Annotated in this window: 48 protein-coding genes and 3 tRNA genes (2 of these 51 cut by a window edge); 37 read left to right on the top strand and 14 right to left on the bottom strand. The window is 64.9% G+C overall.

Annotated features, from left to right (window positions below; genetic code table 11):
* Positions 1-1,060, bottom strand: the 5' portion of a protein-coding gene (locus DD542_RS12985; RefSeq protein ID WP_127805953.1) for a hypothetical protein. It extends 983 nt beyond the left edge of the window; only the first 1,060 of its 2,043 coding nucleotides appear in the window; the start codon lies at positions 1,058-1,060; the stop codon falls past the left edge of the window.
* Positions 1,061-1,135: 75 nt separating this feature from the next.
* Between DD542_RS12985 and DD542_RS12980 the strand changes: the two genes are divergently transcribed.
* From DD542_RS12980 to selD, 8 genes are all read left to right on the top strand, one after another.
* Positions 1,136-2,656: a 3-hydroxyacyl-CoA dehydrogenase gene (locus DD542_RS12980; protein WP_127805952.1), complete on the top strand. Its 1,521-nt coding sequence runs from the start codon at positions 1,136-1,138 to the stop codon at positions 2,654-2,656.
* 2 nt (positions 2,657-2,658) lie between these two features.
* Positions 2,659-3,438, top strand: coding sequence for an enoyl-CoA hydratase (locus DD542_RS12975; protein ID WP_127805951.1), 780 nt, complete (start codon positions 2,659-2,661; stop codon positions 3,436-3,438).
* A 138-nt stretch (positions 3,439-3,576) separates the two neighbouring features.
* A complete protein-coding gene (locus tag DD542_RS12970) occupies positions 3,577-4,296 on the top strand; it encodes a Crp/Fnr family transcriptional regulator (RefSeq protein WP_066151083.1) in 720 nt (239 codons plus the stop codon).
* A 31-nt stretch (positions 4,297-4,327) separates the two neighbouring features.
* Positions 4,328-5,413, top strand: coding sequence for a phosphotransferase family protein (locus DD542_RS12965; RefSeq protein ID WP_127805950.1), 1,086 nt, complete (start codon positions 4,328-4,330; stop codon positions 5,411-5,413).
* Positions 5,414-5,455: 42 nt separating this feature from the next.
* The gene (locus DD542_RS12960; RefSeq protein ID WP_127805949.1) at positions 5,456-6,715 is read left to right on the top strand and encodes an acyl-CoA dehydrogenase family protein; all 1,260 of its coding nucleotides are present in this window, start codon (positions 5,456-5,458) and stop codon (positions 6,713-6,715) included.
* Positions 6,716-6,772: 57 nt separating this feature from the next.
* Positions 6,773-6,849, top strand: a tRNA-Pro gene (locus tag DD542_RS12955).
* Positions 6,850-6,907: 58 nt separating this feature from the next.
* A tRNA-Arg gene (locus tag DD542_RS12950) sits at positions 6,908-6,984 on the top strand.
* 45 nt (positions 6,985-7,029) lie between these two features.
* The gene (gene selD / locus DD542_RS12945) at positions 7,030-9,315 is read left to right on the top strand and encodes a selenide, water dikinase SelD (protein ID WP_127805948.1); all 2,286 of its coding nucleotides are present in this window, start codon (positions 7,030-7,032) and stop codon (positions 9,313-9,315) included.
* Between the two features lie 24 nt (positions 9,316-9,339).
* On the opposite strand, the gene DD542_RS12940 is transcribed toward selD, so the two are convergent.
* From DD542_RS12940 to DD542_RS12915, 6 genes are all read right to left on the bottom strand, one after another.
* Complete coding sequence (locus DD542_RS12940; RefSeq protein ID WP_066151095.1) at positions 9,340-9,987, bottom strand: ATP-binding cassette domain-containing protein; 648 nt, start codon at positions 9,985-9,987, stop codon at positions 9,340-9,342.
* A 1-nt stretch (position 9,988) separates the two neighbouring features.
* The gene (locus DD542_RS12935) at positions 9,989-11,656 is read right to left on the bottom strand and encodes an ABC transporter permease (RefSeq protein WP_127805947.1); all 1,668 of its coding nucleotides are present in this window, start codon (positions 11,654-11,656) and stop codon (positions 9,989-9,991) included.
* Positions 11,629-12,804: an ABC transporter substrate-binding protein gene (locus DD542_RS12930; RefSeq protein WP_079365781.1), complete on the bottom strand. Its 1,176-nt coding sequence runs from the start codon at positions 12,802-12,804 to the stop codon at positions 11,629-11,631. Before DD542_RS12930 ends, DD542_RS12935 begins: the two co-directional genes overlap by 28 nt.
* Before the next feature lie 195 nt (positions 12,805-12,999).
* Positions 13,000-14,208, bottom strand: coding sequence for a branched-chain amino acid ABC transporter substrate-binding protein (locus DD542_RS12925; protein ID WP_066151105.1), 1,209 nt, complete (start codon positions 14,206-14,208; stop codon positions 13,000-13,002).
* 193 nt (positions 14,209-14,401) lie between these two features.
* The gene (locus tag DD542_RS12920; RefSeq protein ID WP_079365780.1) at positions 14,402-14,833 is read right to left on the bottom strand and encodes a DNA polymerase III subunit chi; all 432 of its coding nucleotides are present in this window, start codon (positions 14,831-14,833) and stop codon (positions 14,402-14,404) included.
* A complete protein-coding gene (locus tag DD542_RS12915; RefSeq protein ID WP_127805946.1) occupies positions 14,830-16,332 on the bottom strand; it encodes a leucyl aminopeptidase in 1,503 nt (500 codons plus the stop codon). Before DD542_RS12915 ends, DD542_RS12920 begins: the two co-directional genes overlap by 4 nt.
* Positions 16,333-16,357: 25 nt before the next feature.
* Here DD542_RS12915 and lptF point away from each other — a divergent pair, with 25 nt between their 5' ends.
* The 5 genes from lptF to DD542_RS12890 are packed head-to-tail and all read left to right on the top strand — an operon-like array spanning position 16,358 to position 21,086.
* Positions 16,358-17,476 (top strand): LPS export ABC transporter permease LptF, encoded by a 1,119-nt coding sequence (lptF, locus tag DD542_RS12910; RefSeq protein WP_066151778.1) that lies wholly within the window; start codon positions 16,358-16,360, stop codon positions 17,474-17,476.
* The gene (gene lptG / locus DD542_RS12905; RefSeq protein ID WP_127805945.1) at positions 17,473-18,591 is read left to right on the top strand and encodes an LPS export ABC transporter permease LptG; all 1,119 of its coding nucleotides are present in this window, start codon (positions 17,473-17,475) and stop codon (positions 18,589-18,591) included. The genes lptF and lptG overlap by 4 nt, the downstream gene beginning before the upstream one ends.
* A gap of 2 nt (positions 18,592-18,593) precedes the next feature.
* The gene (locus tag DD542_RS12900) at positions 18,594-18,959 is read left to right on the top strand and encodes a CbiX/SirB N-terminal domain-containing protein (protein WP_127805944.1); all 366 of its coding nucleotides are present in this window, start codon (positions 18,594-18,596) and stop codon (positions 18,957-18,959) included.
* Entirely contained in the window at positions 18,956-19,900 is a 945-nt protein-coding gene (locus tag DD542_RS12895) for a CysB family HTH-type transcriptional regulator (protein WP_066151121.1), read from the top strand. The genes DD542_RS12900 and DD542_RS12895 overlap by 4 nt, the downstream gene beginning before the upstream one ends.
* Before the next feature lie 4 nt (positions 19,901-19,904).
* The gene (locus tag DD542_RS12890) at positions 19,905-21,086 is read left to right on the top strand and encodes a pyridoxal phosphate-dependent aminotransferase (RefSeq protein WP_127805943.1); all 1,182 of its coding nucleotides are present in this window, start codon (positions 19,905-19,907) and stop codon (positions 21,084-21,086) included.
* Between the two features lie 9 nt (positions 21,087-21,095).
* Here the strand turns inward: DD542_RS12890 and DD542_RS12885 are convergent, their stop codons facing one another.
* Positions 21,096-21,812, bottom strand: a complete 717-nt coding sequence (locus DD542_RS12885; RefSeq protein ID WP_127805942.1) for a twin-arginine translocation signal domain-containing protein — start codon at positions 21,810-21,812, stop codon at positions 21,096-21,098.
* Positions 21,813-21,883: 71 nt separating this feature from the next.
* Positions 21,884-25,819 carry an ATP-dependent RNA helicase HrpA gene (gene hrpA / locus DD542_RS12880; protein ID WP_206610825.1) on the bottom strand — a complete coding sequence of 1,312 codons (3,936 nt, stop codon included), beginning with the start codon at positions 25,817-25,819 and terminating at the stop codon, positions 21,884-21,886.
* A 69-nt stretch (positions 25,820-25,888) separates the two neighbouring features.
* On the opposite strand from hrpA, the gene argA reads away from it, so the two are divergent.
* Positions 25,889-27,229: an amino-acid N-acetyltransferase gene (argA, locus tag DD542_RS12875; protein WP_066151130.1), complete on the top strand. Its 1,341-nt coding sequence runs from the start codon at positions 25,889-25,891 to the stop codon at positions 27,227-27,229.
* A gap of 29 nt (positions 27,230-27,258) precedes the next feature.
* Here argA and DD542_RS12870 read toward each other — a convergent pair whose 3' ends face one another.
* Positions 27,259-27,771: a disulfide bond formation protein B gene (locus DD542_RS12870; protein ID WP_241559547.1), complete on the bottom strand. Its 513-nt coding sequence runs from the start codon at positions 27,769-27,771 to the stop codon at positions 27,259-27,261.
* Positions 27,772-27,843: 72 nt separating this feature from the next.
* Positions 27,844-28,620 (bottom strand): ferredoxin--NADP reductase, encoded by a 777-nt coding sequence (locus tag DD542_RS12865; protein WP_066151134.1) that lies wholly within the window; start codon positions 28,618-28,620, stop codon positions 27,844-27,846.
* A gap of 289 nt (positions 28,621-28,909) precedes the next feature.
* Here DD542_RS12865 and DD542_RS12860 point away from each other — a divergent pair, with 289 nt between their 5' ends.
* Both DD542_RS12860 and DD542_RS12855 read left to right on the top strand, forming a co-directional pair.
* A complete protein-coding gene (locus DD542_RS12860) occupies positions 28,910-29,188 on the top strand; it encodes an oxidative damage protection protein (protein ID WP_066151138.1) in 279 nt (92 codons plus the stop codon).
* A gap of 24 nt (positions 29,189-29,212) precedes the next feature.
* Entirely contained in the window at positions 29,213-30,382 is a 1,170-nt protein-coding gene (locus DD542_RS12855) for an FAD-dependent oxidoreductase (protein ID WP_127805940.1), read from the top strand.
* Between the two features lie 6 nt (positions 30,383-30,388).
* Here DD542_RS12855 and DD542_RS12850 read toward each other — a convergent pair whose 3' ends face one another.
* The gene (locus tag DD542_RS12850) at positions 30,389-31,180 is read right to left on the bottom strand and encodes a hypothetical protein (RefSeq protein WP_079365774.1); all 792 of its coding nucleotides are present in this window, start codon (positions 31,178-31,180) and stop codon (positions 30,389-30,391) included.
* A gap of 137 nt (positions 31,181-31,317) precedes the next feature.
* Here DD542_RS12850 and DD542_RS12845 point away from each other — a divergent pair, with 137 nt between their 5' ends.
* The 12 genes from DD542_RS12845 (at position 31,318) to DD542_RS12795 (ending at position 41,023) form a co-directional block, all read left to right on the top strand.
* Positions 31,318-32,109: a sulfite exporter TauE/SafE family protein gene (locus DD542_RS12845; RefSeq protein WP_066151146.1), complete on the top strand. Its 792-nt coding sequence runs from the start codon at positions 31,318-31,320 to the stop codon at positions 32,107-32,109.
* Positions 32,110-32,129: 20 nt separating this feature from the next.
* Positions 32,130-33,911, top strand: coding sequence for a nitrite/sulfite reductase (locus DD542_RS12840; protein WP_127805939.1), 1,782 nt, complete (start codon positions 32,130-32,132; stop codon positions 33,909-33,911).
* Positions 33,912-33,928: 17 nt separating this feature from the next.
* The gene (locus tag DD542_RS12835) at positions 33,929-34,312 is read left to right on the top strand and encodes a DUF934 domain-containing protein (RefSeq protein ID WP_066151153.1); all 384 of its coding nucleotides are present in this window, start codon (positions 33,929-33,931) and stop codon (positions 34,310-34,312) included.
* 17 nt (positions 34,313-34,329) lie between these two features.
* Positions 34,330-34,953, top strand: a complete 624-nt coding sequence (locus DD542_RS12830) for a phosphoadenosine phosphosulfate reductase family protein (protein ID WP_127805938.1) — start codon at positions 34,330-34,332, stop codon at positions 34,951-34,953.
* 35 nt (positions 34,954-34,988) lie between these two features.
* Positions 34,989-35,945, top strand: coding sequence for a sulfate adenylyltransferase subunit CysD (gene cysD, locus DD542_RS12825; RefSeq protein WP_079365769.1), 957 nt, complete (start codon positions 34,989-34,991; stop codon positions 35,943-35,945).
* A 44-nt stretch (positions 35,946-35,989) separates the two neighbouring features.
* Complete coding sequence (locus tag DD542_RS12820; protein WP_127805937.1) at positions 35,990-37,294, top strand: GTP-binding protein; 1,305 nt, start codon at positions 35,990-35,992, stop codon at positions 37,292-37,294.
* A 109-nt stretch (positions 37,295-37,403) separates the two neighbouring features.
* Positions 37,404-37,733, top strand: coding sequence for a ferredoxin FdxA (fdxA, locus tag DD542_RS12815; RefSeq protein WP_066151171.1), 330 nt, complete (start codon positions 37,404-37,406; stop codon positions 37,731-37,733).
* 9 nt (positions 37,734-37,742) lie between these two features.
* The gene (locus DD542_RS12810) at positions 37,743-38,807 is read left to right on the top strand and encodes an NAD(P)/FAD-dependent oxidoreductase (RefSeq protein WP_127805936.1); all 1,065 of its coding nucleotides are present in this window, start codon (positions 37,743-37,745) and stop codon (positions 38,805-38,807) included.
* A gap of 65 nt (positions 38,808-38,872) precedes the next feature.
* Positions 38,873-38,948, top strand: a tRNA-Asn gene (locus tag DD542_RS12805).
* Positions 38,949-39,270: 322 nt separating this feature from the next.
* Positions 39,271-39,435: an AlpA family phage regulatory protein gene (locus tag DD542_RS12800; protein WP_034693553.1), complete on the top strand. Its 165-nt coding sequence runs from the start codon at positions 39,271-39,273 to the stop codon at positions 39,433-39,435.
* Positions 39,436-39,594: 159 nt separating this feature from the next.
* Positions 39,595-39,840, top strand: coding sequence for a hypothetical protein (locus tag DD542_RS23600; RefSeq protein WP_008904141.1), 246 nt, complete (start codon positions 39,595-39,597; stop codon positions 39,838-39,840).
* Positions 39,841-39,847: 7 nt separating this feature from the next.
* Complete coding sequence (locus DD542_RS12795) at positions 39,848-41,023, top strand: competence protein CoiA family protein (RefSeq protein WP_127805935.1); 1,176 nt, start codon at positions 39,848-39,850, stop codon at positions 41,021-41,023.
* Positions 41,024-41,039: 16 nt separating this feature from the next.
* Here the strand turns inward: DD542_RS12795 and DD542_RS12790 are convergent, their stop codons facing one another.
* Positions 41,040-41,345 carry a hypothetical protein gene (locus DD542_RS12790; protein WP_008904139.1) on the bottom strand — a complete coding sequence of 102 codons (306 nt, stop codon included), beginning with the start codon at positions 41,343-41,345 and terminating at the stop codon, positions 41,040-41,042.
* Positions 41,346-41,874: 529 nt separating this feature from the next.
* On the opposite strand from DD542_RS12790, the gene DD542_RS12785 reads away from it, so the two are divergent.
* From DD542_RS12785 to DD542_RS12765, 5 genes are all read left to right on the top strand, one after another.
* The gene (locus DD542_RS12785; protein WP_066159629.1) at positions 41,875-42,435 is read left to right on the top strand and encodes a polysaccharide biosynthesis/export family protein; all 561 of its coding nucleotides are present in this window, start codon (positions 41,875-41,877) and stop codon (positions 42,433-42,435) included.
* 2 nt (positions 42,436-42,437) lie between these two features.
* Positions 42,438-43,538 carry a hypothetical protein gene (locus DD542_RS12780; RefSeq protein ID WP_066159626.1) on the top strand — a complete coding sequence of 367 codons (1,101 nt, stop codon included), beginning with the start codon at positions 42,438-42,440 and terminating at the stop codon, positions 43,536-43,538.
* Positions 43,539-43,552: 14 nt separating this feature from the next.
* Complete coding sequence (locus tag DD542_RS12775) at positions 43,553-45,154, top strand: Wzz/FepE/Etk N-terminal domain-containing protein (RefSeq protein WP_127805934.1); 1,602 nt, start codon at positions 43,553-43,555, stop codon at positions 45,152-45,154.
* Positions 45,155-45,168: 14 nt separating this feature from the next.
* Positions 45,169-46,026 carry a CpsD/CapB family tyrosine-protein kinase gene (locus DD542_RS12770; RefSeq protein WP_066159620.1) on the top strand — a complete coding sequence of 286 codons (858 nt, stop codon included), beginning with the start codon at positions 45,169-45,171 and terminating at the stop codon, positions 46,024-46,026.
* 133 nt (positions 46,027-46,159) lie between these two features.
* On the top strand, positions 46,160-47,674 hold the full coding sequence (locus DD542_RS12765) for an O-antigen ligase family protein (RefSeq protein ID WP_127805933.1): 1,515 nt from the start codon (positions 46,160-46,162) through the stop codon (positions 47,672-47,674).
* 12 nt (positions 47,675-47,686) lie between these two features.
* Here the strand turns inward: DD542_RS12765 and DD542_RS12760 are convergent, their stop codons facing one another.
* On the bottom strand, positions 47,687-50,125 hold the full coding sequence (locus tag DD542_RS12760; protein WP_127805932.1) for an AMP-binding protein: 2,439 nt from the start codon (positions 50,123-50,125) through the stop codon (positions 47,687-47,689).
* Between the two features lie 314 nt (positions 50,126-50,439).
* Here DD542_RS12760 and DD542_RS12755 point away from each other — a divergent pair, with 314 nt between their 5' ends.
* From DD542_RS12755 to DD542_RS12740, 4 genes are all read left to right on the top strand, one after another.
* Positions 50,440-51,405 (top strand): glycosyltransferase family A protein, encoded by a 966-nt coding sequence (locus DD542_RS12755; protein ID WP_127805931.1) that lies wholly within the window; start codon positions 50,440-50,442, stop codon positions 51,403-51,405.
* Between the two features lie 170 nt (positions 51,406-51,575).
* Positions 51,576-52,283 carry a WecB/TagA/CpsF family glycosyltransferase gene (locus tag DD542_RS12750; RefSeq protein ID WP_164868394.1) on the top strand — a complete coding sequence of 236 codons (708 nt, stop codon included), beginning with the start codon at positions 51,576-51,578 and terminating at the stop codon, positions 52,281-52,283.
* A 175-nt stretch (positions 52,284-52,458) separates the two neighbouring features.
* A complete protein-coding gene (locus DD542_RS12745) occupies positions 52,459-53,358 on the top strand; it encodes an AAA family ATPase (RefSeq protein ID WP_084397526.1) in 900 nt (299 codons plus the stop codon).
* 86 nt (positions 53,359-53,444) lie between these two features.
* A protein-coding gene (locus DD542_RS12740; RefSeq protein ID WP_206610670.1) for a type I polyketide synthase crosses the window boundary here: on the top strand, positions 53,445-57,671 show its 5' portion. The gene runs 2,223 nt beyond the window's last position; 4,227 of the gene's 6,450 nt are visible here — the first part of the coding sequence; the start codon lies at positions 53,445-53,447; its stop codon lies off the right edge, out of view.

Genomic DNA, 57,671 nt, shown 5'->3' with positions numbered 1-57,671 from the left:
CTTTCCTTGCAGGCTTGTCGGCAGGCACCTTGGCCGCTTTCGCTGCACCAGACGTCCACCAGTCCCTCTGGGGGGTACCCGCAACGCCAATGGCGGTCTTGCGTCGCCACAGCCAGACCAGCGCTGCCAGAGCAAGAAGCAGCAGCGCCCCCAAGGCGTACGCGGCCCACGACATCAAGCGCGACTGTTCGAGCCTGGCCTCCATGTCCTGCATGGCGGCCTTGTTGCGCGCCTCCCGCTCACGCAAGCCTTTGGATTCGGCCTCCAGGACTGCCAGCTTCTGGGTGTCGCGAAGAATGTCCTCGGGAGAGGCGTTCAAAGCCTTCCAGAGCTGGGCAGCAGCGGCCCGCTCCTGGGGGTTCGAGGAGGGCTCGCTGAGCAGGGACAGTGACAGTTTGAGAACCGGATCGCGCTCGATCGCGAGACTCACGTCCACAGGGTCCAGCTGGAGCCGCGGGGTTACATCCCTTGCCGGTTCCACCGGCTTGCGCACCACGCTGGCTGGCCTGGGCCTGGAAGCAGAAGCAGGCGCCGTGCTGCGCGTCGGAGCCGCCACAGGAGTACCGCTGCCAGCTGCCGGACCAGCAGACACTCTGGAGCTGCCTGTCGAACCCTCCGCAGGGATGGGCGACGGCTTGGGCACTACTTGTGAACCGGACAACGCAGGCGCTGTTTGCGACGCCGTTGCAGGCTCGGACAGAAAGTCAGCCAGCAGCACATACCGACGGGAGAACGGCGAAGCGCAGCCCGCCCTCAACACCACCGAGACAACGGGTTCGTTCACCGGCACCGTGGTCTGGATCCGCACCGATGCCTCGGCATCGGGTGCGTTGTGCTGCGTCGAGGTGCGCACAGACGAAGGACCCAGCTGGTTGTCACCGAAGAACACATCGGCCTGCAGGCACAGCGCGGACAGATCTTCACCCGGGGCCGCGACGGCCTGCACCCGGATATCAAGAGGCCTGCCAATGAGAACAGCGCCGCTGTGTCGCCCCAAAGTGGCCGCCGAACCGCCCAACGCCGTTGATAGCAAAATAGAGCCAACCAAGATCTGGCGCACGTCACAGCCCTTCCGTTCTTCGTGGCAACATTTTGTCATAGGTCGTTGCCCACCCTTCTTAAATAACACTTTCATATGACCCCAACTTTTCAAACCGTCGGCATCGTGGGTGCAGGCGCCATGGGCCGCGGCATCGCACAGATGGCAGCCCAGGCCGGAAGCGCAGTCATCTTGTTCGATCTGCAGCCCAATGCGGCCGAAACCGCCCGGCAGGCGCTGGCCGACACCTGGCAGAAGCTGGTGGACAAGAACAAGCTCGATGCCGCGCAACGCACCGCCATGCTGGATCGGCTCCGCTGCGCCGATGCCCTTGCTTCGTTGGCCCCCTGCGACCTGGTCATCGAAGCCGTCGTCGAGCGGCTAGATGTCAAACAGAAGCTGTTTTCCGAACTTGAGTCCATCGTTTCCAAACAATCGGTGCTGGCAACCAACACCTCTTCGTTGTCAGTGACCGCCATCGGTGCGGCGCTCCAGCGCCCTCGCCAGCTTGCCGGGTTCCACTTCTTCAACCCCGTGCCGCTGATGCGCGTGGTCGAAGTGATCGCCGGTCTCAAGACCGATCCGGTGGTGTGCGAGCGGCTGACGGCCTTTGCCCGCGAATTCGGGCATACCCCCGTATCGGCGCAGGACACCCCCGGCTTTATCGTCAACCACGCCGGTCGCGGTTACGGCACCGAAGCACTGCGGGTGGCGAGCGAGCGGGTGGCCGATTTCGCGACCATCGACCGCATCCTCAAAGACCAGATGGGCTTCCGGCTCGGTCCTTTCGAGCTGATGGATCTGACCGCCCTGGACGTCTCGCACCCGGTCATGGAGTCGATCTACCGCCAGTACTACGACGAACCACGCTACCGCCCCAGCGTAATCACGGCGCAGCGACTGGCCGGTGGTGTGGTTGGCAAGAAGGTCGGCGACGGCTTCTATACATACAGAGAGGGCATTGCCCAGGTTCCTTCCGAGCCTCCGGTGCCCGAGGTCGGTGCCCTGCCGCCGGTCTGGGTCTCGCCCAAAGCCGCGCGTCGGGCCGAGATCTACCAGTTGCTCAAGAACCTGGGCGCAAGCATCGAAACCGCCCAGGCCCCATCAGCCAGCGCGCTGATCCTGGTGGCTCCGCTCGGACTGGACGTGACCACCCTCGCCGCGGTCGAGCGGCTCGACCCCACCCGCACCGTTGGCATCGACATGATGCTGGAGGACGCCGCCACCAAGCGCCGCGTGCTGGCCACCAACCCGGCCACCCGCCCCGACATGCGCGACGCCGCGCACGCCCTGTTCGCCAAGGATGGCAAGGCGGTGAGCGTGGTCAAGGACAGCGGCGGCTTCGTGACGCAGCGCGTCGTCGCCACCATCGTCAACATCGCGGCCGACATGTGCCAGCAGGGCATCTGCACACCCAAGGACCTGGAAGTGGCGGTGACACTGGGTCTGGGCTACCCCATGGGCCCGCTGGCCATGGGCGACAAGGTCGGCCCCACCAATGTGCTGGAGATCCTGTTCAACATGGGCACGGTCTACGGCGACCCTCGCTACCGCCCTTCGCCCTGGCTGCGCCGCCGCGGCGCCCTGGGTCTGAGCCTGATGCACGAAGAGGCCTGAGCATGAGCGCCAGCCTCAAGAGCCACAGCCATGGCCAGACCATGGTGCTCACCATCAGCAACCCGGAACACCGCAATGCCCTGGGTCCGGAGATCTATGCCGCGGGGGTCGAGGCGCTGAACGTGGCCGAGTCCAGCCCGGAGGTGCGTTCGGTGGTGATTGCCGGCGAAGACAACCACTTCTGCGCAGGCGGCAACCTGCAGCGCCTGCTGTCCAACCGCCAGCAGCCGCCCGAGGTGCAGGCCCAGAGCATCGAAAGCCTGCACAACTGGATCGAAACCATCCGCGCATTCCCCAAGCCGGTGATCGCCGCCGTGGAAGGCGCCTGCGCCGGTGCGGGCTTCTCGCTTGCGCTGGCCTGCGACCTGCTGGTCGCCGCACAGGACAGCGTCTTTGTGATGGCCTACAGCAATGTGGGTCTGTCCTCCGACGGCGGCGCCACCTGGAGCCTGGCGCGCGCCCTGCCCCGAGCCACCGCGATGCAGTTGCTGATGTGTGGCGACCGCATCGACGCCGCGCGCCTGCAGACCCTCGGCGTGGTCAACCAGGTGTGTGCCAGCGGCGAGGCGATGGCCACCGCGCTGGCGCTGGCCGAAAAACTCAACACCCGGGCGCCCAACGCCATGGCCAGCATCAAGGAGCTGGTGAACGAGGCCCAGACCGCGCCACTGCACATCCAGCTCGCCGCCGAGCGCGACCACTTCGTGCGCAACCTCCACCACGCCAACGGCGGTGAAGGCATCTCGGCCTTCCTTGAGAAGCGCCGCCCCGGCTACCGTTGATCGACAAGCCTGCCGTGCTGCGGTTTTAAAAGCGGCACGGCGACACCTGCGGGACAGCTTCCCCGCGCTATCCCTGATGCTCCCGGCGCGTCCCAGTGGTGACAATGGGGCCGCTTTCAGTCACTCAAAAGACATCCAATGGACGAACCCATTCTGACAATGGAAGAACGCGAGGCGATCAACAACGGTCGCTGGTTCCAGAGTCTTTCCCCTTCCCTGCGTCACGACATTCTCCGATGCGCCTACGTCAAGCGATTCAAGGACGGCGACCTGATCGTCGCCCGCGGCGAACCGCCCACCGAGTGGACGGCGGTCGCCAAGGGTGCGGTGCGTGTCAGCTCGACCTCGCTCTCGGGCAAGCTGATCACGCTGACCTACGTGGAACCCGGTGTGTGGTTCGGGGATGTGGCGTTCTTCGACGGGGACCGTCGCACGCACGACGCCTATGCGCATGGCCCGACCACGCTGCTGTGCGTGGCCCGCAACGACTTCCAGAAGATCCTCAGCGCCCACGTCGAACTGTACGAAGCGCTGATGCGCCTGCAGGCGCGGCGCATCCGAACGCTGTTCGGCCTGGTGGAAGACCTCAACACCCTGCCGCTGCGCGCGCGCCTGGCCAAGCAACTGCTGCACCTGGTGCGCTCCTACGGCGTGCCCTGCCTCTCGGACGGCAACGAGATGCGCATCGGCCTGCAACTGGCGCAGGAAGAACTGGCGCAGCTGCTGGGCGCCTCGCGCCAGCGCGTGAACCAGGAACTCAAATCCATGGAGCGCGAAGAAGCGATCCGCATCGAGCAGGGAGGGCTGGTGGTGCGCAACCGCGACATGCTGATGCGCATCGCCGAAGCCGAACACTGACCGTTTTCCTGCCCTCACCGACCGTGACCGAATGAACGACCTCCAGAACTTCACCGGCACACGGCCGGTGGCGGCCCAGCATGCCGTCGACACCGCCGCCCTCCAGGCCTGGCTCGAACGCCATGTCGACGGCTTTACCGGCCCCCTGAGCATCGAGATGTTCAAGGGCGGCCAGTCCAACCCCACCTACAAACTCATCACGCCGGCGCGCGCCTACGTCATGCGCGCCAAGCCCGGCCCGGTGGCCAAGCTGCTGCCTTCGGCCCACGCCATCGAGCGCGAGTTCCGCGTGATGGGCGCACTGCACGGCACCGGTGTGCCGGTGGCCCGCATGCACGCCCTGTGCGAGGACGAGTCGGTGATCGGCCGTGCGTTCTATGTGATGGAGTGCGTCGACGGCCGCGTGATGTGGGACCAATCGCTGCCCGATCTGACCAATGACCAGCGCGGCGCCATCTACGACGAGATGAACCGCGTGATGGCCGCGCTGCACAGCGTGCGCCCGGACGCCATCGGTCTGTCCGACTACGGCAAGCCGGGCAACTACTTCGAGCGCCAGATCGGCCGCTGGAGCAAGCAGTACGTGGCGTCGATCACACAGCCCATCCCCGAGATGGACCAGCTCATGGAGTGGCTGCCTCGGAACATTCCGGCCATGGCGCGCGACGAATCGATGGTGTCCATCGTGCACGGCGACTACCGGCTGGACAACCTGATGTTCCACCCCACCGAACCGCGCGTGCTCGCGATCCTCGACTGGGAGCTGTCCACGCTGGGTCACCCGCTGGCCGATTTCAGCTACCACTGCATGGCCTGGCACATCCCGCCCGGCGCCTTCCGCGGCATCGGCGGCCTGGACGTGCAAGCGCTGGGTATTCCGACCGAGGCCGAATACATCCGCCGCTACTGCGAACGCACCGGTTTCGTCACGCCCGAACAGCTCAAGGCCGACTGGAACTTCTACCTGGCCTACAACCTGTTCCGTCTCGCCGCCATCCTGCAGGGCATCGCCAAGCGCGTCGAGATGGGCACCGCCTCCAGCGCGCAGGCGGTGTCGTCCGCCGCCGGTGCGCGCCCGCTGGCCGAGATGGCCTGGCGCTTTGCACAGCAGGCCTGACCCCGACTCCAACGTCCCGACCCCACACCCAAGGAACACACCATGCACTTCGATTACACCGACAAGGTCAAGGACATGCGCCAGCGCCTGCTGGCCTTCATGGACGAGCACATCTACCCGAACGAAGGGCGCTTCTTCGCCGAGATCGCGGCCAACCGCGCCAAAGGCAATGCCTGGATCCCGACCACCGTCATCGAGGAGCTCAAGCCCAAGGCGCGCGCCGCAGGCCTGTGGAACCTGTTCCTGCCGATGAGCAAGCGGGCACCCGAGGGCCTGTCCAACCTGGAATACGCACCACTGTGCGAGATCATGGGCCGCGTACCGTTCGCGGCCGAGGTGTTCAACTGCTCTGCACCCGACACCGGCAACATGGAAACGCTGGAGCGCTATGCGTCCGAGGAGATCAAGGACGAATGGCTCGAACCCCTGCTGCGCGGCGAGTTCCGTTCGGCCTTCCTGATGACCGAACCCGCGGTGGCCTCGTCGGACGCCACCAACATCCAGTGCGAGATCACGCGCGACGGTGACCACTACGTGCTCAACGGCCGCAAGTGGTGGTCGTCCGGTGCTGGCGATCCGCGCTGCAAGGTCTACATCGTCATGGGCAAGACCGACCCCGAGGCACCACGCCATTCGCAGCAGAGCATGATCGTCGTGCCCGCCGGCACGCCCGGCGTCACTGTGGTGCGCCCGCTCTCCGTGTTCGGTTACGACGACGCGCCGCATGGCCACATGGAAGTGGTGCTCAAGGACGTGCGCGTGCCGGTGCGCAACCTGCTGCTGGGCGAGGGCCGCGGTTTCGAGATCGCCCAGGGCCGCCTCGGCCCGGGCCGCATCCACCACTGCATGCGCTCCATCGGCGCAGCCGAGCGCGCGCTGGAGCTGATGTGCAAGCGCCTCAACAGCCGCGTCGCCTTCGGCAAGCCGATCTCCGCGCAGTCGGTCTGGCACGAGCGCATCGCCGAGGCCCGCTGCAAGATCGAACAGGCGCGCCTGCTCACGCTCAAGGCCGCCTACATGATGGACACAGTGGGCAACAAGGTGGCCAAGGCCGAGATCGCGATGATCAAGGTGGTGGCGCCCAACATGGCCTGCGAGATCATCGACATGGCCATCCAGGCCCATGGCGGTGGCGGCGTCAGCGACGACTTCCCGCTGGCCTACAGCTACGCCAACCAGCGCACGCTGCGCCTGGCCGATGGCCCGGACGAGGTGCACCGCGCGGCGATTGCCAAGCTGGAGCTGGCCAAACACATGGCCATCAAGAGCGACGTCGACATGCCGGTGACGCGCGGTTGCTGATGCGCACCAACAAACCGCGCAGAGCCCCCTGGCGACAGGGTATACTCGCCGGCTTGTCGGAGCGTAGCGCAGCCTGGTAGCGCATCTGCTTTGGGAGCAGAGGGTCGCGAGTTCGAATCCCGCCGCTCCGACCATTCTTCAGGACAAAAAAGGCCCACTGCGTGGGCCTTTTTTGTATCCTGTCCGCACCGGCTGCCCGTAGCTCAACCGGATAGAGCAGCTGCCTTCTAAGCAGCAGGTCGGGGGTTCGAGTCCCTCCGGGCAGGCCAGCGATTCCTCCCCAGCGCCCCTCCCTTCTGCGCGGCCAACGTCGCATGCAATCACACGAACAACCTGTCCTGCGCGATCTGGTCCTCGTCGGTGGCGGCCACAGCCATGTGGTCGCGCTGCGCAGGCTGGCCATGCAGCCCGAACCGGGCCTGCGCATCACCCTGGTCTGCACCGACATCGACACGCCCTACTCCGGCATGCTGCCGGGCTATGTCTCGGGCCACTACAGCTTCGACGAGGTGCACATCGACCTGGGCCGCCTGGCGGCGTTCGCGGGCGCGCGCTTCATCCACGGTGAAGTGACCGGGCTGGACCGCGCGAGCCAGCGCGTGCTGCTCAAGGGGCGGCCCGCCATTCCCTACGACCTGCTGTCCATCAACACCGGTTCCACACCGAATGTGCGTCAGGTCGATGGCGCCCAGGCCCACGCGGTGCCGGTCAAGCCCATCGCCCATTTCAACCAGCGCTGGCTCGACCTGCTGGAGCGCGTGCGCGGCTTGCGCGACCGCTTCACCGTGGCGGTGGTGGGCGGCGGCGCAGGCGGCGTGGAACTGGTGCTGTCCATGCAATACCGGCTGCGCCAGGAGCTGCAGGCCCTGGGCAAGAACCCCGACCTGCTGCAGTTCGTGCTGCTCACCGCGGGCGAGACCCTGCTGCCGACACACAACCCCAGGGTCCGGGCGCGCTTTGCCCACGTGCTGAAGGAGCGGCGCGTGGCGGTGCACACCCGGGCCGAGGTGTCGCAGGTCTCGCCCGGCTGCCTGACCACGCAGGACGGCCGCACCTTCGACGCCGACGAGACCATGTGGGTGACGCAGGCGGGCGGCCCGGCCTGGCTGCAGGGCACGGGTCTGGCGCTGGACGAACACGGCTTCGTCTGCGTCAACGAATACCTGCAGACGCCGGATGATCCGAAGATATTCGCGGCCGGCGACGTGGCGTCCTTCCTGCCGCGCCCGCTGGAAAAGGCCGGCGTGTTCGCGGTGCGCATGGGCCGTCCGCTGGCGCGCAACCTGCGCCGGGCCTTGCGCGGTCAACCCCTGCAGCCCTACCGCCCGCAGAAACACTGGCTGGCGCTGATCTCCACCGGCGACCGCCACGCCGTGGCCTCGCGCGGCCCCATCGGCTTCGCGGGCGACTGGGTCTGGCGCTGGAAGGACCGCATCGACCGGCGCTTCATGCGCACGTTCACCGAGCTGCCCGCCATGGCGCCGGCCTCGCCGTCGCAGGCCGCACCCGCCAGCGGCCTGGTGCTGAGCGCCGAAGAGTCGCGCCAGGCGATCTCGGCGATCGCCATGCGCTGCGGCGGCTGCGGCGCCAAGGTGGGGGCCAGCATCCTCAGCCGCGCTCTCGGCAACCTGCAGCCGGTGCAGCGCGACGACGTGCTGATCGGCCTGCATGCGCCGGACGACGCCGCCGTGGTGCGCGTGCCGCCGGGCATGGCCATGGTGCACACGGTGGACTTCTTCCGCAGCTTCATCGACGACCCCTACCTGTTCGGCCAGGTCGCGGCCAACCACGCGCTGGGCGACATCTTTGCCATGGGGGCCGAGCCCCAGTCGGCCACGGCGATCGCCACCGTGCCGCCCGGCCTGGAGACCAAGGTCGAAGACCTGCTGCTGCAGATGATGACCGGCGCGGTCGAGGTGCTCAACGCCGCCGGCTGCAGCCTGGTCGGCGGACACACCGGCGAAGGGCGCGAGCTGGCGCTGGGCTTTGCCGTCAACGGCCTGATCGACGAGCGCATGACCGGCGTGATGCGCAAGGGCGGCATGCGGCCCGGCGACGTGCTGCTGCTGAGCAAACCCATCGGCACCGGTACCCTGTTCGCGGCGCACGCGCGGCACGCCGCCAAAGGCCGCTGGATAGACGCCGCGCTGAAATCGATGGTGCTTTCCAACCAGGCCGGTGCGCAGATCCTGCGCGAACACGGCGCCACCGCCTGCACCGACCTCACCGGCTTCGGCCTGCTCGGGCACCTGGTCGAGATGACCCGCCCCTCGGGGGTGGACGCCGAGCTGCAGCTGGGCGCCCTGCCCCTGCTCGACGGCGCGGTGGACTGCGTGAAGGCCGGCATCGTCAGTTCGCTGCAGCCGGCCAACGTGCGCCTGCGCCGTGCGCTGCGCAACGCCGTGGCCTTCGTGGACGACCAACGCTACCCGCTTCTGTTCGACCCGCAGACCGCGGGTGGCCTGCTGGCCAGCGTGCCCGCCGACCGCGCGGCCGACTGCGTCCGCGCGCTGCAGGCGGCGGGCTACCCGCACACCGCCGCCATCGGCCGCATCAGCGCTGCCAGCGACGCGCTCGAACCAGTGGTGCTGAGTGCCTGAGTCCGCCTGGGCTTAGCGGTTCGCTCAGTCCGGCGGCGCCTGCCACTGCTGGATGTCGAACACCTGCCCGCCAGGTGGCACGTCGTCCGGATCGTGTGTGACCAGCACGGTCGGGATGCGCTGGAGCTGGATCTGCTCGAACACGAAGCCGCGGAACTGCGCGCGCAGCGCCGCGTCCAGCCGCGAGAAGGGCTCGTCCAGCAGCAGCGCGCAGGGCTCGGCCAGCAGCGCACGCATCAGGCTCACACGCGCGCGCTGCCCGCCCGAGAGCGTCGCGGGGTCGCGGTCGTGAAAACCCTCCAGACCGATATCGCGCAGCGTCTGCGCCACCCGCTCGCGCCGGGCGGCGGCGCCGCGCACCGCGGCCGGCAAGGCGAACGCCAGGTTCTGCCCCACACTGAGGTGGGGAAACAGCAGGTCGTCCTGGAACAGGATGCCGATGCCGCGCGCCTCCACCGGCCAGGCGTCACGCCGCTGGCCGTCCAGCCACAGTTCGCCCTGGGCCTGGAACGCCGGGTCCAGATCGCCCACCAGCCAGTTGAGCAGGGTCGACTTGCCCGAGCCCGACGCGCCGGTGAGTGTGACGATGCAGCCCTGCCCGACCTGCAGGTCCAGGCCCGCGATGAGCTCATGGCCGTCCTTGACGATGGTCAGATTTCGAACCTCAAGCATTTCAGCGCAACCCTCGACGGTGTCGACCCGCCCATTGAGACAGCAGCGCTGCCAGACCGAAGCCCAGCAGCGGCAGCACGATTTGCAGCAACGCCTGCGCGGCCAGCACGCGGCGATTGCCGCCGGCGCTCAGCGCCACCGCTTCGGTGGTCACCGTGGCAAAGCGCCCGCCGCCAGCGAACAGCGTCGGCAGGTACTGCGCCACGCTGACCGAAAAACCGACCGCGAGCGCGGCCAGGATGGGTTTGAGCAGCATCGGCCACTTGACGTGCAGACAGGCGCCCAGGGGCGACTGGCCCAGCGCCCGCGCGGTGGTCATCAGCCGCCGGTCGAATGCGCGGTAGGGCCCGATCAGGGTGAGCACCATGTAGGGCAGCACCCACAGCAGGTGGCTCCACAACAGGCCGCCTGCGGTGCCGTCGGCCGGCAGCCGCAGCAGCGCCGCGTACTGCGCCGCCACCAGGGGCAGCGAGGGAATGATCAGGGGCAGATACAGCACGGCGTTGTAGCGCTGCGGCCCCCACTCCAGCCAGACCAGCGCGGCCGGCAGGCACAGCAGTGTGGCCGCCGCCGCCAGCCACAGGGTGGTGCCGAACGGCGCCCAGTCGGCCTGCATCCAGGTCTGCAGCGACAGCGCATCGGGCCACAGCGCGGGGAAGAACCAGGTGTCCGCCAGCGACCACAGCAGCAGCACCGCCACCACCGCATAGCCCACCAGAAACAGCGGCTGGTGCAGCCCCCAGCGGGACGGGTTGCTTGCAGGCCGGCGCACACCCGCAGGATAGGCCGCGCGCCGAACCAGCCCATGCCATATCCAACGGGCGCCCACCGCGATCAGCAGAAACAGCCCCAGCAGCAGCAGCGCCGCCGCCGCCCCCTGGGCTTGCAGGGCGGGGTCGGGGTCGGTCAGCCATTGCCAAACCAGCACCGCCAGCGTGGGCGGCGTGCTCGGCCCCAGCACCACGGCCATGTCCACCACCGACAGGCCGTAGGCCAGCACCGCCGCCAGCGGCCAGCCCAGGCGCGGCAGCAGCTGGGGCCACAGCACGTGCCGCCAGGTCTGGGCGCGGTTGTAGCCCAGCGACCGCACCACCACCATGTGGCGATGCACGGTCTGCTCGCCCAGCACCGCCACCAGCACCCAGAGCAGGAACCAGCTCTCCTTGAGTCCCAGCGCCAGGGCCAGGCTCAGGCCGAGCGGGTCCTGCACCGTCGTCCAAGCCGGCGGATCGATCCAGCCCGCCAGCGGTGCCACCGCACGCGCCAGCCAGCCTGAGGGCGAGATCAGGAACAAAAGGCCGACGGCAAAGGCCGCGTGCGGCACCGACAGCATCAGCGGCAATCGTCGCTGCATCGCCAGCCAGCGCGGCCCCGGGTACAGCGCAGTCGCCAGCCCGGCCGCCAGGGCCATGCCCAGCACGCTGCCCAGCCCGGCCGACACCAGGGTGGTGCGCAGGGCCTGAGGCCATTGGACGTCGGACCACAGTGCCCGCCAGACCGACAGGTCCAGCGAGGGCGCCAGCGCCCAGTACAGGCCGGGCAGCACCGGCCCGAGGATCGCCAGCGCCGGCAGGGCCGCCAGCCAGGCCCGCGCCTGGCGCCAGCGGAATCCCGATGGCGCGGAGGGTGAGCCGCGCCGACTCAGCGGGTCCCGTAGCGCTTGAGCCACTCGCTCTCCAGCGCCTCCACCCAGCTGGCATGGGGCTCGGCCAGCGTGGGCACGGCCTCGGCCAGCGCGCCCGGCGCCGTCTTGCGCATGGCGGTCTGAATCGACGCCGGCAGCTTGTTCACATCCAGCACGCTGCCGTCGCCCCATACCGTGATGTCGGCCTTGCGCGCCTGGGCCTCGGGCGACAGCAGGAAGTTGGCCACCACCTGGGCCCCGGCGCGGGCCTTGGCATTGACGGGAATGGCCACGAAGTGCACGTTGCCGATGGTGCCGCCGGCGAAGCCGAAGCTGTAGGCCGTGGCAGGCAACTGGCGCGAGCTGATCAGGTTCGCGGCCTCATTCGGGTTGAAGGTGAGCGAGAGCCGGAGTTCGCCATCGGCCAACATGCGGTGCATCTCGGCGGCGCTGGCCGGGAAGGTCTTGCCACTGCGCCAGAGAGCCGGGTGCAGCTGGTCCAGGTAGGCCCACAGCTGCGCGGTGGCGGCGCCGAAGCTGGCGGGGCTCACCGGTGACTGCAGCACCTTGCGGTCAGGTGCCAACTCGATCAGCACCTGTTTGAGAAAGGTGGTGCCGTGGAAGTCTGGTGGTTTCGGGTAGCTCACACGCCCGGGGTTGGCTTTGGCGAAGCTCAGCAACTCGGCCGCGGAGCGCGGCGGCGTGGGGGTGCGGGCCTTGTCGGCGATGAAGGTCAGCTGGGCCGTGCCCCACGGCGCCTCGTAACCCTCCGTCGGCACCGAAAAATCGCTGCGCACCGGCTTGTTCAGGTCCACCGCGCCCCAGTTGGGAAGGGACTCGGCCCAGGGACCGAACAGCAGACCGCCCTGCTTGAGGTTGCGGAAGTTCTCGCCGTTGATCCACACAAGGTCGACCGAGCCGTCGGTGCGCCGGCCGGCCGCCACCTCGGTCTGCACCCGCTTGACCACCTCGGCTGCGTCGGTCACCTTGACGTGCCGCAGCTCCACCCCATAGCGGCCCTTGACCTCCTGCGCCACCCAGGCGATATAGGCATTGATGGCTTCGCCGCCGCCCCAGGCGTTGAAGTACACCGACTGGCCTTTGGCCTCGGCTTCGGTCTTGGCCCAGTCGGCGTGGGCAGCGAACGGGACACACAGGCTCAGGGTCAGTGCGGTCAGCGAGAACCATTTCATGCGCGAACTCTCGATAAAACAGTAAATGGAAGGCCAGCAGTCGGGCGGGAGGCCGAAAACTTACAGCCGACACCGACTGTACGGCCTGACCCGGCCAACCGAGCACCCTGTGCCAGGAGGGTTGTGCGTCGATCGGCCGAGAGGCACCCACAAAAAAGCCGCCCGAAGGCGGCTCTTTTGAGGCTTGTCCGCAGATCAGCGGATCACGGCCAGTTCCGAGCGCTTGCCACCCTTGTAGGTGTACAGCGTCAGGGCACCGTTCTTGATGTCGCCCTTCTCGTCGAAAGCGATCTGACCCGTCACGCCCTTGTAGTTGGTTTCCTTCAGCTTCGGCAGGTACTTGGCCGGGTCGGAAGAATCGGCAGCCTTCATGGCTTCGACCATCACCTTGACGGAGTCGTACACGTACGGTGCGTACACCTGGACGTCGGCGTTGAACTTGGCCTTGAAGTCGGCCTTGAACTTCTCCATACCCGCCTTGGCTTCACCTTCCACGCCACCGGCTTCCGCGCAGTAGACCTGCTCGTCGGACATGCCGTCACCAGCCAGATCGACCAGGCCGGAAGAGCAGATGCCGTCGCCGCCCATGAACTTGGCCTTGATGCCGAGCTGCTTCATCTGCTTGAGCATCGGGCCAGCCACGGCGTCCATGCCGCCGAAGAACACGATGTCCGGCTTCTTGGCCTTCAGCGTGGTCAGGATGGCGTTGAAGTCGGTGGCCTTGTCGTTGGTGAATTCACGACCCACGACCTTGCCGCCAGCGGCTGTCACACCCTTCTCGAACTCGTCGGCCACACCCTGGCCGTAGGCGGTGCGGTCGTCGATGACTGCAATGCTCTTGCCCTTGAGGGATTCCACAGCGTACTTGCCCAGCGTGCCACCCAGGTGCACGTCGTCGGCCACCACGCGGAACGCACCTGCGTAGCCCTGGCGGGTGTACTTGGGGTTGGTGGCGGAGGGAGAGATCTGGGGAATGCCAGCGTCGTTGTAGATCTGGGACGCGGGGATGGTGGTGCCCGAGTTCAGGTGACCGATCACGCCGTTGACCTTGGCGTCCACCAGCTTCTGAGCGGCGGCCGTGCCCTGCTTCGGATCACCAGCGTCGTCTTCGGCCAGCAGCTCGAACTTGGCAGGCTTGCCACCGATGGTCAGACCAGCGGCGTTCAACTCTTCGATGGCCATGCGTGCGCCATTTTCGTTGTCCTTGCCGAGGTGGGCGATGGCACCGCTGGTGGGACCGACGTGACCGATCTTGATGACGCCGTCATCTGCTGCGGGCGCAGGAGCGGCAGCAGGTGCCGGGGCAGCAGCAGGAGCGGCGGCCGGAGCTGCCTCTTCTTTTTTGCCGCAGGCGGCCAGAACGACGGCTGCGGAAATGACGGCCAGTTTCAGGTTCAGTTGCATAGGTATCCTCGGAAAGGAATGAATTTTGGAATGCGGAGGGAACTTTTCTCCACATCCATAAAGATACTCCAAATCGTTGCGCAGAGGACGCTGCATCAGGGCTTGCACAAATCGCTTCAAGGGTTTGCCCCAGTGAGCATCATTCCAACGCATGCACCATAAGCACACCGCATGCAAGGCAAACGACCATCCATCACGCCACGGACCCGGACAGGTCGTGGGCCGTGGGCTCAACGCCCGCCTGGCGGTAGAGCCGCCACCGCTCCCGACCTTTCTCCCTGCCTCCTGGTTCCGAGCCCACCACCTCGATGATCCGCGGCACAACACCCACACCGCAGAGGGCCTGATCCGACAGATTGACCAGCACATCCACCGGCCCCCACTCGGGCTCATGCTCGCCCAGCACGATGGGCGAACGGCGGCGGACGTGCTCTGCAGATCCGCTTCTTGCATGCGGCACAAACTCACCCTGCGCCATGAGCCAGAGAGCCCTGTCGAGCGGGTCGATGGACGACGCGCCGCCGAGCACGTACACGCGGGAGCCCTTGAGGTAGGCCTTGCGCAGCAGCCTGCAGAGGTAGACCGTCCGGTCTCCGACGTTCAGGTGAAACGCGACCTCGGTCATGCCTTGCGGGATGTCCTGCCGCCTGAGCGCGACTTCTTGGGCGCTCCGGTCTCGCCCTGGAGATCGCTGAGGTACTGCAGCAACAAGGGAACCGGTCGCCCCGTCGCACCTTTGCTGGTGCCGCTCTTCCAGGCCGTCCCTGCGATGTCAAGGTGCGCCCAGGGCATTTCCGCCACGAACTTCTGCAGGAACTTGGCCGCAGTGATCGCACCACCCGCCCGTCCGGCCACATTGCCCATGTCCGCGAAGTTCGACTTGAGGCCTTCGGCGTATTCGTCGTCCAGCGGGAGCCGCCAGCAGAGATCCATTGACCGATCTCCCGCCGCGAGCAGTGCGTCGGCCAGGTCGCTCCGGTTGGCGAACATGCCAGACCGGACCGCCCCGAGAGCGATCACGCAGGCACCCGTGAGCGTGGCAATGTCGATCACGCAACGCGGTTTGAACCGCGCGGCGTAGGTCAGTGCATCGCAAAGAATGAGCCGGCCTTCCGCGTCGGTGTTGAGGATCTCGATGCTCTGTCCGCTCATGCTGGTGACCACGTCCCCGGGTTTGACCGCGCTGCCGTCCGGCATGTTCTCGCAGCTCGGAATGATGCCCACCACGTTGACCTCGGGCTGCAGCTCGGCCAGCCCGGCGAAGGTGCCCAGCACGCTCGCAGCCCCACCCATGTCGAATTTCATCTCGTCCATCTCGGCCGCAGGCTTGATCGAGATGCCGCCGGTATCGAAGGTAATGCCCTTGCCCACCAGCACCACCGGCGCACTGCCTTTGGACCCGCCCTGGTAGTGCATGACGATGAACCGCAGCGGCTGGGACGAGCCCTGCGCCACCGCCATGAAGGCGCCCATGCCCAGAGCCGCCACTTCCTTGGGCCCGAGCACCTCGGTCCTGATGCGGGGCTTGCGCCCGAGCTTGCGCGCGGCCTCGGCCAGGTGGCTGGGCGTGGCGTGGTTCGCGGGCCGGTTGGCCCACTCCTTGGCCAGCTCGATCCCGGCGACCTGGGCCAGACCGAAACGGAAGGCAGGACGCGCCACGGCGACGTCGCTCACACCGACGATCACCTGCCGGATCGCGCGAGCGGTGGCAGAAGGCTTGGTGGTCACATAGGCGTAGGTGCTGTCCGCCACCGCCACCATGGCGCTGTGCACCGTGGGCTGGTCGCTCGCCATCCCGCTGAGCAGCACAGCCACTTTCTTCACACTGGACGACTTCAGGCCCGACATCGCCGCCGTGACCGCCTTGCGGACCGCAGCGGGCGAACAGTCGCCAGTGCGTGCCAGCACCACCCTGACCGGTTTGAGCCCCTGGGGCCGGTAGACCGACAGGCACTTGCCCACGCCGGTTTCAAGATCTCCCCTGCGGGAGGCGTCCCGCACCAGCTCGCTCAAGGCGTCGGCGCCGTCCATACCCTGGGTGTCGTCGGGCACCAGCACCACCAGTGCGTCCACCGCGAGCTGGCTTGCCTGAACCGGGGAAAGGGCTTTGAGTTCGAAGTCCATAATCGTGTCTTTCCTGTTTGATTCGATGTTATTCCATTCATCCATCCGCACCGAACTGGCACGCAGTTTCGGCGCCACCCTGGTGGTGCTCTTCACCATCGTGCTGACGGTGCTGCTGATCCGCACGCTGGGACTGGCCTCGCGCGGCAGCGTGAACCCGGAAGAGGTCATGCTGGTGCTGGGCTACACAGTGCTGGGCTACACGCAGACCATCCTGACGCTGGCCCTGTTCATCGCGATTGTCTCCACGCTCTCCCGCATGTACCGCGAGAGCGAGATGATCATCTGGTTCTCCAGCGGGCGCTCGCTGGGGGGATTTCTCAGTCCGGTGATGAGGTTCGCCTGGCCGGTGCTGCTGGTGATCGTTCTGATGGTGCTGTTCGTCTGGCCCTGGGCCAACCAGCAGACCGCCGAACTGCGCAACCGGTTCGAAAACCGCGGCGACCTCCAGCGCATCGCCCCGGGTCAGTTCCAGGAGTCGTCCAGCGGCCGGCGGGTGTTCTTCATCGACAAGGACACGGCCGACGGCACCGAAGGGCGCAACGTGTTCATCTCCAGCATCGAGAAGAACGGCAACGAGACCGTCACCTCGGCGGTGTCCGGCCGCATCGAGTGGCAGGGTGACCGCCAGTTCCTGATGCTCAACAACGGCCAGCGTCTCGAAAGCGACCCGAAGACCGGCCGCATCAAGGTCAGCCAGTTCGAGCAGTACGGGGCACAGATCGGCGCCTCGTCCTCCTACATCCGCGGCGGCCAGGCGCTCAAGGCGCGCAGCACCCTCGCGCTCATCCAGGACCCCACGCCCGCGCACATGGGTGAACTGGGTTGGCGCATCGGCGTGGCACTGACCGCCTTCAATCTGGTCTTGCTGGGCGTCGCGACCACGGTCAGCAACCCCCGTGCCGGCCGCAGCGGCAACCTGCTGTTCACGCTCTTTGCCTTCATCGTGTACTTCAACCTGCTCAACGTCGGTCAGCGCTGGGTCACCGCCGGACAGGTCAGCTGGCTGACGCTGACCGTCCTGCTGCACGGCTCGGTGTTCCTGTTCAGTGCCCTGTGGCTGGCCAAGCGCCACCACAACATCCACTGGCGCACCTGGTTCAGCCAGATCGCACGTGGCGGCGCCGCGGGGGCATCCGCATGAAAACGATCCGCCGACTGATCTACGGCGAGGTCCTGATCGCCACCGGCTACGTGCTGCTGGCCTTCCTGTCGCTGTTCTTCTTCTTCGATTTCGTCGAGGAGCTGGCGGCGATCGGCCAGCCGTCCCGCCTGGACCCCAAGGTCACCTACGAGCTGACGCACGCCATGCTGTATGTGGCGCTGCTGATGCCCAGCCGCATCTACGAGCTGCTCCCGATATCGGTGCTCATCGGCTCGGTGGCGGTGCTGGCCCGACTGGCCCAGAGTTCCGAATACACCATCCTGCGCACCAGCGGCCTGGGACCCTGGAAGGCCTTGCGCACACTGCTGGGCCTGGGCCTGCTGTTTGTTGCACTCACCTTCGCGGTCGGAGACTATGTCGCCCCGATTGCCGACAAGACCGCGCAACTGCTCAAGGCCCGGTACCAAGGCAAGCTGAGCCTGGGCCAGACCGGCGCCTGGCTCAAGGAGCGGCAGGCGCACAGCAACTTCTCGGTCAACGTAGGCTCGCTCTCTCCCTCCGGTGAGCTGGGTGAGGTCCGCATCTTCGAGTTCGACAACCAGGGCCTGCTGGTGTCCACGGTGCAGGCCGAGCAGGGCCGGATCGAAGGCCACGGTTCCTGGACGCTGCACGAGGTGGTGCGCAGGGAATTTGACGTGGCAGGCCAGCAGTCGGCCCGGATCGTGCGCAGCCAGCACGAGTCGTTCTCGTGGCCCAGCACGATTTCTGCGGAGATGGTGTCGGTGGCGCTGCTCAAGCCGGACCGCATGCGCACGACCGATCTCTATGCCTATGTCCAGCACCTGGAGGCCAACGGCCAGACCGCGCAACGCTACGAGATCGAGTTCTGGCGCAAGGTGTTCTACCCCCTGTCCTGTCTGGTGATGGTGGTGCTGTCCCTGCCGTTCGCCTACCTGCATTTCCGCAGCGGCGGCATCACCGGCTACGTGTTCGGCGGCGTGATGATCGGCATCAGCTTCTTCCTGCTGAACAACGTCTTCGGCTACATCGGCAATCTCAACCACTGGCGCCCCTGGCTGGCGGCGGCGTCTCCCGCCATCATCTATTCGTTCCTGTCGCTGGGCGCGTTTGGCTGGCTGGTGCTCAGGAGGTAGCCATGCTGGGCGTCATCGTTTTTGCGCATGGGTCCCGCGACCCGCTGTGGCGGGCGCCGGTCGAGTCGGTGGCGCGGCAGATCCGTGTCGCCGATCCGGCGGTGCGGGTGGCCTGTGCCTATCTGGAGCTGAGCGAGCCCGACCTCCCCACCGCTGCCGCGCAGCTGGTGAGCCAGGGGGTGTCCCGCATCCGGGTACTGCCCCTGTTCTTCGGCATGGGCAAACACGCCCGCGAAGACCTGCCGGTGCTGGTGGATCAGCTGGCACGCGCCCATCCCGACGTTCGCTTCGAGCGCCTCGCCGCCGCCGGCGAAGATCCCCGCCTGACCGCCCTGCTCGCACAGATTGCGCTGGAACCTGCCCGATGAACCTGCACCAGTTCCGCTTCGTCCAGGAGGCGGTGCGCCGCAACCTGAACCTGACCGAAGCCGCCAAGGCGCTGCACACCTCGCAGCCCGGCGTGTCCAAGGCCATCATCGAGCTCGAAGAGGAGCTGGGCATCGAGATCTTTGCCCGCCACGGCAAGCGCATCAAGCGCATCACCGAACCCGGCGTGCAGGTGCTCAAGAGCATCGAGGTGATCCTGCGCGAGGTCAACAACCTCAAGCGCATCGGCGAACAGTACGCAGCGCAGGACAGCGGCACGCTGTCCATCGCGACCACCCACACCCAGGCGCGCTACGTGCTGCCCGGACCGGTAGCCAAGCTGCGCCAAGCCTATCCCAAGGTGGCGGTCAGCCTGCACCAGGGCTCGCCCGACCAGGTCGCCAAGATGCTGATCGAGGAGGTGGCCGAGATCGGCGTCGCCACCGAGTCGCTGACCAACTACCCCGATCTGGTCACCCTGCCCTGCTACGAATGGCAGCACGTGCTGGTGTTTCCCTACGACCATCCTCTGGTGGCGCAGGAGCGCATCACGCTGGAAGACCTGGCCCATGTGCCGCTGATCACCTACCACCCGAGCTTCACCGGCCGCACCCGCATCGACCAGGCCTTCGCGCTGCGGCACCTGCGGCCCAACATCGTGCTCGAAGCCATCGATTCAGACGTGATCAAGACCTACGTGAAGCTGGGCATGGGCGTGGGCATCGTAGCCGAGATGGCGATGCAGGGTGACAACGCGACCCCCGACCTCGTGGCCCGCCCCGGCGCGCAGCTGTTCGGCCACAACCTGGCCCGCGTGGCGTTCAAACGCGGCAGCTACCTGCGCCAGTTCGTGCTGCGCTTTGCCGAGCTGCTCAGCGACCGGCTCTCGCGCGACCTGATCCTGCGCGCCATGGCCGGCAACTCCGACGAATACGACATCTGAAGCCATGGACACCGCCACCGCCCCCCGCACGCCGCCGCTGACCTCCCGCCTGCCCGCCGTCGGCACCACCATCTTCACCGTCATGTCGGCGCTCGCCGCCGAGGTCGGGGCCGTCAACCTGGGCCAAGGTTTCCCTGACTTCGACTGCGACCCGGAACTGGTCAACGCCGTAACCCTGGCCATGCAGGCCGGCCACAACCAGTACCCACCCATGCCCGGCGTACCCGCGCTGCGCCAAGCCATGGCGGCAAAGATGGAAGCGCTGTACGGCCTGCGCTGCGACCCGAACACCGAGATCACCGTCACCGCTGGCGCGACGCAGGCCATCCTGACCACCATCCTCGCGGTGGTGCACCCGGGCGACGAAGTCATCGTGCTGGAGCCCTGCTACGACAGCTACGTGCCCAACATTGAGCTGGCCGGTGGCAAGGTCGTTCGGGTGCCACTGGTGCCGGGCACGTTCCGGCCCGACTTCGATGCCATCGCCGCCGCCATCACGCCACGCACCCGTGCGCTCATGATCAACAGCCCGCACAACCCCAGCGGCCAAGTCTGGAGCGCCGAGGACATGCGCCGACTCGACGAACTGTTGGCCCCCACCGACGTGCTGCTGATCAGCGACGAGGTCTACGAGCACATGGTCTACGACGGCCAGCAGCACCAGAGCGCTGCACGCTTCCCCGGCCTGGCGGCGCGCGCCTTCATCATCAGCAGCTTCGGCAAGACCTACCACGTCACCGGCTGGAAGGTCGGTACGGTGATCGCACCTGCGCCGCTGACGGCCGAGTTCCGCAAGGTGCACCAGTTCAACGTGTTCACCGTGAACACGCCCATGCAGCACGCGCTGGCCGCCTACATGGCCGACCCGGCGCCCTACCTGCAATTGAGCGATTTCTACCAGCGCAAGCGCGACCTGTTCCGGGAAGGTCTTGCACAAACGCGCTTTCGCCTGCTGCCCGGCCAGGGCACCTACTTCCAGTGCGTGGGCATTGAGAACCTGGCGGTGGCGGAACGCGACCTGCCCGAAGGCGAGTTCTGCCAGTGGCTCACGCGCGAGATCGGCGTGGCGGCGATTCCTCTTTCGGCGTTCTACGGCAACGGCTTCGACCAGAAGGTGGTGCGCTTCTGTTTCGCCAAAAAGGACGACACCTTGAAGGCTGCACTGGAGCGGCTGGCCCGCCTCTGACGCAGCGCGTCAGCAGCGGATCGGGTTGCGGCAGAAGCGCTCCAGTTCCCTCACGGTGCTGCGCCCGGCCACCGGCTGGCGCGCCTTGGGCCCGACGTCCAGGCTCAGCTTCATCTCGTACTTGCGAAAGAACTCGTCAAAGAGTTCACCACCCAGGGTGCCGGTCGCGGTCAGGGTGTCTGTGCGCGCATCGTGCTCCAGCAGCACGGCGCACAGCGGTTGTTCCGCCGGCCCGCCCAGCACCTGGGCACCGCGCGCCGGGTCGTATTGGCTGTGGTCGGCGCAGCAGTGGATCAGGTCGTTGCCGTGACTGGGCGTCTTCGGATTGAGCACCGGTCCCTTGCGGAAGCTGATGAAACTCAGGTCCTTGGTGGGATAAACCAGCTGGTGGGCGCAAATGGCGCTGAACGCCACCAGGCTGCGGCGCGGCCCCACGCCACCGGGCCACTGGTAGTCCTGCTGGCCCTTGGTCTTGAGGGACAGTGGCATGGCGGCCTTGCCCAGGTCCAGCAGGAACACCGGCGTGGCCTCGAACGGGTAGTGGAACACGTAGTTCGTCTGCAGCTTCAGCTGCGAGGCTTTCACCGGATCACCCAGCTCGTCGACGAGCAACGCCGGGGCGTAGCGGCGCGGCGTGGCCTGTGCCGCCCAGCTGGCCGCCCCGAGTGTCGTGGCCAGCGCACCCGCGCCCAGCGCACACCCTTCCACGAAGTCACGCCGATCCATGGACACCTCCATGCAAAGAAGGCGTCAGTGAAGCGCAGGCCGGACGCCGCTGTCAACAGGGACACACCGGATCAGGTGTTGAGCTGGGCCCAGGCCTTGTCGATGCGCTTGATGCTCACCGGCTGCGGCGTGCGCAACTCCTGAGCGAAGAAGCTCACGCGCAGCTCTTCCAGCAGCCAGCGCACCTCCTGCAGCCGTGCGTCCTGCACCCCCTTGCGCTCGGCCACCAGGCGCCAGAATCGTTGGTCCTGCGGGCGCAGTTCGGCGAACTTGGCCGCGTCGCGCGCCGGGTCGCCGCGCAGCTTGTCCAGCCGGAGCTGCACCGCCTTGAGGTAGCGCGGGAAATGCTGCAGCTGCGCGTAAGGCGTTGAACTCAGGAAAGTCTTGGGCACCAGGCGCTGCATCTGCTGCTGCACGTCGGTGGCCACGTCGGCCGGAGGCTTGCTGTCCTTGAGCTTGCGCTGCGCGGCGGCGAACTCGGTGAGGATCACGCCAGCCTGGCGCGCGATCTCGTTGGCGATCAGGGTCAGGCGTCCTCTGCCCTCGTCCACCCGAGCTTTGAAGGCCGCGGCATCCGCCGGCAACGGGTCGGTCAGGAAGGCACGATCCAGGGCGAGGTCGAGGATCTGGTTCTTCAGTTCGTCCAGCGTGCCGCCACCGCCGCCACTGTCGGTCTTGCCGACGGCCATGTAGGCCACGCCCATGGCCTGCAGGCCGGGCAGGTTCCTTTCCAGGTACTTCAGCGCGTCCTTGATCTGCAGCGCGAACAGGCGGCGCAGGCCGGCGCGGTGGCGCGCCTGCGCCACCTCGGGCTCGTCGAAGACCTCGATGCGCACCGCGTCGCCGGCGTCGATCAGCGCCGGGAAACCGATCAGCGTCTGGCCACCCTTGCGGATTTCCATCAGCTCGGGCAGTTCGCCGAAGTCCCAGGTGGTGTGGCGCTGTTCGGCGCTGGACGTCTTCGCGGCCGGTGAGGTCGGTGCCTTGGCCTTGTCGGGCGCAGGCATACGGCGAACGCCATCGGCGGCCGTTGACTGCGCCGTTGCAGCGGGCGCAGCCGCGGGCGCCGCGATGTCCTTGAGCTTGAGCGAAGCCAGCGCCTGGAAGGCGCCACGCGCCTGACTGCCCAGCTCGGCTTTCAGTGCGCCCAGGTTGCGCCCCTGGCCGAGCTGGCGGCCGTGTTCGTCCACCACGCGCAGGTGCATGAAGTGGTGCGCCGGCAGCATGTCGACCTTGATGTCGTTGCGCTGCACCGGCAGCTGCGTCGCGTCGCGCACCAGCTTGAGCAGCGCGTCCATCAGGCTGCCGCCGCCAAAGGTCTCGGGCTGGCACAGCGCCTCGGTCATCTTCTCGGCCGTGGCCGGCAAGGGCACCAGGCGCGAACGCGGCCGCTGGTGCAGGGTCTTGAGCAAGGCCTGCACCTTGTCCTTGAGCATGCCGGGCACCAGCCAGTCGCAGCGGTCTTCGCTGACCTGGTTGAGTGCGAAGATGGGCACGGTCACGCTCACACCGTCGCGCGGGTCGCCCGGTTCGTGCAGGTAAGCCACGGCGCAGTCCACACCACCCAGTCGCAGCGTCTTCGGGAAGGCCTGTGTGGTGATGCCCGCGGCCTCGTGCCGCATCAGTTCTTCACGCGTGAGGAACAGCAGCTTCGGGTTCTCCCGGCTGTGGTCCCGGTACCAGCGCTCGAAGGCTGCACCGTTGCACACGTCGGCCGGTAGCTGCTGGTCGTAGAAGGCGTAGATCAGTTCGTCGTCCACCAGCACATCCTGCCGGCGGGCCTTGTGTTCCAGCTCCTGCACCTCGCGCACGGTGCGGCGGTTGGCGGCCAGGAAGGGCAGCTTGCTGTCCCAGGTGTCCTCGTGCAGATGCCCAACCAGCGCCTCGCGGATAAAGATCTCGCGCGCGCCGGCCGGGTCGACCTTGCTGTAGTCCACCCGCCGCTGGTGGTAGACCACCAGACCGTAGAGCGTGGCGCGCTCCAGCGCCGAGACGCGGGCGGCCTTCTTTTCCCAGTGCGGGTCCAGCATCTGCTTCTTGAGCAGGTGCTGCCCCACCTGTTCCAGCCACTGCGGTTCGATGTTGGCGATGCCGCGGCCGAACAGACGCGCGGTTTCCACCAGCTCGGCGCAGACGATCCAGCGACCCGGCTTCTTGCTCAGGTTGGCACCCGGGTGGCGGTGGAACTTGATGCCGCGTGCGCCCAGGTACCAGTCCTCGGTGTCGTTCTTCTGGCCGATGTTGCCCAGCAGGCCGGCGAGCATGGACAGGTGCAGCTGCTCATACGACGCGGGCGCGGTGTTGATCACCCACTTGTGCTCCGCCACCACGGTGTGCAGCTGCGAATGGATGTCGCGCCACTCGCGCACACGCCGCACGTTGATGTAGTTCTCGCGCAGCAGGTTCTCGTACTGGCGGTAGCTGAGCTTGTGGTCGGTGCCGTGACCGCCCTTGCTGTCTTCCAGCCACTTCCACAGCTTGAGCGTGCCGGTGAACTCGCTCTTCTCGTCATCGAACTTCTTGTGCGCCTGGTCGGCCTGGGTCTGTTTCTCCAGCGGCCGGTCGCGCACGTCCTGCAGGCTCAGCGCGGACGCGATCACCAGCACCTCGTCCAGCGCACCTCGCTGCTGCGCTTCCAGCAGGATGCGGCCCACGCGCGGGTCCAGCGGCAGGCGACTGAGCGTCTGGCCGATGCGGGTGAGTTCGTTGGCCTCGTCCACTGCGCCCAGTTCGGACAGCAGCTGGTAGCCGTCGGTGATGGCGCGGCGCTGCGGCGCTTCCAGAAACGCGAAATCCTCCACCGCACCCAGGTGCAGCGCCTTCATGCGCAGGATCACCCCCGCCAGCGAGCTGCGCAGGATTTCGGGGTCGGTGAATTTCGGCCGGCTGTTGAACCCGGCCTCGTCGTACAGACGGATGCAGATGCCATCGGCCACCCGGCCGCAACGGCCGGCGCGCTGGTTGGCCGCGGCCTGGCTGATCGGCTCGATGAGCAACTGCTCCACCTTCTGGCGGAAGCTGTAGCGCTTGACGCGGGCCGTGCCGGCGTCGATGACGAAACGGATGCCCGGCACCGTCAGCGAGGTCTCGGCCACGTTGGTCGAGAGCACGATGCGGCGCTGGCCGTGCGGCTGGAAGATGCGGTCCTGCTCGGCCTGCGACAGGCGCGCGAACAGCGGCAGCACCTCGGCGTTGCGCAGCGCGGGCTGATGCGACAGGTGTTTGCGCAGATGGTCGGCGGCCTCGCGGATCTCGCGCTCGCCGGGCAGGAACACCAGGATGTCACCGCCCTGGCCTGCTCCACCGCGCCACAGTTCGTCCACGCCGTCGGCAATCGCATCGTTCAGGTCGTATTCGCGGCTCTCTTCAAACGGCCGGTAACGCACCTCCACCGGGTAGGTGCGGCCAGAGACCATCAAGACAGGCGCTTTGCCTTTGCTGGACGCGAAGTAGTCCGCAAAGCGGTCCGCGTCGATGGTGGCCGAGGTGACGATCACCTTCAGGTCCGGCCGGCGCGGCAGCAGCTGGCGCAGGTAACCCAGCAGGAAGTCGATGTTCAGCGAGCGCTCGTGCGCCTCGTCGATGATCAGCGTGTCGTAGGCGCGCAGGTCGGGGTCGGTCTGCGTCTCGGCCAGCAGGATGCCGTCGGTCATCAGCTTGACCGAGGCGTCCTTGCTCAGCCGGTCCTGGAAGCGCACCTTGTAGCCCACCACCTCGCCCAGCGGTGTCTTCAGCTCTTCGGCAATGCGCTTGGCCACGCTGCTGGCCGCGATCCGCCGCGGCTGCGTGTGGCCGATCAGCTGGCCGCGCTGGCCCGGCTTCGCGTTGAGCCGGCCACGCCCCATCGCCAGGGCAATCTTGGGCAACTGCGTGGTCTTGCCCGAACCGGTTTCGCCGCAGACGATCACGACCTGGTGGTCGCGGATGGCGTCCTCGATCTCCTGCCGGCGGGCGGAGACGGGCAAGGCTTCTGGGAACTCGATGTGCAGCGCGGAGGACAAGGGGATAACTTCAGTCAAAATCGGGCAACCTGCAATTATCCTGCGCACCCCGCCCGTCTGCCCCACCCGCCCGACATGTCCACCGTCTTCAATTTCACCTTCGTGCCCTGGTTCCGTTCGGTGGCCCCATACATCCACAAGTTCCGGAACCAGACCTTCGTGATCGGCCTGACTGGCGAGGCCATCGCTGCGGGCAAGCTGGCCTCGATCGCGCAGGACATCGCCATGATCCAGGCCATGGGCGTGAAGATCGTGCTGGTGCACGGCTTCCGCCCGCAGGTCAACGAACAGCTGCGCCTCAAGGGCCAGGAGGCGAAGTACTCGCATGGCATGCGCATCACCGACCCGATCGCGCTGGATTGCGCACAGGAAGCGGCGGGCCAGCTGCGTTACGAAATTGAAGCCGCCTTCAGCCAGGGCCTGCCCAACACGCCCATGGCCGGCGCCCGGGTGCGCGTGATTTCGGGCAACTTCATCACCGCCCGACCGGTGGGCCTGATCGACGGTGTCGATTTCCAACATACGGGCCTGGTGCGCAAGGTGGACACCGAAGGCATCCAGCGCACGCTGGACATGGGCGCCCTGGTGCTGATCTCGCCATTCGGCTTTTCACCCACCGGCGAGGCGTTCAATCTCGGGATGGAAGACGTGGCGACCTCGGTGGCTGTGGCCTTGCAGAGCGACAAGCTCATCTTCCTGACCGAGATCCCGGGCATCCGCGTGGACGCCAACGATCCTGAAAGCGACATCGACACCGAGCTGCCCCTGGCCGATGCCAAGCGCCTGATCGCCAGCCTGCCCGTCGCCACCCTGCCCACCGATCCGGGCTTCTACCTGCAGCACTGTGTGCGCGCCTGCGAAGGTGGTGTGGAGCGCAGCCACATCATCCCGTTCAAGCTGGATGGTTCGTTGCTGCTGGAAATCTATGTGCACGACGGCATCGGCACCATGGTGGTGGACGAGAAACTGGAGAGCGTGCGCGAGGCCACCATCGACGACGTCAGTGGCATCGTGGCCCTGATCGAGCCCTTCGAGAAGGACGGCACCCTGGTCAAGCGCGACCGCACCGAGATCGAGCGCGATGCGGGCAACTACACCATCATCGAACACGACGGGGTGATCTTCGGCTGCGCCGCGCTCTACCCCTACCCCGAAGAACGCACCGCCGAAATGGCCGCGCTCACCGTTTCGCCACAGAGCCAGAGCCAGGGCGACGGCGAGCGCCTGCTCAAGCGCATCGAGACCCGCGCCCGGGCCCAGGGCCTGCAGAGCATCTTCGTGCTCACCACCCGCACCATGCACTGGTTCATCAAGCGAGGCTTCGTGCAGGTCAACCCCGACTGGCTGCCCGAGGCGCGCAAGCGCAAGTACAACTGGGATCGCCGCAGCCAGGTGCTGGTCAAGAAGCTGGGCTGAGAGCCTGCCCAGCGAGCGGGCCGCGCCTACTACCGTCGGCGCAGCAGCAGTGCCGTCGCCAGCGCCGCAATGCCGGCAAAACAGAGGAAGGACCAGTTTGCGATGGACAGGCCCAGGAAGGTCCAGTCGATCGCCGAGCAGTCGCCGCTGCCCTTGAAGATCATGGGAATCGCGCGCTTGAGCGGGAAGGATTCGATCATTCCGTAGAAGTCGCGTCCGCAGCTGAGCACCTCGGGCGGGTACCACTGCAGAAAACTCTGGCGCGCGGCGACGAAGGCGCCACCCAGTGCCAGCAGACCCATCAGGACGACGCCGACGCGCCGGCCCTTGGCCCCCGACAGGGAGGCAGCAACACCGGCCACGATGGCCACGAGGATCAGCGCATAACGCTGCACGATGCACATCGGGCAGGGCTCCAGTCCCACCACATGCTGCAGGTACATGCCGAAAGCCAGCAGACCGATGCAGCCGGTAGCCACCAGGGTCAGCGCACGGCGCGGGTGCTGGTCAAGGAAATCGATGGCGGGGGTCAGGAAGCTCAAGAAAACTCCAGAAGATGAAAAAGGCGCTGCGGGTGGACCCGGCCAGCGCCTTCAAGTTCCAGCGGCGGGCGATCAGCCGTTGTCGGCGAACGCGCGCTCGATCACGAACTGGCCCGGGCGCGTGGTATTGCCCTCAGCAAAACCGCGCTTCTCGCACAGCGCCTTGAGGTCGCGCAGCATTTCGGGGCTGCCGCAGATCATGACGCGGTCTTCAGCCGGGTTCAACTCGGGCAGTCCGGTGTCCTTGGCGATCTGGCCGCTCTCGATGATGTTGGGGATGCGGCCCTGGTGCACGAAGGGCTCGCGCGTCACGGTCGGGTAGTAGATGAACTGCTGGCTCACCATCTCGCCCAGGAACTCGTGCTGCTTGAGCTGCGTTTCCAGCATGTCGCGGTAGGCCAGTTCCTTGACCTCGCGCACACCGTGGATCAGCACGACCTGTTCGAACTTCTCGTAGGTCTCGGGATCGCGCACGATCGAGAGGAACGGCGCCAGCCCGGTGCCGGTGGCCAGCAGGTACAGGCGCTTCGCGGGCAGCAGGTAGTCGATCAGCAGCGTGCCGGTGGGCTTCTTGCCGACGATGATGGTGTCGCCCACCTGGATGTGCTGCAGGCGGCTGGTCAGCGGACCGTCCGGCACCTTGATGCTCAGGAACTCCAGATGCTCTTCATAGTTGGCACTGGCGATCGAGTAGGCGCGCAGCAGCGGCTTGTCGTTCACCCGCAGCCCGATCATGGTGAAGTGGCCGTTGGAGAAGCGCAGCGCCGTGTCGCGGGTGGTGGTGAAACTGAACAGACGATCGGTCCAGTGATGAACGCTCAGGACGCGCTCTTCCAGAAATGCACTCATGGTCTTGAAGAAGATGGGTCCGGCCGGGACGCCGGACTTGGAAACAAAAACAGTTCGCGATTGTAGAAGTCGGGTTCCGGCGCGCCTTGCGGTATATCAGGAACTGGCACCGGCGCCCGAAGGGGATTCGCTTGCGCTGGGTATTCATTGCTACAGTGGAGCCCCTCTTGCAGGCCCCTGCACCATGCAACCCGGTCTTGCTGGCTGCTCGCATCATGCCGACCTTGGGTTAATACTGGAACGAATAGTTTTTCATTTTACTTAGACATCAACAGAATAAGGAAACCCCATGGCACGCACCATCCACTGCATCAAGCTCGGCAAGGAGGCCGAAGGCCTGGACTTTCCACCCTACCCCGGCGAACTGGGCAAGCGCATCTATGAGAACGTGAGCAAGGAAGCCTGGGCGGACTGGCTCAAGCACCAGACCATGCTGCTCAACGAAAACCGCCTCAACCTGGCCGATGCCCGGGCCCGTCAGTACCTCGCCCGCCAGATGGAGAAGCACTTTTTTGGCGAAGGTGCCGACGCGGCGGCGGGCTATGTGCCCCCGAGCGCGGGTCAGTAAGCAGCCGGATCACCTCCTTCCCTGGTGACCTCCTCATCCCGCCACGCGCTGGTGCTGGGCGCCGGTCTGGCCGGTGCTGCCTGTTGCGCGACCCTCGCCCGCCGGGGCTGGCGGGTCGAGCTGCTCGAACGCGGCCGCCAGGCCGCCATGGGCGCCTCCGGCCTTCCGGTGGGCATGCTCAGCCCGCATGTCACGCGCGCGCCGACACCGCTCTCGCGCCTTTGTTCCCTGGGCGTGGCCGATGCACGGTCCCAGCTCGAGCGTCTGGTGCCACAGGGCCACGGCTGGCAGGCCACGGAAGTCGACAACCTCGGACACGACCCCGGCCGCTGGCCTGCAGCAGTGGTCCGGCCGTCGGCACTGGTCCTGGCCTGGCTGTCTGAGGCGCATTCCTCCGGGGGCCTGAGCATCCGCTTCGATGCCGCTGTGGCCAGCCTGGTCCGCGAGGATGGACAGTGGGTGGCCAGGGATGGTGCAGGCGTGGTGCTCGGCGCCGCGCCGACTGTGGTGGTGGCCACCGCCTACGGGGCGTTTCCATTGCTGGAAGGAATCCACGGCCACGGATCGGGCGCGGTGCCGCTGCGACCGGTCAAGGGCCAGCTGACGCTCGCGGCCCTGCAGACGCCACCGCTCGCGCCCCGCCCCATGCGCAACAACGGGGTCTTTGTGCCGGCCTACGAAGATGCCGGTCTGCCGCCTTCATGGCCTTCCCGCGTCTGGGCCATGGGTTCCACTTACGAACGCGGTCGCGACGACACCACCGTGGATTCCGCGGCTCATGAACGCAACGCGGTGAGCCTGGAAGAGATGCATCCGCAGGCGGCTGCCGAGCTGCGACGCTGCGCCAGCGACGGGCGCCTGCTTGGCTGGTCCCAGGTCCGGTGTGCGTCGCAGGACCGGCTGCCGATGGTCGGCGCCGCGCCCGACCTGAAAGCCATGCAGGAATTGTTCAACGCCGCTGGGGCGCGCCGCGGCAGGGTCCCGTTGCTGCAGACGCCCCGTCTGCCAGGACTGTTCATGCTGACGGCGCTTGGCTCCCGCGGCCTGACGCTGGCCCACTGGTGTGCCGACTGGTTGGCCGGCCGGATGAGCGGCGAGCCCTCGCCGCTGCCCGAGCAGGATCGGGACCTGGAGAAGGCCCTCGACCCGGCCCGTTTCGCCTGGAAGGCAGCCCGCCGGCAGCCGGTGGCCTGAACCGGCTCAGGCCAGGAGTTCAAGCCAGCGCCGCCACTGGGCTTCCTGCAACGGCCGACCCACCAGGGCGCTGATGCCCGTGCGTTCCGTGTCCCGCTTGAGCCGCCGACGATTGAGCCAGGGTGCCAGGGGGTCGGCGTGCTCGCTGACCCCCACGGTCAGCGCATTGGCGTTGTGCTGTGAAAACAGCCGCGCCAGCTGCCAGGTGTCGACGTGGTGCTCGTCCAGGTCGAATACCCCACAGACATAACGGCGGCGTCCGATGCATTCAAGAGCGGCTTCGGTGCTGTCCGCCTCGTCCACCTCCGACACCCCCACCCCGGACAGCCAGGCCGTGACCTGCCCGCGCTCGCCCGCGGCGCCAACGATCAGCGCCCGCTTGTTCGGCGACTCCGAGCCGGTCTCCAGTGGCCCGGGCTGGGTCACATCCAGGTCGAGAAAGCCGGAGTCCACCCGTCGCGCGGCATACACCGCATCCAGATCATTGAGCATGACGGCCCACTGAATCGGCCGCTCCAGCACTCGCCAAGCATGCGCAGGTGCATGCGACCCCACCCAGATCAGTCGCTGACCCGGCGGGGTCTCCCTGGCATGGGACAACACCGCCTCGGCCGCGTCGCCGTCCACCAGAGCCACTTCTGCCAGCCGGGTCGGGGCCTGGACCCCGGGCGCGGTCAGTGGCACCCAGGGCGCGTAACTCAGTTCGCGCTCTTCGGACAGTCGGAAAACGGTGTTGAGCGCATGTCGCTCCACGTCGCTGAAGCCCACCACCTGCACATGAATCCGCTGCTTGACCATCGGCGCATGTTACCCGCGTGACGCCGCTGCACAACCAAAAGAGACCAGACATCCGACACCACTGATAACCAGAAGAAATATATGAACAACCAAAATGTCGTTTGAGATATATGGGCATTTGCGTAGAGTCGCGCCCCATGTCAGAACTTGCTTTTGTCTTTGCCGGTTTTTCTGTGGGCCTCGTCGTGGGCCTGACCGGCGTGGGCGGCGGTTCGCTGATGACCCCCATCCTTATTTTCTTCTTCGGAATCAAGCCTTACCTCGCCGTGGGCACCGACCTGCTGTTCGCGGCCGTGACCAAGGCGGGTGGCACCATCAATCTGGCACGCCAGCGCCTGGTGCCTTGGCGCGTGGTGGCCCAGCTGTGCGCCGGCAGCATCCCAGCTGCGCTGGTCACGCTCTGGGTGCTGCACCAGGTGGGCCCAGCCAGCCCTGCAGTGCAGTCGGTCATGACCCACACGCTGGGCGTGGCCCTGCTGCTGACCGCCGCCGCCATGCTCTACAAGGCGGCCCGTGGCAAGGTGCTGCCGCGAAGTCTGCCCACGACGGAAATCGACAAAGCCACCCATGCCCGCCACTGGAGCCTGCCGGTGCTGTTCGGCGCCGTCATCGGCACCCTGGTCACGCTGACCTCGGTCGGCGCTGGCGCCATCGGTGTCTCGGTGTTGCTGCTCCTGTTCCCGCTGCTGCCGCTGCCGCGCATCGTGGCCGCCGACATCGCCTACGCCGTGCCGCTGACCCTGGTCGCCGGTCTGGGCCACGCCAGCCTCGGCTCGGTCGACTGGCCTCTGCTGGGCAAGCTGCTGGCCGGTTCGCTGCCCGGCATCTGGCTCGGCACCCGCCTGATGCGCCACACGCCAGAGCGTCTGGTGCGCTCCCTGCTCTCGCTGCTGCTGGCCTACGCCGGCACCAAGCTGATCGCCTTCTGATTTATCGCCTCACGACAGCCATGTACCAGTACTCCGATTTCGACCGACAGTTCGTCCAACAGCGCGCCGCCCAGTTCCGCGACCAGCTTGAACGTTTCCAGGCCGGCACGCTGGACGACGAAGCTTTCAAGCCGCTGCGCCTGCAGAACGGCTGGTACATCCAGCGCTTTGCGCCCATGCTGCGCGTGGCCGTGCCCTATGGCGAAATCAATACCGCCCAACTGCGCGTTCTCTCCAAGCTGGCCCGCGACTTCGACCACAAGGAGGCTCACGACACCTCCAAGGCCAACGCCGCCCTGGCCGACGTGCCCAGCCTGCCCGACCGCTGCGCCCACTTCACCACGCGCCAGAACGTGCAATACAACTGGATCCCGCTGCACCGCGCCGCCGACGCCATGGACCTGCTGGCCAGCGTGAACCTGCATGGCATCCAGACCAGCGGCAACTGCATTCGCAACATCACCACCGACGCCCTGGCCGGCATCGCCGTCGATGAGGTGGCCGACCCGCGCCCCTTCGCGGAAATCATGCGCCAGTGGAGCACGCTGCACCCGGAGTTCGCCTTCCTGCCGCGGAAGTTCAAGATCGCCATCACCGGTGCCCGCGAAGACCGCGCCGCCACGCCCTGGCACGACGTGGGCCTGCGCCTGCTGCGCAACGTGGACGGCGATCTGGGCTTCCAGGTGCGCGTGGGTGGCGGCATGGGCCGCACCCCCGTCATCGGATCGGTGATCCGTGAGTTCCTGCCCTGGCACCAGATCCTCAACTACCTCGAAGCCGTGGTGCGCGCGTACAACCGCTTCGGCCGCCGCGACAACAAGTACAAGGCCCGCATCAAGATCCTGGTCAAGGCCGAAGGCCAGTCTTTCACCGACCAGGTGGAAGCCGAGTACCGCGACATCGTCGAAAAAGACGGCGCGCCACACACCATCACGCAGGCCGAGCTGGACCGCGTGAGCGCCTTCTTTGTCCAACCCACCCTTCGCTGCGATCGCAAGAGTGCCGACGCCAAGATCGCCAACATCCTCAAGGCCGCCGCCGAGGACGACGTCGAGTTCAGCCGCTGGCTGACCCGCAACGTCAAGCCGCACCAGAACCCCGACCTGCGCGCCGTCACCCTGTCCTTCAAGCGGCTGGGCTCTGCGCCCGGCGACGCGAGCGCCGAACAGCTGGAACGCGCCGCCGAGCTGGTGGACCGCTTCTCCTGCGGCGAAGCCCGCGTGACCCACGAACAGAACCTGCTGCTGCCCTGGGTCAGCTGCGATCAGTTGCCCGAGCTGTGGCGCGAGGCGCGTCGCCTGGGCCTGGCCAAGCCCAACATTGGCCTGCTGTCCGACATGATCGCCTGCCCCGGCGGCGACTTCTGCGATCTGGCCAACGCCCGCTCGCTGCCCATCGCACAGGCCCTGCTGGCCCGCTACCAGGACCTGGACGAACTGCACGACCTCGGCGAGATCGACCTGCACATCAGCGGCTGCATCAACAGCTGCGGCCACCACCACAGCGGCCACATCGGCATCCTGGGCGTCGACAAGGACGGCCAGGAGTGGTACCAGGTCACCCTGGGCGGCTCCGACGGCACGCGCCTGTCGGGTGAAGCGGTGCCGGGCAAGGTGATCGGTCCGTCCTTCGCGGCCGACGAGATGGTCGACGTGATCGAGGCGCTGATCGACACCTTCCGCACCCAGCGCCTGCCGGCCGAGACCTTCGTCAATACCGTCAAGCGCGTGGGGATCGAGCCCTTCAAGACCGCCGCCAACGCGGTGCGCGTGGCCACGGCCCGCACCCCGGTCGCCGCCTGAACGCAGGAGCCCACGACATGAAACCCACGATCCAACTCTTCAAGGCCGACAGCTTCAGCGCCGACGAGACCGGCACCCTGACCCTGCCCAACGACGCCGACCCTCGCGAAGCTGCCCTGGACGGCGTCCACACGGTGCAGCTGCAGTTCCCATCGTTTGCCGACGGCCGCGCCTTCAGCCAGGCCTTCCTGCTGCGCCGCCGTCTGGGCTTCACCGGCCAGATCCGCGCCATCGGCGATGTGCTGATCGACCAGCTGGCGCAGATGCAGCGCAGCGGCTTCACACAGGCCGTGCTGCGCGCCGACCAGAGCATCGAGCACGGACAGAAGCTGCTGGCCCAGTACGACGCCTACTACCAGGGCGATGCCGTGGACACCCGCCCGCACTTCGCCCACGCCTGAGCACCAGGACGAACACCATGAGCACCATTGATCTCGCAAAAATCAACGCCGACATCGGCCGCGACACCCCCGCCCTCGTCAAGTGGGCCCTGGGCCTGAATCAGCCGGCCATCGTCACCACCAACTTCCGCCCCTTTGAGGCGGTGATCCTGCACCTGGTCACCCAGGTCAACCCGGACGTGCCGGTGGTCTGGATGGACAACGGCTACAACACCGAGGCCACCTACCGCTTCGCCGACGAGGTGACCCGCCAGCTCAAGCTGAACCTGAAGATCTACCTGCCGCGGCGCTCGCGCGCGCACCGCGAGGCCGTGGAAGGCGCCACGCCCGCGCTGGACGACCCGCGCCACGCCGCGTTCACCGAAGAAGTGAAGCTGGAGCCGTTTGCCCGCGCCCTGCGCGAGACGGCGCCCAAGGTCTGGTTCACCGCCCTGCGCGCCACCGACACCGCCGTGCGCGCGCAGATGGACCCGGTGAGCATCAACCCGGACGGCCTGATCAAGGTTGCCCCGCTGCTGCACTGGACGTCCAAGGACCTGTACCACTACTGCGAGCTGCACGGCCTGCCCAACAACTTCGACTACGTGGACCCGACCAAGGGCGAAGAAAACCGCGAGTGCGGCCTGCACCTGGCTCATTGAAGCCCGGCCCACCGAACCGACTGCCGACAACGATCATGAACGCCCGTACCGACTCCGCCGTGCTGCAATCCGCCCACAACGCTGCCCAACACCACCTGAGCAACGCCCACCTGGACGCGCTTGAAGAGGAAACCATCTTCATCCTGCGCGAGGTGGCCGCCGCCTTCGAGCGCCCCGCCCTGCTCTTCTCGGGCGGCAAGGACTCGCTGGTCATGCTCAAGTGCGCGGAGAAGGCTTTCGGCATCGGCCGCATCCCCTACCCGCTGCTGATGATCGACACCGGCCACAACTTCCCGGAAGTGACCGACTTCCGCGACAGCCGCGCCAAGGAACTGCAAGCCGAACTGATCGTGCGCAGCGTCGAAGATTCGATGGCCCGCGGCACCGTGCGCCTGGCCCACCCGGGGGAGAGCCGCAACGTGCACCAGTCGGTCACGCTGCTGGAAGCCATCGAGGAATTTCGCTTCGACGCACTGATCGGCGGTGCCCGCCGCGACGAGGAAAAGGCGCGCGCCAAGGAACGCATCTTTTCGCACCGCGACAGCTTCGGCCAGTGGCAACCCAAGGCCCAGCGCCCCGAGCTCTGGACCCTGTTCAACACCCGCCTGGCCCCGGGCGAGCACTTCCGCGTGTTCCCCATCAGCAACTGGACCGAACTGGACGTGTGGCAGTACATCGAGCGCGAAGCCATCGCCCTGCCCTCGATCTACTACACCCACAAGCGCGAGGTGGTCGACCGCCGAGGCCTGCTCGTGCCTGTGACCGAACTCACCCCGCCCAAGGATGGCGAGACGGTGCAGATCCGCGATGTGCGCTTTCGCACCGTGGGCGACATCACCTGCACCTGCCCGGTGGAGAGCCTGGCCGCCACCGCCGGCGACATCGTGATCGAGACTCTGGCGGCTGACGTCAGCGAGCGTGGTGCGACGCGCATGGACGACAAGACGTCCGAAGCTTCGATGGAGAAGCGGAAAAAAGACGGTTACTTCTGAAGCCGATTTCGCACCCACGAACCGACCTTTCCCCGGACATTCCCATGAACGCTGTTGTTAATCCTTCCACTGCCGCCGACACCCGCACCGCCCTGAAGTTCATCACCTGCGGCTCGGTCGATGACGGCAAAAGCACCCTGATCGGCCGCCTGCTGGTGGACAGCAAGGCGGTGCTGCAAGACCACCTCGCCGGCGTGCAGCGCCAGGGTGAGACCGATCTCGCACTGCTGACCGATGGCCTGTCGGCCGAACGCGAGCAGGGCATCACCATCGACGTCGCCTACCGCTACTTCAACACCGAGGCCCGCAAGTTCATCATCGGCGACGCCCCCGGACACGAGCAGTACACCCGCAACATGGTCACGGCCGCCTCGGCCGCCGACGCCGCCGTGGTGCTCGTCGACGCGACCAAGCTGGACTGGAAAGACGCCGGCCTGAAGCTGCTGCCCCAGACACGCCGCCACTCGCTGTTGCTCAAGCTGCTGCGCGTGCCCTCCGTCGTGTTTGCCGTCAACAAGCTCGACGCGGTGCAGGACAGCGCGCTGGCGTTCACCAACATCTCGGGTGCTCTGAGCGCGTTTGCAGCGGACGCCGGGATCGAGGTCACCGCCACCGTCCCGGTCTCAGCCCTCAAGGGCTGGAACGTGGTCGACGCCCCCGTGCAGGCTGGCTGGTGCGGCTATCAGGGCCCGACCCTGCTCAACATCCTGGAGCACCTGCCGGTGACCCGCCCGGACACCGAGCTGCCGCTGGCCTTCCCTGTGCAGTGGGTCGAAAAGTTCTCCTCGTCTTCCGACACCAGCCAGGGCCGCCGTGTGTTCTGGGGCCGTGTCGCCACCGGCGTCGTCCAGCCAGGCCTGCAGGTCAAGGTCATGCCCAGCGGCCAAACCGCCACCGTGGCGCAAGTGCTCAACCACGTGCGCAACCCGCAGGCGGTCCCCGCCGGTCACAGCGCCGGCATCGTGCTCGACCGCGAGGTCGATGTCTCGCGCGGCGACTGGCTGCTGGCCGTGGACGAGCAAGGTCAATCCCTCGAAGCCAGCCGCGAGATCCGCGCCACGGTCGCTTGGATGGACGATGAAACCCTGGTCGCCGGCCGTGTCTACTGGGCGCTGCATGGCCACCGCTGGGTCAAGGCCAAGGTCAAGCGCATCGTGCACAAGTTGGACATCCACACCCTGGCCGAAGGGGAAGCCACCCAGCTAGAACCCAACGCCATTGGCCACGTCGAACTGGCGCTGCAGGAACCGCTGGCCACTGCACCGTTCGCACAGTCGCGTGCGCTGGGTTCGCTGGTGCTGGTGGACACCGCCAGCCACAAAACTTCCGGCGCCGTGCTGGTGAACTGACGCGCTTCGCAAGTCGGGTTTAACCAATATCAAGGCCAAGGGCTTCCCCGGGGCCTTACCCTCCTGCTCCGCCTAAAATCCTCGGTTTGATCGATTTTCCTCCCACACCATGACCCACGTCGTCACCGAAGCCTGCATCCGCTGCAAATACACCGACTGCGTCGACGTCTGCCCCGTCGACTGCTTCCGCGAAGGCCCGAACTTCCTGACCATCGATCCGGACGAGTGCATCGACTGTGCGGTCTGCATTCCCGAGTGCCCGGTCAGCGCCATCTTCGCCGAAGAGGATCTGCCCAAAGACCAGGTGCACATGACAGCGCTCAACGCCGAACTGGCCAAGCTGCCGAACTGGAAGAGCATCACCAAGCGCAAAGATCCGCTGCCCGACCACGAGGAGTGGAAAGACCGCACCGGCAAACTGTCCGAACTCGCCCGCTGATCCCAGGAGATGATGACCGGTGACGTGATCGAGACCGATGCGGTCATCATCGGTGCCGGTCCTGTGGGCCTGTTCCAGGCTTTCCAGCTGGGGCTGCTGGAGATCCGGGCCCACATCGTCGACGCGCTCCCGCACCCTGGCGGGCAGCCCGCAGAGCTCTATCCCGACAAACCGATCTATGACATTCCTGCCGTGCCCGCCTGCACCGGTCAGGAGTTGACCGATGCGCTGCTGAAACAGGTTCGCCCCTTCGAACCCACCTTTCATCTCGGGCAGACGGTATCCCGTGTCGAACGACAAGCCGATGATCGCTTTCTGGTGTCGACCTCCCAGCGAACCTCGCTGCTGACCAGGACGGTGTTCATCGCCGCAGGTGTCGGCGCCTTCGAGCCACGTCGCCTCAAGCTCGAGGGTCTGGAGACCTTTGAAGGCTCGCAGCTTTTCTTCTTTCCGCGCCTCCCGGAACAGGAAATCGGGCGTCGCGTGCTGGTGGTTGGAGACACCGACAGCGCCATGCAATGGGCGCTGTCCCTGGTGAACCAAGGCGGCGTCGATGTGACACTGATGCACCGACGCGATGTGTTTCAGTCCGGCACGGACTTGCAGACGCAGATGCGCGCGCTCTGTGCACAGGGACGCATGCGGTTGCTGATTGGCCAGGCCACCGCCTGCGAATCGGATGGCGAACGTCTGAGCGCTGTCAGTGTTTTGCGGGCCGATGGCGCCGCAGAACGCCTGGACGTCGACAGCATGTATGTGATGCAGGGACTCTCACCCCGTCTGGGCGCCATGGCCCATTGGGGACTCGCGCTGGAACGCAAACAGCTGGTAGTCGACACCGCGACGTTTTCCACCAGCGAGCCCGGGATCTTCGCTGTTGGCGACATCAACACCTACCCGGGAAAGAGGAAGCTCATCGTCTGTGGCTTCCACGAGTGCGTGCTCGCAGCGTATGCGGCAGCCACGCGGGTGTTTCCCGGCAAAGCCATCCACCTCGAATACACAACCTCCAGTTCCCGGCTGCATCGCCTGCTGGAAGTGCGGCCCGAGCCACTTGGCGGCCCAGTTCCATAATTTTTTGAAGAAACTGTGACCCGGCTTCCAAACATCATAAAAATCACACTATAATTTGAGGCTGTTCCCTGATAGCTCAGTCGGTAGAGCGACGGACTGTTAATCCGCAGGTCCCTGGTTCGAGTCCAGGTCGGGGAGCCAAGAAACACGAGAGTCAGCAGGTTAGCGCCTGCTGACTCTTTTGCTTTCTGGATACGCCGTGTCCGACACGTGTCCGAAATTCTCCGCGGAAACATGCATGTGTCCGGATCGCAACAGACCGGTCTTGCCAAGACGGCATCTAAGACGTCGAGAAGCTCGGTGATACAACTCTATGCGCTAGATTTGTCAGCGAATCCAGCATGACCGAGGCGCCCGCAGCGCCCTACAGTTGCCTACATGCCTCCACCGGGAGATTGCCGTGCAACAGACCTCTGCCCCACCCCCGGAAACACAGGATCAAGTTTCGACCGTGTTTCTGCGCATGCCATCCGTCATACAGATGACGGGCTTGGGTCGATCGACGATATACAGGCTCATCGCCCAACAACAGTTCCCCTGCCCCGTTCGTCTCGGTGTGCGCGCAGTGGCCTGGCGCCGCAGCGAACTGGATCTGTGGAGCCAGTCACGCCCAGCGACATCGCACTGAAACGGACAGGTTCTCCATCGGGACGACTCGGAGAGGATAGTCAGGCATTCGAGTCCTCAAGCTTTTGAAGCTGGATTGCCTGCTCAATGAGTCCGAGCCCCTTCGAGTCGCCGACTTCAGGGTCAAAATGCATTCTTCGTAGCCTATCGAGGAGCGCAAGTGCGCCCTCAAGGCCCACAAGAGCGCAGCACCATCCCGGTCGATCGCCAGGACCTCGTGCTCGATATGGTCGATGTGGAGTGCATGAAACACCTTGAACCTACAGGCGTGGAAAACGGAGCCGTGTCCGAGCTGCTGGATCTAGTGGGGTTGTACCAGGGCTTGCCGCTGGACGAGGACTGCAAACGCATGCTTCCTCTGGCATCACTGGTGAAACCTTTGACTCGGTACGCGCGAGAGGACTGAGCAACCCATGTCCAGCATCCAGATCATGGCGATTGATGCCAGCGGAGCCATACGCTTCGTCGGCGAAGTCTTACGAGGGGCTACGTGCGGATGTTTCTGCCCCATGTGCAAGAGCCCGCTGGTGGCCAAACAGGGAGACACCAACGAGTGGCACTTCTCACACGAGGCCTCACAGGAGCGCCCCGAGTGCGAAGCCGGTGCGGAGAACCTCGCCAGAAGCCTGGGCATCGAATTTGCACGCGAGTTGGCCGAGCGTGGGGCGCTCGTGTTGCCCGAATACAGGACCTCGGCAGGCGTTATCTCGGCGTGGCTGGACCGCTCACAGGCCGTAGAGTGGAACGCTCAGATTTCAGGCCCTCTCGCATGGAGAGAGCATCCCCCGAAGTCCAAGGTGGTGGCCACCGGTGCGCTGGACACGGGTGCTGCCTTTGCGCTGTTCGTCCAGGTGGACGACGCGGGCGTCCCTCAGGTCGACGACCAGCCTGAGCACTGCGCGTACGGCTCACTGGTGGTCTCAGCCGCATGGCCATCAGGCACCCGCACGCGCGAGGACGCCATGGCCATTCTCAAGCAGACGGTGAGCTTTCGCTGGGGGTATCACCTCGACACGCTGGGTCTCCGGGCCGCCGCACAAGCCGCCATAGAGGCCGAAGAGAGTGCCGTGCGACAGCGCACCGAGGCATTGCAGCGCGAGCGCGCCAACGCAGCGGGGAGACGATGGGCTGAAATCGGCAAACGTCTGGAGCGACCTTACGATGTCCCCCCTGTACTGCGTGATGTAGGCCAACAGGCATCCCCAGAGCCGAAACCCACTGCAAGCACCCTGCCCAGTGGAACCCGTTTTCCCGCCTATCCAGGCCACGCGCTGGGATGCAACTTCCAGTTCTTCCGGCTGGGGGCAGATGAGGCGTGGGTGTTCTATCCGATGGATGTCGCCTTCATCAACGAGCACGTGAAGATGGCCAACGTCGCACAGCCGCTGCCAACCAAGCTCTGGGCGATTGCGCCAGTGGGCGGCCCACGCGAAGGGTGGGATGAGTGCTTTCCGCCCAGCGTGGGCTCTGCCGATGCCGAACTCGGCATCTACTGGGTGCGTGACCACATCACGGCGGTGACCTTCCTCAGCCCCCGCTCCAAAGGTACCCACACGGCCAACGATCCAGCGGAGTTTTCGAACAGATAGCACAGGAAACCTGGGGTCAAACCGAAACAGCAAGCTTCAGAACCACCCCGATCACGAACAGCGAGGCAGCGATACGACCCCAGCGCCAGGTGGTGAACCAGTAGCGGTGATTGACCCACACCGCGCGATGGATTCGCTCTGCTGAGGCCAGGAGCGCAATCGCAACGACCATGGGGCCGACGATCCCGACGGGTGCATCGATCTGGCCCAGCAGGAATACCCAGAACAGCGGCCAGACCACTGCATCGATGGCCGCGAGCCATCGTCGACCGGTCCAGTGCGGTGCATTTGCCCGGGGTTCACGCGCAACGAGCAGCCACATACGAGATTCACGACCCTTTTGACTTCCTATGAGGTGTAGGCTGCGCTGCAGGCCAAGCCAAGCAATGTAGTAATCTATCAACTGCACCCGGGGTCACACTTGGGAACAATTGGGCGGCGACCATCGCTAAGTTGTTGATTTTAAAGAGGTAATCGGGATCACCCCAAAATCCCGCCCTCTCCGCCAGAACATGCCCCAAGTGATTCGATCACTTGGGGTTTTTTTTGCCTTGAGTCATTCCCGCACCCCGCAGCAACAGAACCATGACCATGATGGAGCGTCGTTGTCTGCAACAGTCCCAAGCGTTTGTGAGATACGACCCGCAACTTGCCCCGCTGAGGGCGGATACCCGGGTCCCGCTACTCCCTTGGAGGGTACGGATGACGATTGCGGAAACCGCAACCTTGTCGACTTGGCTTAAGATAAAGTTCGTAATATTTTGAAACCTCGCCATGTCTGAGCATGGAGAATTTCATCTTCTGCCTGGTCAACGGGTTCCCTGCAACCACTCTGATCCTTGGAGATTGCCATGTCTGTTCTGTCCAGCTTAGTGACGACCGCAGTTTTGCTGACCGCCAGCGGTTCTTTGATGGCTCAGTCTGATGCTGCTTACAAGTTGCGGCATGGCGACGCCCTGATGGTCTCGGTCTGGAAGGACGAAGCCTTGCGGATGGAGGTGCGCGTTCTGCCCGACGGCAGCATCACCTTTCCGCTGGCCGGGCGTGTTTCGGTGGTGGGACTGAGCACCCCGGAAGTCGAAGCCAAGGTGGCCGAGAGGCTCAAGAAGTACATTCCTGAGCCCGTCGTGACCGTGGCGATCACAGCCACGGATGGCAATCAGGTGTTTGTGCTCGGCAAGGTGGTGCGCCCCGGAGCGGTGACCTTGACGTCATCGGAGACCACGGTGCTGCAAATGCTCAGTCAGGTCGGGGGGCTGGATCGGTTTGCCGATGGCAACTCGATCCGGGTCTTGCGCAGTTCGCCTCAGGGCAACCGGGTGCTGCCGGTTCGCTACGACGATCTGGTCAAGGGGAACCAGCTCGACACCAACGTGGTTCTGATGCCCGGCGACACCATTCTGGTTCCTTGAACATGAACGCACGACTCACACCCCCTCTGGCATTCGTCCTCCAGGCCTTCGTCTGGTCTCCTGCCATTGCGCAAAATTCGCTGACCGTGCCCTTGGAGGCCGTTCGGATCAGCAATCCCGACCTCTCGCCCGAAAGCCGCGGTAGTGTCACTCTGTTTCGGATGCACCCGCAGTTCACGCTGCGGACCACCCAAGGAGCCTCCAGCACCGAGCTGGCGCTGGGTGCGCTGATCGAACGATCTGGCAACACCGATCTGAGCGCCAATCGCAGCTTACCCAGCGTCCGCGTGCTCTGGGAGAACTCAAGCCCTGTGGCGGTCTTTGGACTGCGGGCCTCCCTGGAAGAAGCGTCCACGCGCGAGACAGAATTTGCCGACTTTGGCCGGGTGACACTGGACAGCAAGGAACGCACGGGATCCGTCGGAGGCACCTGGACCTACAACCTGACGGCCGGAACGGCCCTTGAGATGGATCTCTCGCATGAGCGCGTCACCTACGACACACCGCTGCTTGTGAACCACAGGGAAACGAGTGGATCGGTCGCCTATCGCATCTCGGCAAGCTCCAATGCACGGTATTCGCTGACAGCGGGCGCTTCGCGCCTAACGCCAGACGGAGACCGCGAGCGGGAGTCACGAAGCGAACTCGGCCTCGGGTACGAAAGAGATCTCAGTGAAGGCCTTGTTCTGAACGCAGCGGCAGGAGTCGTCCGCGCCAACACTGCGAGAGGCAAGACGGCGCCTGTCGGTTTGCTGCGTCTGACCTACACGGGAGAACGCATCGGCTATGCCGTTGCATGGTCCCGAGAGGTGAGTGCAGACGGTGCGGTCGCTGGGTACACGCGGTCGCAGGTTTTTGACGCCTCTGCAACCTATCCCCTTACCATCGATACATCCTTCTCGCTGGGTGTAAGCCATGCCCAGTCCCTCGATGGAGACCGTGACACCGGCTCCATGATGTACGCACGGATCCAATCCGAGCTCACCAGGTTCTGGGCCATTTCCATGAGCCTGGAGCAGCGGCGAGCCAAGCCCTCCGGCGGACCCACAGCCAAAGGCCACTCGGTGGCCGTGGGGCTGGTGTATTCGCACCCTGACTTCTAATTTCACGATTCCTCATGCCGGCCGACTACCAACTGAGCCTGAACGACTACCTGTCCATCATCCGACGCCGTGCCTGGGTGATTGTCCTGACCTTTGTTGTCGTGCTTGGCGCCTCGGTAGTGGTGGCGCTGATACTGCCGCGGGCCTACCAAGCCAGCGGAACACTGCTGGCAGAGGGTCCACAGATTGCAGGAGAAGTGGTGCAGCCGCCTTCGGGTGGCAACGCTGAACAACGGGTTCAGGCGCTGCGCCAGCGGATCATGACCCGCGAGAGCCTGCTGCGCATTGCGGCCGAACATCGTGTATTTGAACCACCCCCAGGCGTCGTGCTGAAAGACACCGACATCGCAACTGCAATGCGTGCAAGCATTGGTGTCAATGTGCAGGTCGGAAACATGCCGGCTTGGGAACGACCCACCAACAACCTTGCGTTCTCCGTGTCTTTTCAGCACAGCGAGCCGGAGAAAGCGCTGGAAGTCACCAACGCTCTGATCCAGTTGTTTCTTGAAAGCAGCGTGCGGGAACGGGTCGAGCAGGCGTCCAGGGCCAACGAGTTTCTGAGTCAGGAAGCCGATCGGGTCAAGGCCCAGTTGGAGAGCCTGGAGCAACGCATCGCTGCCTACAAGCGTTCGCAAGGAGGCGTCTCGGAAGACAGCCCAGTGGTCGCGCTGGCGAACATTCAGACGCTTGAGAGCGATCTGAGAGCCGCTGAGCGTGAGCATCGAATGGCTCTGGATGAGTTGCAGACACTGGAAGTGGAGCTGGCAGGCGCGCGTGCAGGTGTGCTGGCACCCGGAACGGTCACGCCATCGGGCCCGTCTGCCGCAGAACAGGATCTGGAGCGCGCCCGGGCAGAGCTGGCCCGCCTCCGAGGCACATACACAGACGACCACCCGGATGTCAGGGCTCAGCGGCAAAAGATCGATCTTCTGGAACGCGCCGTGCGCTCTGAGGCCACCGCCAGCAGTCCGACACGCGACGCCATCGCTGCACAGGCCAAGCTGGCCGTGTCCCGCCTTGAAGCACAGAGCCGCACCGCACGGGCGCGTGCAGACCTGCTGGCAGAGCAGCAAAGGAGCCTTCGCAGTGCCATTGCCCAGCAAAGAGCCCAGGTGTCACGTGCCCCGCAGGTGGAACGGGACCTGGCCGCCCTCCAGCGTGACTATGACGCGACCCGGGCCAAGTACGAAGACCTCCGGTCCAAGCAACTATCCGCGCAGATCGTTCAGAACCTGGAGGGTGGACAGCAAGGCGAACGCTTCACCCTGCTGGAGCCACCCTTGCTGCCCGAATACCCGATCAAGCCTGACCGCCGCAAGATCGTCGCATTGGGCTTCTTCCTTGCGCTGGCCGCTGCAGCGGCCGTTGTTGCCGTGCTGGAGCTGATCTTCGCGCGCGTGCGCGGCGTCAACTCGCTCACAGCCTTGACGGGTCAACGCCCCATGGTGGTGGTGCCATACATCACGACGGCCGATGAAATCCAGTCCACTCAAGTTTTGCGAAAGCGACTTGTAAAGCTTGCCGCCGTCCTTGCCGTGGTTGGAATTGCTGCGATCCACTTCCTGGTAGTCCCCCTTCAGACCCTTTTGATCTCCTTGTTCTCCCATCTGGGTTGAAGGAAAGCTGTCACATGGAACGCATCAAGCTTGCAATCGAGAAGGCGAAGGCCTCCAGGACGGATCTGTTGTCACCGAACAGCAGTTCATCGCACCACCCAGGCGATGCAGGAATATTCATCGAGCACGACTCGCCCGAAAGAGACGAGGACACGCCCGACGATCTGGGCGCCGTGCAGTATGCACAGACCGCCGTGGTGTCCATGGATCCCGTACACCTGGAACGCCACCGCGTTGTCGCACATCAGAAGGCCCATCCAGCGAGCTGGGCTTTCGACGTGTTGCGAACCCAAGTGCTCCAGAAAATGGATGAGTCCGGTTGGCGGACGTTGGCAATCACATCCCCCAGCGTGGAATCCGGCAAGACAGTGGTAGCCATCAACTTGGCCATCAGCATTGCCCAGCAGACCAACCGCACGGCGCTACTGGTGGATTTTGACTTGCGCCGCCCCAGTGTTGCCCGCTCCCTGGGCTTGAACCGCCCGAAGTCACTCAATGATTTTCTTGATGGGCATGCAAACCTTGCAGAGGCGCTGGTCAACCCTGGCATTGAACGTTTTGTTGTGCTGCCGACCAACCGACCAGTCAATGGCGCGTCGGAGTTGCTGGCGTCTGCAAAAGTGGGCAAGTTGATAAAAGACCTGCGCGAACGCTACAGCGACCGCATCGTCATCTTTGATCTACCACCTGTTCTGGCAGCAGATGACGTCATGAGTGTGCTTCCCAGGGTTGACTGCGTTCTGATGGTGGTTGGCAGTGGTGTGTCCACCCAGACAGAGATCGAGGAAGCCATGAATCGGCTTTCGAAAGCCAACCTGATGGGTATCGTGCTGAACAAGGACGAGTCGCCCACCCAGAACGCCTACTACTGACTTCTTGCCCGACAGAGGCCGCACCTTGGCCACACGTAGCCGATGTGCCCAGTATTTCTTGGCCATCCACCGATGGCTGCCATCGGGCCTATCACCGCCCCAACTCCTGACATGAGCCCACGACTCCCCTGCTATGGCTGAACATGTGCGTGCGCTGATCGTGCTGATGGCACTCAGCCTGGTGTTCTTCCAGGTGGTCCGAGGCGCGGTTTCTCAATTGATTCCAGAGGCGACCTTCAGGCGCTGGCGCAATCTCTGGGTAGCGGCCACGCTGGCACTGTTCCTATCGAACAGCGTGTGGGTTTGCATCCTGGTCACCGGAGCCCTGCTCCTTCTCTACCGAAGGCGCGAAGAACATGTCATGGGGCTGTATTTTTTTCTGCTGTTCGTATCTCCACCGGTACCGGCAGAGATACCGGGACTGGGCATCATCGACCATCTATGGGTGCTGGACCACTACAGACTGCTTGGTGTGACGCTGCTGCTGCCGGTGGCGTTTGCGCTTTTCCAGAGAGCAAGCACCCCGCGTGTTGGCAGCTCGCCGGTGGATTGGTGGGTGCTGGGCTACCTCGCTCTCATGTCGTTGCTTGCATTTCGCCCGGGCAATGTCACCAGCGGGCTCCGGACCGTTCTGTCGCTTTGGATCGACATCTTTCTTCCGTACTACGTGGCCAGCAGGAGCATTCGCAACGAAGAGGGGCTCCGGCACGCCATGACCGGATTCGTCGTCGCGTCAATGATCCTGTCATTGGTTGCGATCTTTGAAATGCTTCGCGGCTGGAAACTCTACTCAGCCGTTCTCGGAGCATTGGGCGTGAACGAATGGATGTTCGGTGGCTATCTCATGCGATCAGGCTTCTTGCGACCGAATGCAACGGTGGGCAACTCGATCGTCCTCGGATATGTCTTGGTGGTTGCACTGGGCTTCTTTCTCTACCTGAAGGAGCTCTTATCCAGCCCCTTGCACAGATTTCTAGGGCTGGCTCTGCTCGCTGGAGGCATTGTCGCCTCATTGTCGAGAGGCCCCTGGGTGGGTTCTTTGCTACTTGTAGCGAGCTTCATAGCCATCGGCCCCAAGGCTGTCAAACGCGTGGGAGGATTGGGGCTGGGCGTCGTTGCTGCATTTCTTCTTATGAGCCTGATCCCGGGCGGTCAGCTATTTATCGACATGCTGCCAGTTATAGGAACTGCCGATCAAGGCAATGTCGAGTACCGCGCCAACCTCATCACCTCTGCCTTGCCGGTTATTGAACGGCATCTCATGCTGGGTTCGTTTGATTTCCTGAGCGCCCCTGAGCTGCAAGTAATGATGCAAGGTGAAAAAATCATCGACGTCGTCAACTCATATATCGGCGTCGCCTTGTACTCCGGCATGATTGGATTGGTGCTTTTTCTTGGAATTTTTTTGAGCACCCTCCTTCAAATTCGAAAGCACGCAAGGGTTGCGCGACAGTTGGAACCGCGAGTTTCCGTCATGGGTCGCTCGTTGTTCGCCGCAGTGTCAGCCACCATGTTTATCATCTACACGGTAAGCAGCATCATTGCGATCCCTGTGGTGTACTGGCCTCTTCTGGGGATCTGCGTGGCCTACACGGGCACAATAAGAGATCAAATACGGAAACTGGCTGAGCTCCCGCATAAAGCCTGAACCCGTCGCAACTCATTGCCGCCCCCACCATCCCCGCTGCCGCCCAAAAGCAAGCGCCCGACCTTCACCCCAATAATAAACGCGAGCGAACACAATGCCCGCGAGAATTGCTGCAAACAGGGCAACCCAGGGCATCGGCCCGTGAAACAATCGCGTCACCACAGATTTGACCTGGTAGTGACTGAGATACATGAACATGGAGGCCCCGGCGATCTCACCGACCACCCGCTTGACGGGGGCAGGAACCGAAATCTCGGGCCAGAAAAGCAACAGCGCACACCCGGCGCAGATGTAGTAGGTTGCCGACGTGAACCCATGGTGCATCACCACGGCGATCGACACAATGGCCATCACCAACAAGCGTGTCAGCACATCACGTGCACCGGCACTGGCGATCAACATGCCGCACGCCACAGTCCACAGATACCAGGTCGGAGTGCGGTGGTAGATGTAATTTGTGTCCCATACAAGCTCGGCGAAGTAGCTCAACACCATCGCAAAAACAAGCAGCACAGTTCCACTGATCAACGGACTCTTCCTGAATGCATCCCTCGCAGCCTTGAAAGAAAACAGAAGTGCAATCAGAAGCAATAGTTGCATGTACATTTCTGCAAAATAGAAATATGCAACATGGTATTCGCGCGGATCAAAAAGATTCGATATCAGCAACAGGGGTTTCAACTCGGCCTCATGCGCCCAGATCTGCAGCGCCGCAACCACCATCACGGTCGGAACAGCGATTCTCACCACCGTTCCCAGTATCGTCCTCACCTTCCCGGTCCTGCTGATTTCAGGCCATTGGAAGCGCATCACGCTGTAGCCAGCGAGCAAGAACAGGAAATAGGCAGCCCCCCAGTTGTTGCTGTAGACGAACGTGTCCAGATGCAGGGCCACGATGCAGATCATGAAAAACGCCCGCGTCAGCGTGGCCGCTTCCAGACGCAGGAAGGAAGTTTGAGGTTCAGACTGAACGCTGCTTTGCAGTTGCGCGACCGTCAGCGATTCCCATCCGCTGGGCAGCGGACCAAACCGGTCCTCGAATCCCATTGAAAACTGGATATAGCCCAGGGAGTCGCCACCAAGCGCTTCAAAGCTCGCGCCTGCGTCAATCTTGCGTCCAGGAAAGAACTGCTGGAAGAAGCCCATGACATCGTCCGCCCTTGGCTGCCCGGCCGGGTCTCGAGTGTCAGGTTTGTTGCGAGAGTCCTTGTTCTCGGCGACGAATGCCTCGGTCAGCAGACGACGCAATGGCTTTCCAGTCGCCGTCTGCGGAATGGAGGCCATGACCTTGATGTGCAGGGCATCACCAACCTCCAGACCGAGCATTTTCAAGGCCTGGTTCGCGGCTGTCTGCAATTGTGCGGAATCCATGTCCGCCGACTCCGCCACCACCAGAACGCCCTCACCTCGCATGGCATCGGGCACCTTGGCCACGACCAGCCGCCCGCTTTGAGGCAGCAGTTTGCCGATCTTCTCTTCCAGGAGGTCCGGATTGATCTTCACGCCACCGCTGTTGATCAGATCGTCGGCTCTCCCGTCAAAAAACAGATAGCCGTCCTTCAAATGCCCCAGATCGCCGGTGACCAGCCAGCCATCTGCTCCCGGTAGCGCCTGCAAGTGGTCACCTTCGATGCGCCACTGGGCCACGTGTGGGCCGCGTATCCGGATGCGCCCCTCAGGGGAGATACCCACCTCGGTTTTTCCAACCGCCCGGCCCACCGATTCGAGCAACTCGTCCGAAACGTCCGAAATCAGCAAGAACGTGCTGCGCGAAGCTTCTGTCAACCCATAGTGCTGGACGATTCGCGCGTTGGGAAAGAGGTCACGGACACCCCGTTTTTCCGCGGCGGTCATGTATTGGGAACCGATCTCCATCCAGCGAAGCTTCTTGCCCGCCTCTCCGATGGCCTGCGGCTTCTGAAGCAGGATCCGAAGAAGGGTCGGCACAGCAGAAAGCGAATTCACTTCGCCGGCCTCTAGCATGCGCGCCAGTTCCAGTGGGTCGAAGCCGCGCGAGGGTATGAAAGACTGACCACCCACGGCACTGATGACGCGAATGCGCGCCATGCCGAAGCTGTGCGTGACGGGAACACCGACGTACTCGCGAACCTCCGCCGTCAGCTGCATCTGGTCGATGATCCTGTCGGCAGCGTCTGCCAGATTGGCATAGCTGAGCACAATGCCCTTGGGTTTGCCCTCGGTGCCCGACGTGAAGGTCACCTGCGCAGGAAGATCGTCACGGATCAACGCATGCTGCTGCCGGAACCAGCCTCCCCCCGCTTCGGGAACGATGCAGTCATCAATGGCGATGCCCACCGGCTCCTTGGCAGAGGCCTCATCCTGAAAGCTGACCAGCGGCTGGCGCTTCTCGTTCAGCGCAAATACATTCTCTATAAAGGAGAGGGAATTTCGCCGAATCAGACCGGTTGCACGCAACTTGGATATCTGCATTCTCAGCACCTGTGGTTCATTGACACGCAACTCGGGGGAAGCTCGCCGGCAGCATAGCACCGGCACTACGAAACGCTTACAGGCTCCGCAGCGAAGCCATGAGGCGTTGCGCGCCTGCATCAGTTGCCATATTCTGCCTGCCACATAGGCGAGCGCGGCCCGCGAACAATGAGCCCAAGAGAGCCATTGCAGGCACTCCGGGTGACCTCGAGATCAATGCTAGGATTGAACGGAAGTTTTAATACTTCTGAACTCCGGCAAATGCGGAAGGCGTTGCGTCTGTCGCTCTCCCGGTCATCGGGAAGTCAATTCACATGCAAGAACACAAGCTGGGCGTGGTTGCGATCGGGCGCAACGAAGGGGAGCGACTGCGCAGGTGCCTGCTGTCTCTGCTGCCAGTGGTGCCAGCCACCGTCTACGTCGACTCGGGATCCACTGATGGCTCCAGCCAGATGGCCGCCGAAATGGGAGCGGTGGTTGTTGATCTCGACATGTCGCAACCATTCACAGCTGCGCGAGCCAGAAATACCGGCTTTCAGCAGTTGCTTCAGCAGTTCCCCGATGTCACCCTCGTCCAGTTTGTGGATGGGGATTGTGAAGTGGTGCCCGGCTGGCTGGAGGCGGCGCGCAGTTTCCTGGCGGAGCGCCCAACATATGCCGTGGTGTGCGGCAGACGCCGCGAGCGCCACCCTGAACGCTCCATGTACAACGCGATGTGCGACCGGGAGTGGGACACCCCCATCGGCGACACCCAGACCTGTGGTGGTGACGCCATGATGCGGGTCGACGCGCTCAAGGCCGCCTCAGGCTACCGTGACAGCATGATTGCCGGGGAAGAGCCGGAGTTGTGCTTTCGTCTGCGCCAGGCCGGTTGGCACATCCACCGGCTTGACAGAGACATGACGCTGCACGATGCGAACATCACGCGTTTGCGGCAATGGTGGGTGCGCACGGTGCGGTCAGGCCATGCTTTTGCCGAAGGGGCTTGGCTGCATGGATCGTCACCGGAACGCTTCTGGATTCGGGAGGCCCGTCGCGCCTGGTTCTGGGGAGTGTGGATCCCTGCTTCAATCGGCCTTGCCATGCTCCTGGCTGGGGCCCCTGCGGGGCTCCTTGCGGCCATCTATCCATTGCAGTGGGTACGCCTGCTGGCGCGAAGCGGCTCTGCTCGGGAAAGCACCTTCATGATTCTGGGCAAGTTCGCCGAGGCCCAGGGAGCCGTGAAATTCCACCTCTCGCGCCTAAGAGGCCAAACCCGCCACATCATCGAATACAAGTAGGTGGACAATACTCAAGGGGGTTTCTGCATCGGGGATGGGGTGGTGCAGACCTTGTGCAAAACGAATGTTGGCGGACGGGCTGAAGCAGCCCTCCCTGGCTCCATCCAACTGGAATACCGACCATGAGTGAACACTGTGTCCTGTGCGGGTTGCCCGTTTCGCGAGCGCACATGAAGCAAACGCTGGAAGAGATCCTTGCGCGCATAGGCCAGAAAAGGGGAACCTGGGTCCTCACTCTCAACACCGAAATGATTGCGCGCTTCGCGCGCAATCCAAGCTCCCACGATCTCCTGTCCCAGGCGGACATCATCACCGCCGACGGCATGCCCCTGGTCTGGGCATCCCGATTAAAAGGACCGGACCAAGCGATCCCCGAACGCACGACGGGGGTGGACCTGGTGGACGCCTACCTCAGGCTCCCCTCCATTCCGGCCTACGCAGTCATTGGTGGTGTCGATCCGGCGGCCACCTTGGCTCTGTATGGAGAGCCAGCCGTTCGAGCCTGTCGATATCTGTTTGATGGTCGGGTGGACCTGAGCGCCGACCAAGTCCAGGAGTTTGCGGGTGCGCTGCGTGAGAAGGAAGTGAGAATGCTTTTCTTGGCCCTGGGTGGCGAAAAACAGGACCAGCTGGCGTTCACGCTCAGAAAGGCCGTGCCAGATCTGGTCGTCGCAGGCATTGGCGGCAGCTTTGAAATTCTGGGTCCGCAGGGCGGTCGAGCCCCCCGGTGGATGCAGAACGCAGGCCTGGAATGGCTGTTCCGGCTGACGAGAGAACCCGGTCGCTTGTGGAGGCGCTATCTTGTGCACTACCCGGCCGGCCTTGGGTTGCTGCTCCGAGATTGCTTCAAGCCCCGCGTCGAGACCTCACGTCACTGATCTGATTGGCCATTCCTCAGAGGAATTTCGTTCATAAGATTGCGCCTCGTGGCAAGTGCGCTGACGGCAGCACAACACGAATTTGATCTCGTCGTGTACATCAAAGCACAAGCAAAGATGGCAACTAGCGTGTGTGCAGGACACTGGTAGACAGCACAATTTTCAAGGCTTCAGCGTGTACGAACACTTTTATGGGCTTCGAGAGAAGCCGTTCTCCATCCAGCCGGACCCGGACTTCCTCTACATGGGCAAGCGCCATTCGCTGGCCTACACGATGCTGCAGTACGCGATCTACAACCGCGCTGGTTTCACGGTCATCTGTGGTGACATCGGCTGCGGCAAGACGACCTTGATCCGCCGCCTTCTGCGGGAGCTCGGGGACGAGGTGTCGGTGGGACTGGTCACCAACACCCATCCCGACCTGGCCGACCTGACAGAGTGGATCATGCTGGCCTTTGGCCTCCCCTACGATGGCCTGTCACCGGTCGCGCGGTACGATGCCTTCCAGCGGTATCTCATCAGTGAGTACGGGAAGAATCGCAGGGTGGTTCTGATCGTCGACGAGGCGCAGAACCTGAGCTCCGCCGCGATGGAGTCTTTGCGCATGCTCTCCAACATCAATGCTGACAAGGACCAGTTGCTGCAAGTGGTGCTGGTCGGGCAGCCCCAGTTGCGCGATTTGCTCAGGCGCCCCGAACTGCAACAGTTCGCCCAGAGAGTGGCGGCCGATTTTTTCATTTCGCCGCTGAATACGGTCGAGGTCGGGGACTACATCGAGCACCGGCTGAAAGTGGCCGGCCGTGACAGGCAATTGTTCACGCCGTACGCGGCGGCAAAGATTGCCAAAGCGACTCACGGCATCCCCCGAAGCATCAACATCCTTTGCGACATGGCCCTGGTGTACGGATTTGCTTCGGAAGCAAGGCTGATCGACGTCCATGTGATCGATGAAGTGCTGCGGGACCGCAGCGACTACGGTGTGCTGGGCGACACCAATTTCAACGTCGGACAGACTGGCAACAGCCAATGGGGGGATAGCAATTTCCCCTCCGCATCAGATCCCCCAAAAGTGTGAGTTGCCTCACGTGAGGTAACAATTTGTTGAGTCATAATGGTTTACCCGATGGGAGTAGGACCGGGTGCCATACCTGAGAGATCTGTGTGACCACGCCTTCAGAAGATTCGAACGACATCGCCATTGTCGGCATGGCCGCCCATCTACCAGGCGCCGCCAACCTGACGGCCTACTGGTCCAACCTGCGGGAGGGGGTGGAGTCCATTCGGCGACTGAGCGAAAGCGAGTTGCTGGCTGCGGGTGAAAGTCCCGAACGCATGCGGCATCGCAACTATGTGCCAGCCGCAGCGCCGCTGGACGGGTTCGAACAGTTCGATGCGGACTTCTTCGGTTTCAGCCCCAAGGAAGCCGCGATCATGGACCCCCAGCACCGCCAGTTTCTGGAGGTGGCCTGGGAGGCGCTGGAGAACGCTGGGCACCCGCCCGAGACCTTCTCCGGTCCCATCGCCGTGTACGCCGGCTGTGGCATGGGGAGCTACTTCTACTTCAACATCTGCTCCAACCCCGACCTGGTGGCCAGCACAGGCATGTTTCTGCTGCGCCACACCGGCAACGACAAGGATTTCCTGTCCACCCGGGTGAGCCACATCTTTGACCTCAAGGGTCCCAGCGTCAACATCCAGACGGCCTGCTCGACCTCGCTGGTTGCGGTGCACCAGGCCTGCCAGTCCCTGTTGCTGGGCGAGTGCGACATGGCCCTGGCTGGCGGGGTCACCATCGAACTGCCTCACGCGCGCGGCTACATCTTTCAAGAGGGCGAAATCCTCTCGCCAGACGGCCACTGCCACGCTTTCGACCACCGGGCCCAGGGCACCGTGTTCGGCTCGGGCGCCGGCGTGGTGGTGTTGCGCCGCCTGGCCGATGCCCTCAAGGATGGCGACCACATCTGGGCCGTCGTCAAGGGCACAGCCATCAACAACGACGGCGCGGCCAAAGCCGGTTACCTGGCGCCAAGCGTGGACGGTCAGGCCAAGGCGATCGCCGAAGCGCAGGCCGTGGCCGGTGTCAGCGCCGACACCATCGACTACATCGAATGCCATGGCACCGGCACCTACCTGGGCGACCCCATCGAAGTGGCCGCCCTGACGCAGGCATTCCGGGAGACGACGCAGGACACGGGCTTCTGCCGCATCGGTTCTGTCAAGACCAACATCGGCCACACCGATACGGCCGCGGGGGTCGCAAGCCTGATCAAGGTGGCGCTGGCGCTCAAACACCAGGAAATCCCTCCGAGCCTGGGCTATGAGAAGCCCAACCCCTCGATCGACTTCGAGTCCAGTCCGTTCCAGGTCAACCATGCCCTGAGTCCCTGGCACTCGCACAAGGGTCCGCGCCGCGCCGGCGTGAACTCGCTGGGCGTGGGAGGCACGAATGCCCACGCCGTGGTCGAGGAGGCACCCGCGCGCGAGCCCTCTCCCCCGTCGGACTGGCCCTTCCAGTTGCTGGTTGTGTCGGGCCGGACGCGGGCCGCGCTGGATGCCAACGCCAAGGCACTGGCGGCCCACCTCAGGGCCCACCCGGAGCAAGCCCTCGCGGACGTGGCGTTCACGCTGAAGGAAGGTCGGCGCGCGTTCGAGCACCGGCGCGTGCTCGTGGCCGAGAGCCACGAAGAAGCCGCCGCCCTGCTGGAAGGGAGCGACACCCGGCGGGTGTTCACCCACACCCATCTGGAAGACGATCCGGAGGTAGTGTTCATGTTCCCGGGCGGCGGCGCGCAGTACGCCGGCATGGCCCGGGAGCTGTATGCAACCGAACCGGTCTTCCAGGACTGGATGGACCGCGGGCTGGAGATTCTTCAGCGGCAACTGGACTACGACGTGCGCGCCCTCTGGCTGCCCGACGCCGAGAACCATGCCACAGCGGTCGAGAAGCTCAAGCAGCCCTCGGTGCAGCTGCCGCTGATCATGATCGTCGAGTACGCGCTGGCGCAGCTCTGGATGTCCTGGGGCGTCAAGCCGGCGGCCCTGGTCGGGCACAGCATGGGCGAGAACACGGCGGCGTGTCTGGCGGGTGTGATGTCGTTCGAGGACTGCATCGGCCTGGTGCTTCTGCGCGGTCGGCTCTTCGACACCGTGCCGCCCGGCGGCATGCTCAGCGTCCCGCTGGCCGCGGACGAGGTGCGCGGCCAGCTGGGCCCGGAGCTGGACATGGCCAGCGTGAACGCGCCGGAGCTGTGCGTGGTCTCGGGCCCGCAGGCGGCGCTGGACGCGCTGGAAGCGCGGCTGCGCGCGCGCGAGGTGGAGCCGCAGCGCATACAGATCGACATCGCAGCGCACTCGCGCATGCTGGAGCCTATCCTGGGCCGTTTCGAGGCCTACCTGCGCAGCATCCGTCTCAACCCGCCCAAGATTCCCATCATCTCCAACCGCGACGGGCAGCCGCTGAGCGCCCCCGACGCCACCGATCCGCTGTACTGGGTGCGGCACCTGCGCAACACGGTGCAGTTCGCCGACTGCCTTACCACGCTGAAGAAAACCAGTCAACGGGTCTATCTGGAGGTCGGCCCCGGCAAGGCGCTGGGCTCGCTTGCGCAGGCCAACGGAGTCCCTTCCTCCCAGGTGATCAATTCGCTGCGCCATGCAGACCACGTGGTGCCCGACGACATGTGGTTCATGGGCACCCTGGGCCGCCTGTGGGCCAACGGGGTCCGGGTGGACTGGGAACCCATCTGGGGCGAGGCCCGCAGGCTTCGTGTCCCCTTGCCCACCTACGCCTTTCAGCGCAAGCCCTACTTCATCGCGCCCGGCAAGGCCCGGACCGCCGTGGAAGAGGCGCCGCAACTGCTGCGCACCGACGACGTCGGTGCATGGGGCTACCAGCCCCGCTGGCGCCCGCGACAAGCCAATGTCGACATCGACGTGACCCTGGACCTGGGCCAAACGCCGCCTCAGAACTGGCTGGTGTTCGCTGATGAAGCAGGCCTTGCCGACCGGCTGGTGGCCCGCTTGCAGGACGCCTCCCACCGCGTCACCGTGGTGCGGGCCGGCGACCTCTTCGCACGGCTGAGTGACACCGAGTACCTGCTGGCGCCGGAACGTGGCCGCGAGGGCTACGACGAACTGCTGCGCGACCTGGTGGCATCGGGCAACACCCCCCAGCGCATCGTGCACGCCTGGCTGGTCACCCAGGAAGAGCGCTTCCGTCCCGGCAGCAGCTTTTTCCACCGGAACATCGAACAGGGTTTCTTCAGCCTGCTGTTCCTGGTCCAGGCGATGGCGGAAGAAAACCTGCCGCGCCCCCAGCACCTCACCGTGCTGAGCTCCGACGCCGTGCGCGTGCGCAGCGAAACACTGCGCTACCCGGAAAAATCCACACTCATGGGGCCGGCCAAGGTCGCTCCGCGCGAATTGCCTGGCTTGACCTGTTCGGTGCTGGACCTGGTGCTGCCCACTGTCGACAAGGGCTGGCGCGCCAAACCCAATGCCCAGGACTGGTCGGCCCTGACCGATCGCGTGCTGGAGGAGCTGTTCGCCGCCCCTGACAACTGCGTGGCGGCGATCCGTTCCGACAAGCGCTTCGAGCTGACCCACGTCCCCCTGCCCCTTCCACCCGCCGAAGAGCTGGCCGGCCTCCCCAAGGGCTGCGTCTGCATGCTCACCGGTGGCCTGGGTGGCATTGCACTGACGCTGGCCGAGCGGCTGGCGCGCGAGAAACAGGCGCGCCTGGTGCTGCTTGCGCGCCAGCCCCTGCCGCCGGCCGACACATGGGACGCCTGCCTGCGCAGCAACGACCCTCTGGACCCGGTGGTCCAGCGCATCACGGCCGTGCGCCGTCTGCAGGGCCTGGGCGCGGAAGTGCTGGTGGTGGCGGCAGACGTGTGCAACGTCAAGGACATGCGCGAGGCCGCCGAACAGGCGCGGCAGCGCTTCGGCCGCATCGAGGTGGTGATCCATGCCGCGGGCGTCGTGGACGACGGCCCGCTGTTGACCAAGACCTCGGGCGGTGTGGAAGAGGTGTTCGCACCCAAGGTGCACGGGGTGCAGATCCTGCACGACCTGTTCCCGGATGGCAGCATCGACTGGCTGGTGCTGTTCTCGTCGACCAGCACGGTGACGGCTCCGGCCGGCCAGGTCGACTACGTGGCGGCCAACGAGTACCTCAATGCCTACGCCGCCAGCCGCGCCGGGCAGCGCACCAAGGTGCTGGCCATCGACTGGGGCATCTGGAACGAGGTCGGCATGGCCGCGAAGGCCATGGCCAGCCGCCTGGGCGACGCCGCACCGCCTCCGCGCCATCCCGCCGGCAGTCCCTTGCTGGACGAAGCGACCTTCGACACTGCAGGGCACCGGCTGTTCACTGCGAGCTGGCAGACC

Origin of the sequence: Hydrogenophaga sp. NH-16, assembly GCF_004006415.1 — a bacterium.
Lineage (GTDB): Bacteria > Pseudomonadota > Gammaproteobacteria > Burkholderiales > Burkholderiaceae_C > Hydrogenophaga > Hydrogenophaga pseudoflava.
This window is presented reverse-complemented; position numbering and strand designations above follow the sequence as displayed.

What these genes read in the sequence shown, in the direction of transcription:
- DD542_RS12765 (WP_127805933.1), top strand. Translation starts at nt 46,160, where the DNA reads ATGGCTGAACATGTGCGTGCGCTGATCGTGCTGATGGCACTCAGCCTG.
- DD542_RS12800 (WP_034693553.1), top strand. Translation starts at nt 39,271, where the DNA reads ATGCCATCCGTCATACAGATGACGGGCTTGGGTCGATCGACGATATAC.
- DD542_RS12865 (WP_066151134.1), bottom strand. Translation starts at nt 28,620, where the DNA reads ATGAGTGCATTTCTGGAAGAGCGCGTCCTGAGCGTTCATCACTGGACC.
- argA (WP_066151130.1), top strand. Translation starts at nt 25,889, where the DNA reads ATGTCCACCGTCTTCAATTTCACCTTCGTGCCCTGGTTCCGTTCGGTG.
- DD542_RS12920 (WP_079365780.1), bottom strand. Translation starts at nt 14,833, where the DNA reads ATGACCGAGGTCGCGTTTCACCTGAACGTCGGAGACCGGACGGTCTAC.
- DD542_RS12960 (WP_127805949.1), top strand. Translation starts at nt 5,456, where the DNA reads ATGCACTTCGATTACACCGACAAGGTCAAGGACATGCGCCAGCGCCTG.
- DD542_RS12980 (WP_127805952.1), top strand. Translation starts at nt 1,136, where the DNA reads ATGACCCCAACTTTTCAAACCGTCGGCATCGTGGGTGCAGGCGCCATG.
- DD542_RS12970 (WP_066151083.1), top strand. Translation starts at nt 3,577, where the DNA reads ATGGACGAACCCATTCTGACAATGGAAGAACGCGAGGCGATCAACAAC.
- DD542_RS12810 (WP_127805936.1), top strand. Translation starts at nt 37,743, where the DNA reads ATGATGACCGGTGACGTGATCGAGACCGATGCGGTCATCATCGGTGCC.
- DD542_RS12890 (WP_127805943.1), top strand. Translation starts at nt 19,905, where the DNA reads ATGGACACCGCCACCGCCCCCCGCACGCCGCCGCTGACCTCCCGCCTG.
- DD542_RS12840 (WP_127805939.1), top strand. Translation starts at nt 32,130, where the DNA reads ATGTACCAGTACTCCGATTTCGACCGACAGTTCGTCCAACAGCGCGCC.
- DD542_RS12845 (WP_066151146.1), top strand. Translation starts at nt 31,318, where the DNA reads ATGTCAGAACTTGCTTTTGTCTTTGCCGGTTTTTCTGTGGGCCTCGTC.
- DD542_RS12785 (WP_066159629.1), top strand. Translation starts at nt 41,875, where the DNA reads ATGTCTGTTCTGTCCAGCTTAGTGACGACCGCAGTTTTGCTGACCGCC.
- DD542_RS12760 (WP_127805932.1), bottom strand. Translation starts at nt 50,125, where the DNA reads ATGCAGATATCCAAGTTGCGTGCAACCGGTCTGATTCGGCGAAATTCC.
- DD542_RS12965 (WP_127805950.1), top strand. Translation starts at nt 4,328, where the DNA reads ATGAACGACCTCCAGAACTTCACCGGCACACGGCCGGTGGCGGCCCAG.
- DD542_RS12750 (WP_164868394.1), top strand. Translation starts at nt 51,576, where the DNA reads ATGAAGCAAACGCTGGAAGAGATCCTTGCGCGCATAGGCCAGAAAAGG.
- DD542_RS12915 (WP_127805946.1), bottom strand. Translation starts at nt 16,332, where the DNA reads ATGGACTTCGAACTCAAAGCCCTTTCCCCGGTTCAGGCAAGCCAGCTC.
- DD542_RS12895 (WP_066151121.1), top strand. Translation starts at nt 18,956, where the DNA reads ATGAACCTGCACCAGTTCCGCTTCGTCCAGGAGGCGGTGCGCCGCAAC.
- DD542_RS12820 (WP_127805937.1), top strand. Translation starts at nt 35,990, where the DNA reads ATGAACGCTGTTGTTAATCCTTCCACTGCCGCCGACACCCGCACCGCC.
- lptF (WP_066151778.1), top strand. Translation starts at nt 16,358, where the DNA reads ATGTTATTCCATTCATCCATCCGCACCGAACTGGCACGCAGTTTCGGC.
- DD542_RS12770 (WP_066159620.1), top strand. Translation starts at nt 45,169, where the DNA reads ATGGAACGCATCAAGCTTGCAATCGAGAAGGCGAAGGCCTCCAGGACG.
- DD542_RS12780 (WP_066159626.1), top strand. Translation starts at nt 42,438, where the DNA reads ATGAACGCACGACTCACACCCCCTCTGGCATTCGTCCTCCAGGCCTTC.
- DD542_RS12795 (WP_127805935.1), top strand. Translation starts at nt 39,848, where the DNA reads ATGTCCAGCATCCAGATCATGGCGATTGATGCCAGCGGAGCCATACGC.
- DD542_RS12925 (WP_066151105.1), bottom strand. Translation starts at nt 14,208, where the DNA reads ATGCAACTGAACCTGAAACTGGCCGTCATTTCCGCAGCCGTCGTTCTG.
- lptG (WP_127805945.1), top strand. Translation starts at nt 17,473, where the DNA reads ATGAAAACGATCCGCCGACTGATCTACGGCGAGGTCCTGATCGCCACC.
- DD542_RS12835 (WP_066151153.1), top strand. Translation starts at nt 33,929, where the DNA reads ATGAAACCCACGATCCAACTCTTCAAGGCCGACAGCTTCAGCGCCGAC.
- DD542_RS12790 (WP_008904139.1), bottom strand. Translation starts at nt 41,345, where the DNA reads ATGTGGCTGCTCGTTGCGCGTGAACCCCGGGCAAATGCACCGCACTGG.
- DD542_RS12775 (WP_127805934.1), top strand. Translation starts at nt 43,553, where the DNA reads ATGCCGGCCGACTACCAACTGAGCCTGAACGACTACCTGTCCATCATC.
- DD542_RS12930 (WP_079365781.1), bottom strand. Translation starts at nt 12,804, where the DNA reads ATGAAATGGTTCTCGCTGACCGCACTGACCCTGAGCCTGTGTGTCCCG.
- DD542_RS12830 (WP_127805938.1), top strand. Translation starts at nt 34,330, where the DNA reads ATGAGCACCATTGATCTCGCAAAAATCAACGCCGACATCGGCCGCGAC.
- DD542_RS12885 (WP_127805942.1), bottom strand. Translation starts at nt 21,812, where the DNA reads ATGGATCGGCGTGACTTCGTGGAAGGGTGTGCGCTGGGCGCGGGTGCG.
- DD542_RS12900 (WP_127805944.1), top strand. Translation starts at nt 18,594, where the DNA reads ATGCTGGGCGTCATCGTTTTTGCGCATGGGTCCCGCGACCCGCTGTGG.
- DD542_RS12850 (WP_079365774.1), bottom strand. Translation starts at nt 31,180, where the DNA reads ATGGTCAAGCAGCGGATTCATGTGCAGGTGGTGGGCTTCAGCGACGTG.
- fdxA (WP_066151171.1), top strand. Translation starts at nt 37,404, where the DNA reads ATGACCCACGTCGTCACCGAAGCCTGCATCCGCTGCAAATACACCGAC.
- DD542_RS12940 (WP_066151095.1), bottom strand. Translation starts at nt 9,987, where the DNA reads ATGCTTGAGGTTCGAAATCTGACCATCGTCAAGGACGGCCATGAGCTC.
- cysD (WP_079365769.1), top strand. Translation starts at nt 34,989, where the DNA reads ATGAACGCCCGTACCGACTCCGCCGTGCTGCAATCCGCCCACAACGCT.
- DD542_RS12755 (WP_127805931.1), top strand. Translation starts at nt 50,440, where the DNA reads ATGCAAGAACACAAGCTGGGCGTGGTTGCGATCGGGCGCAACGAAGGG.
- DD542_RS12860 (WP_066151138.1), top strand. Translation starts at nt 28,910, where the DNA reads ATGGCACGCACCATCCACTGCATCAAGCTCGGCAAGGAGGCCGAAGGC.
- selD (WP_127805948.1), top strand. Translation starts at nt 7,030, where the DNA reads ATGCAATCACACGAACAACCTGTCCTGCGCGATCTGGTCCTCGTCGGT.
- DD542_RS12975 (WP_127805951.1), top strand. Translation starts at nt 2,659, where the DNA reads ATGAGCGCCAGCCTCAAGAGCCACAGCCATGGCCAGACCATGGTGCTC.